Source organism: Pantoea sp. SM3640 (assembly GCF_015654165.1).
Classification (GTDB): domain Bacteria; phylum Pseudomonadota; class Gammaproteobacteria; order Enterobacterales; family Enterobacteriaceae; genus Pantoea; species Pantoea vagans.
Genome location: NZ_CP064872.1, coordinates 3,912,509 through 3,968,520, shown reverse-complemented (window position 1 = coordinate 3,968,520; position 56,012 = coordinate 3,912,509). Strand labels below are relative to the sequence as shown.

Genomic DNA, 56,012 nt, shown 5'->3' with positions numbered 1-56,012 from the left:
ATCGTCGTCGCATCTTTAGCACCTGCGCTGGCGAGACTCAGAGCCATCGCTGAGGCAAGGACGACGGCGGTTAATTTGCGCATCGTGTACTCCAGTTCGTTCCGTTTTGCGATTCAACGAGAGCCAGTGTACGGCGACAGCTGCAAACATCCGTCAGGGGGTGTAAAACTACGTAAAGCGATAGATAGGTGCGCCAGGAACACGGTATTTTGCCTGCGGAGGGCTACAAAAATGAATAAAATCCTGTTGGTAGATGATGACCGCGAATTAACTTCGCTTTTAAAAGAACTGTTAGAAATGGAAGGGTTTGAAGTGGTGGTAGCCAGCGATGGTGAACAAGCGCTGAACCTGCTCGATAACTCTATTGATTTGCTTTTACTGGATGTCATGATGCCGAAGAAAAACGGTATCGACACCCTGAAAGAACTGCGACAGCAACATCAGACCCCCGTCATCATGCTAACGGCGCGCGGCAGCGAGCTGGATCGCGTACTGGGCCTTGAACTGGGTGCAGATGACTATCTGCCCAAGCCGTTTAACGATCGCGAACTGGTGGCGCGTATCCGCGCTATTCTGCGGCGCTCCAACTGGAGTGAACAGCAGCAGCAACACGACAATAGCTCGCCCACACTGGAAGTGGACTGCCTGCGACTCAATCCTGGCCGTCAGGAAGCGAGTTTTGATGATGTCACGCTGGATCTTACCGGCACGGAGTTCACCCTGCTCTATCTGCTGGCGCAGCACCTGGGCCAGGTTGTATCGCGTGAACATCTGAGTCAGGAAGTGCTGGGCAAGCGCCTGACGCCTTTTGACCGCGCCATTGATATGCACATCTCAAATCTGCGTCGCAAGCTGCCTGAACGCCGTGACGGTCATCCCTGGTTTAAAACCTTACGTGGCCGCGGCTATCTGATGGTTTCGGCATCATGATTGGAAGTCTGACCACCCGTATCTTCGCCATCTTCTGGTTAACGCTGGCGCTGGTGTTGATGCTGGTGCTAATGGTGCCCAAGCTCGATTCACGACAGATGACCTCGCTGCTGGAGAGTGAGCAGCGGCAGGGCATCATGATTGAGCAACACGTCGAAGCTGAGCTGTCACAGGATCCCCCTAACGATCTGATGTGGTGGCGTCGTCTGTTTCGCGCCGTGGAGAAGTGGGCACCGCCGGGTCAGCGGCTGCTGTTAGTGACCAGTGAAGGTCGGGTGATTGGCGCGCAACATAACGAAATGCAGGTTATCCGCAATTTTATCGGCCAGTCTGATAACGCCGATCATCCGCAGAAGAAGAAATATGGTCGTGTTGAGCTGGTAGGGCCTTTTGCCGTCCGGGATGGCGAAGATAACTACCAGCTTTACATGATCCGTCCCGCCAACAGCTCCCAGCTCGATTTCGTCAACCTGCTGTTTGACCGTCCGTTACTGCTGCTTATTGTCACCATGCTCATCAGCTCACCGCTGCTGCTGTGGCTCGCCTGGAGCCTGGCGCGTCCGGCGCGTAAGCTGAAATATGCCGCCGATGAAGTCGCAAGCGGAAACCTGCGTCAGCATCCGGAACTGGAATCGGGCCCACAGGAGTTTCTGGCGGCGGGTTCCAGCTTTAACCAGATGGTCAGTGCGCTGGAGCGGATGATGACCGGTCAGCAACGTCTGCTATCGGATATCAGCCATGAGCTTCGTACCCCGCTTACCCGTCTGCAACTGGCTACCGCGCTGCTGCGTCGGCGTCAGGGCGAAGGTAAAGAGCTGGAGCGGATTGAGATGGAAGCACAGCGTCTTGATGGCATGATCAACGACCTGCTCGTGCTGTCACGCACCCAGCATAAAAATGCACTGGTCAGCGAAGCGATGAAGGCGAATCAGCTGTGGAATGGGGTGCTGGAAGATGCCCGTTTCGAAGCGGAACAGATGGGCAAGAAGATGGATATCCCCTACCCGCCTGGCCCGTGGCCGCTCTATGGCAACCCTCATGCGCTGGAGAGTGCGCTGGAAAATATCGTCCGCAATGCGCTGCGCTATTCACACACGCATATCAGCGTCAGCTTCTCCGTCGATATTTCTGGTATCACGGTACACGTTGATGATGACGGTCCTGGCGTGAGCCCGGAAGATCGCGAACAGATTTTCCGTCCCTTCTATCGTACTGATGAAGCACGCGATCGTGAGTCAGGCGGTACCGGCCTTGGCCTGGCGATTGTCGAAACAGCAGTGCAGCAGCATCGCGGCTGGGTTAAAGCCGATGACAGCCCACTGGGCGGCCTGCGTCTGACCCTCTGGTTGCCACTCTACTCCTCCGGTCGTCAATAATTTGCTATGCTTCGGCCCCTGTCATCGGGGGCCTTATGCTTAACATTGTCTTGTTTGAACCAGAAATTCCGCCAAATACCGGCAATATCATTCGTCTGTGCGCCAATACGGGCTTCCAGCTTCATCTGATTCAGCCGCTCGGCTTCGCGTGGGATGACAAGCGTTTACGTCGCGCCGGACTGGATTACCACGAATTCACGGCCATAAAATTCCATGCTGACTATCAGGCGTTTATTGCCGCGGAGTCGCCTGAACGTCTGTTTGCGCTGACGACCAAAGGAACGCCCGCACACAGTGCCGTCACGTATCAGGCGGACGATTATCTGCTGTTTGGACCTGAGAGCCGTGGACTGCCAGCGGAAATTCTGGCGGCATTACCGGCGCAGCAGAAAATCCGTATCCCGATGAGAGCGGAGAGCCGCAGCATGAATTTATCGAATGCCGTGTCGGTGGTGGTCTATGAAGCGTGGCGCCAGCTGGATTACGCGGGCGCACTGATTAAAGACTAGATGCCGTCGCCAAACTGAAAACCGGCCAGGCTGCCATTGAAGTGCTGATCCATATCCATTGACGGCTTTTCACTGCCTGGCTTGCCGACGATACGCGCAGGTACGCCTGCTGCCGTGGTGTGTGGCGGCACAGGCTGTAACACCACAGAACCCGCGCCGATTTTTGCTCCCCGGCCGACTTCAATGTTGCCCAGCACTTTCGCACCGGCACCAATCATCACCCCTTCGCGGATTTTCGGATGGCGGTCGCCGCTGGTTTTGCCGGTACCGCCCAGCGTCACCGATTGCAGGATCGAGACATCATTCTCAACCACCGCGGTTTCACCAATCACAATGCCGGTGGCATGGTCGAGCATGATGCCGTGGCCTATATTCGCAGCGGGATGAATATCGACAGCAAAGGAGACGGAAATTTCATTCTGCAGATAAACCGCCAGCGCGCGTCGGCCTTCATTCCACAGCCAGTGACCAATACGGTAGGCCTGAAGCGCATGGAACCCTTTGAGATAGAGCAGCGGCGTGGAGTATTTATCGACCGCCGGGTCGCGCTGACGCACCGCCTGAATATCGTAAGCCGCTGACAGTATCATTGACGGATCTTCACGGTAGGCTTCTTCAACGATTTCACGAATGGCGATAGCAGGCATAATCGGGTTTGCCAGCTTGTTGGCCAGCATGTAACTCAGTGCACTACCGAGATTTTCATGCTTGAGCAATGTCGCGTGGAAGAAGCTGGCCAGCATCGGCTCACAATCAGCCAGGGCGCGCGCTTCTGCTTTGATATTATTCCAGACCAGTTCTAACTCATCAGACGACATTGCTGCTTTCTCCCGATAAAAAAAGCGCCTGAATGGCGCTGCAGGTGATGATGCTACGCGTCCTGCGTTAGCTGATGCTGTTTTCGTCCTTCCTTGTTCGTCCCAGCAGGCTCAATGCTGCATCTCTCGCCGGTTTTTCGCAATACAACACCTGATAAATCTGCTCGGTGATCGGCATTTCCACACCAAAACGTGCAGCCAATGCTTTGACTTCTTTGGTGTTTCTGTACCCTTCTACAACTTGTCCGATAATGCGTTGCGCGCTATCTACATCTTCGCCCTGGCCCAGCATCATGCCAAAACGACGATTTCGTGACTGATTATCGGTACAGGTCAGCACCAGATCGCCCAGACCCGCCATACCCATAAAGGTAGTGGAATCGGCACCCAGCGCTGCGCCCAGCCGGCTCATTTCAGCCAGACCACGGGTGATCAGTGCAGTTCGCGCGTTCGCGCCAAAACCAATTCCGTCGGACATACCAGCACCGATAGCAATCACGTTTTTTACCGCGCCGCCCAGCTGTACGCCGATGAAATCAGGATTGTTATAAACGCGGAAGCTTTTACCGCAGTGCAGCTTCTGCTGCAGGTCGTCAGCAAACTGCGCATCCGTGGCGGCCAGCGCGATGGCCGTCGGTAATCCTGCCGCCAGCTCTTTCGCAAAGGTCGGCCCGGAGATCACGGCCAGCGGAATGGCATCGCCTACGATTTCACGTGCCACGTCCTGCAACAGACGGCCCGTCTCTTTTTCCAGCCCTTTGGTCGCCCAGACAATACGCGAGTCTGGCCGCAGATGAGGTTTAATCTGCTGCAGCACATCGCCAAACACATGACTCGGCACCACGATTAATAAATCGCGGCTGGCGGCAATGGTTTTGGTCAGATCAGGCTCAAGGGAGAGGTTATCGGGGAACGGGACATCGGGCAGGAAAGCAGTGTTGCAGCGGTCAGTCTGAAGTTGCGCCAGATGCGCCGGGTTATGTCCCCACAACAGCACCGGGTGGCCGTTACGGGCCAGCGTAATCGCCAAAGCGGTGCCGTAGGAACCGGCACCGATGACGCTAATCGAAGCGTGAGTTGTCATCAGGCATCCTGATGTGGTTCAGCACCTTCTTCACCTTGTTGCTGCTGCAGGTAGTTCATGAACAGCGCATCAAAGTTAACCGGTGCCAGGTTCAGCTGCGGGAAGGTACCACGGGATACCAGGCTGGTAATGCATTCGCGTGCGTATGGGAACAGAATGTTCGGGCAGTATGCGCCCAGGCAATGTGCCATCTGCGTTCCTTCGATACCGCTGATGGTGAAAATACCGGCCTGCTGAACTTCACACAGGAAAGCGGTCTCTTCGCCCACAGTTGCGGTTACAGTCACACGAAGTACCACTTCGTAAACTTCGTCAGCCAGCTGAGAAGATGCAGTATCCAGGTCCAGCTTAACGTCCGGTTCCCACTCTTTCTGGAAAACCTGCGGGGCATTTGGCGCTTCAAAGGAGATATCTTTAGTGAATACGCGCTGAATCTGGAACTGCATTTCGTTGGTGTTGTGTTCTGACATGTGACCAAATCCTATATATGAGGTTGTCCGGCGTAAAATTACGCCTGCAGTAAGGGATCTAAACCTTCGCGATTATCGAGTGCGAATAAGTCATCGCAGCCGCCAATGTGCTGCGCATCAATAAAAATCTGAGGCACGGTGGTACGACCGCTACGCTTGATCATCTCTTCGCGCTTCGCCATATCGCCATCAATGGGGATTTCCTGAAACGAAACACCTTTTTGCGTTAACAGCGCCTTCGCACGATGGCAGTAAGGACAGGTGGCCTTGGTATACATTTCAACATTTGCCATGATCAGCACCTCTGTAAGATTATTTACCGCGAACTAACGGCAGATTTTCGCCGCTCCAGCCACTGATACCCTCTTTCAGCACTGAAACCTGCTCAAAGCCTGCCGCGCTTAGATGTGCAGCAGAATCGCCTGCGCTTTGTCCGGTTGCACACACCACAATTATGGGCTGCGCTTTATGCTTTGCCAGTTCGTCGAGGTTGCCTTTTTTAATCTCAGCGGCTGCCACATTCAGCGCACCTGAAATATGCCCCCTGCGGAAATCGTCGCGCGAACGCACGTCTACTACTACCGCGTCCTCTTTATTAATCAGGCGGGTGGCTTCACCGCGGCTGATCGTTTTTACCTTAGAGAACATTCCTTTAACGGTAGTCACAATCACCATAACGAGTAAAACGACCCATGCCAGACTCAGGATGGGGTGATTGCTTGCAAACTGCATAATTTCTTGCATGAGGGGTAACGACTCCAGACCGGGCTAATAAGCTAAAACAAGGGTTCTGAGTATACCTGCGCCACTTCGCATGTACAGATGCTATGCGGCCAGAGTATCGATTTGTGCTCCATTTTCCAAAAAAAGTGGCTGAAAGGCAAAAATGGCGTAAGGGTTAATCCATGTCATGGCGAAAGTGGACATAACTGGAAAAGCAAATGCCCGCTGGCAGCACTGGTAAGCGGCGGTTCATCGTGGAATAATCATTGGCCTATGAAGGGAAAAACAACCGTTTCGCACACAAGGACCCGTCCCAACGGCGATAACCTGCCGTTGTTCACACACCTGTCCAGCCTCTCCCTTAGTCTGCTTTGTGCGGGAGCACTGTTGTTGCCTGCCGTTGTTCACAGTGCAGAAGACAGTAAATCTCAGTTGCAATCCATTCAGCAAAACATTGCTGCAAAAGAGAAAAGCGTTAAAGCGCAGAAATTGCAGCGCAGCAAACTGCTGGATCAGTTGCAGAGCCAGGAAAAGATCATTGCTCAGGCAAGTCGTCAGCTGCGAGATACCCGCAATAGTCTCACTGCCCTGAATGATGAGATGAAACAACTCGCCACCTCCATCGCCCGGCTTGAAAAACAGCAAACCCGCCAGGAAAACCTGCTTTCTGAGCAACTTGATGCGGCATTTCGTCAGGGTCAGCACAGCGGCGTGCAGCTTCTGATGGGCGGTGAAGAGAGCCAGCGCAGTGAGCGTATTCTGGCCTATTTCGGCTATCTGAACGCTGCCCGCCAGAAAAGTATCGAATCGCTGCAAAAAACGCGACAGGATTTAGACCAGCAACGCGCCTCGCTGGAGCAGAAGCAGCAGCAGCAGAAAGAGTTATTAGCGCAGCAGCAGGGGCAGCAGCAGAAGCTACAACAGGCGAGCGACGCGCGTAAAAAGACCCTGACGTCACTGGAAAGCGCGCTGGAAAAAGATCAGGCCGATCTGGTCGAGATGCGCCAGAACGAAAGCCGTCTGCAGGATAAGATCGCCCGGGCGGAACGTGAGGCGCGCGAGCGCGCAGCTCGTGAAGCGCGCGAGGCGGAAAAAGTGCGTCAGCGTCAGGCGCAGGCGAAAGCCAAAGGCTCCAGCTATCAGCCGACTCAGAGCGAACGTGAACTGGTAGCCCGCACGGGTGGACTGGGGCGCGCGGGCGGACAGGCGTTGTGGCCGGTGCGCGGACGCATTGAACATCGCTTTGGTGAACAGCTGCAGGGTGAACTGCGCTGGAAAGGACTGGTGATTGATGCGCGGGAAGGCACCGAGGTGAAAGCGATTGCCGATGGTCGTGTGCTGATGGCCGACTGGTTGCAGGGCTACGGTCTGGTGGTGGTGCTGGAGCACGGCAAAGGTGATATGAGCCTGTATGGCTACAACCAAAGTGCGCTGGTGAGCGTGGGTACGCAGGTGAAGGCAGGACAGCCTATCGCACTGGTGGGCACCAGTGGTGGCCGCGGTACCCCGTCGCTCTATTTTGAAATCCGACGTCAGGGACAGGCCGTCAATCCACTCCCGTGGTTAGGAAAATAAGTTTTGCTGCAACGTCGAAAAATCTCCGTTCTGTTGAGCGCCTTACTGTTCAGCTATGCTGCACAGGCGGGCAAACTGGCCATTGTCATCGATGATGTCGGCTATCGCCCTGCCGAAGAGAACAAAGTCCTGCAGATGCCGCAGGCCATTTCAGTGGCGGTCTTGCCCAACGCACCCCATGCGCATGAGATGGCGACTAAAGCACATCAGAGTGGTCATGAAGTCCTGATCCATCTGCCGATGGCGCCGCTCAGCAAACAGCCGCTGGAAAAAGATACCTTAACGCCGGAGATGAGCAGTGAAGAGGTTACCCGCATCATGCGTAATGCGGTTAACAACGTGCCTTATGCCGTCGGTCTGAACAACCATATGGGCAGCAGGATGACCTCAAGCCTGCCCGGCATGCAGAAAGTGATGCAGGCGCTGAACCACTACAATCTCTACTTCCTGGATAGCATGACCATCGCTAACAGTCAGGCGATACCTGCCGCGCAGGGTACCCAGGTCAAGGTGTTAAAACGCCGGGTATTCCTTGATGACAGCCAGGATATTAACGCCATTCGCCAGCAGTTCAGCCGGGCGGTGAAGCTGGCGCAGCGCGACGGTTATGCGATTGCCATTGGCCATCCCCATCCGACTACCGTTCGGGTGCTGCAGCAGATGTTACCCACGCTGCCAGCCGACATTACGCTGGTTCGCCCCAGCCAGCTGCTGAACGAATCACTGCGAAGCGGCTCACCGACGCCTGCCGCTCCGGCAAAACCGGTGCCACCACGCTTCCAACCTGCCGGCCTGTGTAAAGCGAAACAGCCACTGGCACCGGTTCCGGCGACCCGAGCCTTAGCGGTAATCGCTGAAAGTGTGAATCACAGCCCACTGTTTACCACGCTAAAAAATCTCTTCTGATTTGCTATGAATGCTAAGTCTCAGGCTTAGCGTTCATTTATACGCAGAAATTACTATAATCCAGGGTCGGACAATAACGGGCTGTGCGGAAACAGTGATAGGGATGACGATAAATAAACAAAAAATCCTGCTGCTGGATAACGGCAGAGAGTGGGGCGGCGGCACCAACAGTATGCTGGAGCTGCTGAAACGTATCGATCGTCAAAAATTTGATATCACCTGCTGCTTCTACCACAACTACAGCCGTGGTAACGACGAAACGATTGAGGCCACGCTGAATGCGCTGGCCATTCCGGTCTTTTTTATTCCGCAAATCAAACAGCCACGCTGGGCAAAACTTGTTAAAGAAGCCGTGCGGGCGCTGCTGTTTTTCAACAAAAAGCTTAAGAAGCGTGTTATCGACGAGATTGATACGCGCTGGCGAATTATGCCTAATGCCAGCAAAATTAATTCCCTGCTGCAGTTGGGTAACTTCGACACGCTCTATATGAATAACCAGCCCAGTACTAATGTGGAAGGTTATCTGGCCGCGCGCAGCCTTGACGTTGCGGTGGTTCAACACTGCCGTATCGATCCGGTTCTGGAACCGCGGCTGGTCAGCATGGTGAATCAGGATTGCCAGGCTGTGATTGCCGTATCTCAGGGCGTCAATAACACCCTGCGTCGCCATGGTATCGATGCGGAACGCTGTTTTACCGTCAGTAATGCCATCGACGTTCACCAGACTCTGCCCGACCGCCTTGAAGTCCGCCAGCGTTTCAAACTCTCCCCTTCGACCTTCGTATTTGGCACTATCGGCTCTCTGATATTGCGCAAATCTAATCACCATATCCTGCAGGCGCTGGGCCGTTTTAAACGCGCCAATCCCGATGCAGACTGGCGGATGGTGATTGTCGGCGCAGGTCCGGAACTTCAGCATCTGCTGCAACTTGCGACTGCAGAGAACATCCAGCATCACGTGGTTTTTACGGGCTTTCAGAACAATGCTCTCGATTACCTCACGGCTTTTGATGCGTTTATTCTGGCCTCACGCAGTGAAGGCTTACCCCGGGTTGTGCTGGAGGCGATGCTGGTAAATACCGCCGTTGTGGGCTCCCGTGTGGTCGGCACTGCCGAATTGATCAGTCATGACGAAACCGGGCTGCTGTTTGATTATGGCAACGTGGTACAACTGACCCAGCACCTGACCGCACTATGGCAGGATGCGGATTTGCGTCAACGCCTGATCAATGCGGCAGCGAAACGCGTACGTGAACAGTACGCCATTGAAACCTATATCAGCGGCGTCGAGAATATTCTGCAAAGCGTCGCCAAAAAGAAACCTCATGCTTAATTTTTTAAATCCCCGTTACCGCCATATCAGAGCGCGCCATAACCTGCCTTATTCGCAAAAAGAGGTTCAGGGCACTGTGCCGGTCACGTCTGTCGTGATCCCCTGCACCGGCGCGGACTATATTGAAGAGGCTTTGCTAAGTGCCGATTTTGCGGCACGTTTCGCGACGGAGGCAAAAGAGGTCGTGATTGTCAGCGATCAGCCAGCGCACGCCTTTGGTAACCTGCCCGCTAAAACCCGCGTGGCGACGCTGGATGTGCCGCACCGGGAAGAGAGTTATCGCTATAAGCAGATCTATCGCAGTCGTTTGATCAAATTGCAGGCGCCCTTGCAGGCAGAAGGCGACGGTATTCTGATGATCGATTCCGACCTCAATCTGCTTAAGATGCCGCAGATCATGATGAAGCCGGACCATCTTTATTCCAGCTTCCGTCAGGGGAAAATGATTGCCAAGCTGGACGGTGCGCCGCAAGAGGCGATTCCCGCCTACTATCCGCACAGTATCCGGCCTTATCTGGTGGACCACGTGAATGGCGCTTACCTGGCTGCCACCCGTGAAGTCTGGCAGCGTATTTCGCCACTGTGGCTGACACTGTTTAATGACACCTGGAATTTAATGAACGACAGCCAGCCGCCGACCGATCAGCTGCCGCTCGCGGTGTTGCTGGATATGCTGGATATTAAAACCGTCAATCTGGGCGAATGGGCTAACTGGCCGGTCTCCAAGAAAATCGGTGGTCAGTCAGCAGTCATCCCGCCGGAAGTGGTTGGCGCGCATGGCGGCTTTCCGCTGTCGGAATGGCAAAAATACCTTGCTGACCCGCAGCAGCCGCTGAACTTCAAAGGCCAGGACTACACGCGCAAAGTGCGCTACCTGACCGACGAAGAGAAGAAGCAAAGCTAATCCTGCGGCCGCCGTGCCAGCGGCCGTTGTTTTAATCCCAGCTTAGTATCACTTTCCCCGAGCGTCCTGAACGCATCTCATCAAAGCCCTGCTGGAAATCGTCGATACCGTAGCGATGCGTAATGACCGGCGTTAAATCGAGACCGGACTGAATCAGCGCCGCCATTTTGTACCAGGTTTCAAACATCTCACGGCCATAAATGCCTTTGATAAAAAGCCCCTTGAAGATCACCTGATTCCAGTCGATCGCCATTTCACCCGGCGGGATACCCAGCAGTGCGATCCGCCCACCGTGATTCATCACCTCCAGCAGTGAACGGAAGGCAGGAGGCGCGCCCGACATCTCCAGTCCGACATCAAATCCTTCCGTCATCCCCAGCGAGTGCATCACGTCCCGCAGATCTTCATTCGCCACATTGACCGCACGTGTGACGCCCATTTTCCGCGCCAGTGCCAGGCGATACTCATTGATGTCCGTGATCACCACATTGCGTGCGCCGACGTGGCGACAGACTGCAGCGGCCATGATGCCGATTGGACCTGCACCCGAGATCAGGACATCCTCGCCGACCAGGTCGAACGAGAGAGCGGTATGCACTGCGTTGCCGAACGGATCAAAGATTGCCGCCAGTTCATCGGAAATATTGTCGGGAATTTTAAATGCATTAAAGGCGGGGATGACAAGATACTCCGCAAAGCAGCCCTGACGGTTAACGCCCACACCCATCGTGTTACGGCATAAATGAGTGCGTCCGGCGCGGCAGTTGCGACAGTGTCCACAGGTAATGTGCCCCTCGCCCGAAACCCGATCTCCAATCGTAAAGCCTTTCACTTCCTGTCCAATCGCGACCACTTCACCTACATACTCATGCCCGACAATCATCGGCACCGGAATGGTTTTGCGCGACCAGTCATCCCAGTTGTAGATATGAACATCGGTGCCGCAGATGGCGGTTTTACGGATCTTAATCAGCAGATCGTTATGCCCTGGCTCAGGAACCGGGGCATCGGTCACCATCCAGATGCCCGCTTCCTTCTTCAGTTTGGCGAGTGCTTTCATGACGGACTCCTCAGGCGATGACGCCCAGTTGTTTGCCGATGCGGGTAAAGGCTGCCACCGCACGCTCCAGCTGTTGCTGGGTGTGCGCCGCAGAGATCTGGGTGCGGATGCGTGCCTGACCTTTTGGCACCACCGGATAGAAGAAACCGGTCACGTAGATGCCTTCCTGTTGCAGCAGGCGGGCAAACTCCTGGGCAACACTGGCTTCACCCAGCATCACCGGGATAATGGCGTGATCGGCCCCCGCCAGCGTAAAGCCTGCCGCCGTCATCTGCTCGCGAAAGTAACGGGCGTTGTCCCACAGACGCTGACGCAGTCCGTCACCTTCACTGAGCAGATCCAGCACCCGCAGCGAGGCGGCCACAATGGCCGGCGCCAGCGAGTTAGAGAACAGATAGGGACGGGAACGCTGACGCAGCCACTCCACCACTTCGGCCTTTGCTGCGGTGTAGCCACCGGACGCACCGCCGAGTGCTTTCCCGAGCGTGCCGGTAATGATGTCGACCCTGCCCATGACGTCGCAATATTCATGGGTGCCGCGTCCGGCGTTCCCGACAAAACCCACCGCATGGGAATCATCTACCATCACCAGCGCGGAGAATTCATCGGCCAGATCGCAGATGGCGGGCAGATTTGCAATCACCCCATCCATTGAGAAGACGCCATCGGTGGCGATCAGGATATGACGGGCACCTTTATCGCGTGCTTCCTGCAGACAGATCCGCAGCTCTGCCATGTCATTATTGGCATAGCGATAACGCTGCGCTTTGCACAGCCGGACGCCGTCGATAATGGAGGCATGATTCAGCGCATCCGAGATCACCGCATCCTGCGCACCAAGCAGGGTTTCGAACAGACCGCCGTTGGCGTCGAAGCAGGAGGAGTAGAGAATGGCATCCTCCATCCCGAGAAACGCTGCCAGCCGCTTTTCCAGCTGCTTATGGCTGTCCTGCGTGCCGCAGATAAAGCGCACCGACGCCATGCCGAAACCATGCGAATCCATTCCCTCTTTCGCCGCCTGAATCAGCGCCGGATGGTTCGCTAAACCTAAGTAGTTATTGGCGCAGAAGTTAATCACTGCCGGATCGCTGCCAACCGCGATTTCCGTCTGCTGAGCAGAGGTGATGATCCGCTCCTGTTTAAACAGTCCTTCCTGACGTGCATCATCAAGTTGCTGACGAAGTTGTTGATAAAATTGCGCAGGCATCATTGCTCTCCTCAGATGGCAAAAATCTGGCATATCTTACTGAACAGGCCGCTTCTTCACGATAAATCGCCCAACAGAATGTCATTTTTGCAGCATAGTTCACGCCACGACGATGTACGCGTAACGCGTTACAGAGTCATCTGGCTGTCTGCACCCTGATGAAATGTTATGATGTGAGGTATTCGTGTGTGAAACCTCCTGTTTCACCCCACAACGTTGAAGGTAACAACATGATTATCGTAACTGGCGGCGCAGGAATGATTGGCAGCAACATCGTCAAAGCGCTGAACGATCGCGGTCACACCGACATTCTGGTGGTGGATAATCTGAAGGATGGCACCAAGTTTGCCAATTTAGTCGACCTGGATATTGTCGATTACATGGACAAAGAAGAGTTCCTGATGAGCGTGATCGCGGGCGATGATTTAGGCCCGATCGAAGCGGTCTTCCATCAGGGCGCCTGCTCCTCCACCACTGAGTGGGATGGCAAGTACATGATGGAAAACAACTATCAGTACTCCAAAGAGTTGCTTCACTTCTGTCTTGAGCGCGAGATCCCGTTCCTCTACGCCTCTTCTGCTGCGACCTACGGCGGACGCAACGAGAATTTCATTGAAGAGCGCCAGTATGAGCAGCCGCTGAATGTCTATGGCTACTCCAAGATGCTGTTCGACCACTACGTCCGTCAGATGCTGCCGGAAGCGAACTCGCCGGTGTGCGGCTTCCGCTATTTCAACGTCTACGGCCCGCGCGAAGGCCACAAAGGCAGCATGGCCAGCGTTGCCTTCCATCTGAACACGCAGATCAGCAACGATGAAAATCCAAAACTGTTTGAAGGCAGCGATGGCTTTAAACGTGATTTCATCCACGTTGATGATGTGGCAGAAGTGAATCTGTGGTGCTGGGAAAATGGCGTCTCCGGAATCTATAACTGTGGTACAGGCCGCGCCGAATCCTTCCAGGAAGTGGCTGATGCGGTTCTGAAATTCCATCAAAAAGGTCAGATCGAGTACATCCCGTTCCCGGAAAAACTCAAAGGACGCTATCAGGCTTATACCCAGGCCGATCTCACTAAATTGCGTGCTGCCGGTTACGACAAGCCCTTTAAAACGGTGGCGCAGGGCGTCGCTGAATATATGGTCTGGCTGAACCGCAACGCATAAAGGAAGCTGCTCCGGCGATGAAAATTCTGGTAATCGGCCCGTCGTGGGTCGGCGATATGATGATGTCGCAAAGTCTCTATCGCACACTCAAGGCCGAACATCCGGATGCAGTGATTGATGTGATGGCACCGGCATGGTGCCGTCCGTTGCTGTCACGCATGCCGGAGGTGAATCAGGCGCTGGCGATGCCGCTCGGGCATGGCGCACTGGAGATTGGTGAGCGTCGCCGGCTGGGGAAAGTGCTGCGCGCCAGTCACTACGACCGTGCTTATGTGCTGCCTAACTCCTTTAAGTCGGCGCTGGTCCCCTTCTTTGCCGGAATAAAACGCCGCGTCGGCTGGCGCGGTGAAATGCGCTATGGCCTGCTGAACGATTTGCGGGTGCTGGATAAAACCGCGTTTCCACTCATGGTTGAGCGCTACGTTGCGCTGGGCTACGACACACCGGTTGCCTCGGCGGCGCAGCTGCCACAGCCGCTGTTGTGGCCAAAGCTGCAGGTTGAAGAGCAGGAAAAGATTGAAACCGCCGCACAGTTTCAGCTGGCGGCAACCCGTCCGATCATCGGTTTTTGTCCGGGTGCCGAATTTGGTCCGGCCAAACGCTGGCCGCACTATCACTACGCCACGCTGGCCCGTCAGTTGATTGCTGAAGGCTTCCAGATTGTGCTGTTTGGCTCCGCCAAAGATCGCCCGACCGGCGACGAGATTATCGCTGCGCTGCCAGAAGATGCACGCGGCCACTGCCGTAATCTGGCCGGTGAAACCCAGCTGGAGCAGGCAGTGATTCTGCTGGCGCAATGCCGGGCCGTGGTCAGTAACGATTCCGGCCTGATGCATATTGCTGCGGCGCTGGACCGTCCGCTGGTGGCGCTCTATGGGCCGAGCAGCCCTGACTTTACGCCGCCGCTTGCAAAACAGGCGCGTATTATTCGCCTGATTACCGGCTATCACAAAGTGCGTAAAGGCGATGCCGACCAGGGCTATCACCAGAGCCTGATCGATATTCAGCCTGAGCGCGTACATCAGACGCTGAGCGAACTGCTCGCACCACAGGAGGTGCCATGCACGTCCTGATTGTTAAAACCTCTTCAATGGGCGATGTACTGCATTCACTGCCGGCACTGACCGATGCGATGCATGCTATCCCCGGCATCCGTTTCGACTGGGTGGTGGAAGAGAACTTCGCGCAGATCCCTGGCTGGCATCCTGCGGTCGATAAGGTGTTACCGGTCGCAATCCGCCGCTGGCGCAAACACTGGTTTGGCAGTCAGCAGCGTGAAGAGCGTGTGCTGTTTAAGCGCGCGTTACAGTCGCGTGAGTACGATGTCGTCATTGATGCGCAGGGGCTAATCAAAAGTGCCGCGCTGGTTACCCGCTTATCGAAAGGGGTAAAGCACGGGCAGGACAGCCGTAGCGCGCGTGAGCCGTTTGCCAGCTGGTGGTATGACGTCCGCCATGAAGTCAGTAAGCGACAACACGCGGTTGAGCGAACGCGTGAACTGTTCGCCAAAAGCCTGGGCTATGAAAAGCCGCAAAGTCAGGGTGACTACGCGATTGCCGGACACTTTCTGCATCATCTGTCCGCTGACGCACATCATTATCTGGTCTTTCTGCATGCCACGACACGTGACAACAAGCACTGGCCGGAATCCCACTGGCGTCAGCTGATTGAGCTGGTGCAGCCCAGCGGTCTGCGGGTGAAACTGCCCTGGGGTGCAGAACATGAGCATCAACGCGCCTTGCGTCTTGCTGAAGGATTTGAACATGTCGAGGTGCTGCCTAAGCTGACGCTGGAAGCGATAGCCCAACAGCTGGCGGGCGCACGGGCGGTGGTCTCGGTCGATACCGGATTAAGTCACCTGACGGCGGCACTGGATCGTCCCAACCTCACGCTGTATGGCCCGACCGATCCTGGTTTGATTGGTGGTTATGGGCAGAACCAACAGGCACTGAGCGCCCCGAATCATAATCTGGCGGAGCTGACTGCTGACGCGGTGGCAGAAAAACTTCAGGCCGTTATCAGGGAAAATACGCCATGAACTATGTGCTGATCTATCTGCTGCTGGTGCCTTTGCGGACGGTAATGCGGCTGTTTTACCGTCCAACCGGACGCAGCTTAATCATTCAGACGGCAAAGATTGGTGATTTCATCAATATCACCCCGATGCTGCGCGCCCTGGGCCAGTCTGAACTGCTGATCAGCAAGGCGGTCGAGCCGCTGGTGCGTTACGATGACACGGTCAGCCGTTACTTTCTGATTGAAGATGCTAAACGCAGCTTTTTTGCCAAACTGAAGCTCGCGTTCACGCTGATGAACCGTTATGACAACGTCTATCTGGTGCAGCCCAACAGCGTGAACCTGTTTTTCGCCGCGTTATGTAACGCACCGAACAAGCAGTTTCTGCGCACCTATGTGCTTAAGTCCTATCATGCAACCTTCTATCGCAGCGCCAGCGGCATTGTCGACCATAGCAAAACGGATTTAACGCTCGACAGTTATCTGAAGCTGATTAACCGTGACTACCGCTATACCGATTTTCCCAAACATGCGACCTCGCCGCTCTTGCAGCCGGCTGAGCCGCCCGCCGCGCTGCGTAATCCGTGCAGCGGTATTAAAATAGGTATCAGTATTTCTGCCGGTAATCGGGCCAAAACCATTCCTGCCAGCATCTGGCAGCAGCTGATGGCGGCGCTGGCTGAGTTGCCCTGTACCTTTTATGTCTTTGGCCCACCGGCTGAGCAACCGTGGCTGGATGAGTTACTGAGCCTGACCGGCCCCAAAGAGAATATCGTCAGCCTGATTGGTGAGCTGAAACTGGAAGAGGTTCCCTGGGCCATTGCGCAGATGGATTTCTATATCGCCTCTGATTCTGGCAATGCGTATATTGCTGATGCCCAGCAGATTCCGGTGATCATGCTTTACGGGCCGTGTGAAGTCAGGGAGCAGCGTCCGGTCAATAACGTGTTGTTTATCGGACCCGATAATATTGCGGCCTCGACGTTCGTTTTTGCTACCCGTTTTAAGTTTGATCAGCCCGCTGAAAAATTATTCGGGCTGGATCGCGATAAACTGACTAGAATACAAACGTTTATTACTCATAATCTGGAATAGTAAAGCGTAATGGCAATTACCCCTCTTGCTGATGCCGTTCAGCAAAGTCAGCTGCTGGTCAACACGCTTGCTGACACGGATGATAATCCGGTTCACGTTGCGTTTGGCATCAACCACGCCTATGCGCGTGGCCTGGGCATTACGCTGTTTTCACTTCTCCATCATCATCCTGATACCGCGTTCCACGCCCATATTTTCTCCGATTCCCTGCGTGATGAAGATGTGGAAAAACTGCACTTGCTGGCCACAGGCCACCGTCTGGCGATTACGTTGCATATTTTTAACAGTGCCTGGGTTGATCAGTTGCCTGCTGTGGGTCGCTATCCTAAAAGCATCCACTACCGCTTCCTGATCCCTGAAACTGTGGCGAGCTACAGCGATCGGGTGATCTATATTGATGCTGACACGCTTGTAGTGGGTGACTACTCGCCCCTGTTCGCCCTGGATATCGCGGATTACACGCTGGCGGCCTGTAACGACACACCACGTGCGCGGCAGAACCAGTGCGCAAGGCTGGGGCTGAAGCATCATCACTATTTCAACTCCGGCTTTATGCTGATCAATATTCCGCGCTGGCTCGAAAGGCAGACTACGGCGCGCATTACTGACGTGCTGGTGACGCAGGGCGCAGAGTTTGGTTTTCCCGATCAGGATGCGCTGAATATCGTGCTGGAGAATGAGATTCTGATCCTGCCGGACCGCTATAACCATATTTACGACATCATCGCCAATAAAGTCTGGGATCATACTGCCGTTCCAGCGGACACCGTGATGATTCACTACACCGGTAAATGCAAACCCTGGCATGCCTGGGCGGGCAGCGATCTTGCTCAGCTCTACTACCGCTATTACCAGCGCTCCCCCTGGGCTTCACAACCGCTTGATACACCGAGACATTATAAAGAGATGAAGCGATTTTCCCGCATCAAGTGGCATCAGAAACAGTATGCTGAAAGCATGAGCTGGATGATGAAGTATGTCAGTCTCAAGTTTTTTAAGCAGAGCGAGCAATAGCGCTCTCAGGTTTATCATAATTGATACGGGCGCGGTTATTTCAGCGCCTGACTTTCCCGTCATTTATCCCGCCTGCTGTTTACCACCATCTCTTATAAAAAAGACGCTGAATGAACACCAGCATAATAATCTGTTTACCTGTAAAGCGACTTTGCGTAAAAAAGCGCATATAGCGCATTATTATTGTCGGGCGTGGTTTTTAGTAAAGCAGGAAAGCTACACCGTCTTATAATCGTTAACTTCCTGATTCCACTCTGCTGATTTGGAAATGATTTATGACGAGGCAATGCCCTTTCGCAGTGAATTCAACGCGGGTGAAGATAGTGTGATGAGTACTTCTCCTTTGCTGAGTATCATTACGCCGATGTTCAATGCGGGCAGCATGTTTGACGAGTTCATGCAGTCACTGCTGGCGCAGACGCTGACCGCGCTGGAGATCATCATTGTCAATGACGGTTCCACCGACGGCTCAGGTGAGCGCGCTGACCTGTATGCACAGCAGCACGCTCATATTCGTGTGATTCATCAGGAAAATGGTGGCGTGTCGCGGGCCCGTAACGCCGGTCTGGCGATAGCCCGCGGGAAATATGTCACCTTCCCGGATGCAGATGACACCATGCAGCCCGATATGTATCAGACGCTGGTGACGATGGCAGAAGCGGACAATCTGGATGCGGCACAGTGCAACGCCGAGTGGTTTTTCAAACACAGCCAGCGGGTAAAACCGCTGATTCCGCTGGACCGTTTGCGCAGCACGCCGGTGCTGAGCGGTGCCGACTGGCTCAATACCGCGCTGAAAACGCATCGTTATATGCATGTGGTCTGGCTGGGGATCTATCGTCGGGAACTGATTGAGCAGCATCAGTTGCAGTTTGAACCGGGCCTGCATCATCAGGATATTCCCTGGACCACCGAGTTTATGCTGCTGGCGAAACGCGTGCGGTATACCGACGCAGTGCTCTATCGCTACTATATGCACGACGCCTCCATCAGCAACCGCAAACGGACCGGCGAGCGCAACGTGGAATATCAGCGTCACTACCTGAAGATTGCGCGGCTGCTGGAAGAGCTAAACACCCGTTATCGTGACCGCGTGAAGATCTACCCGTCGTTTCACTATCAGGTAACGCATGAAGCGCTCAGCGTTTGCCACAGTGTGAGACGTGAGCCTGATGCCCGCGCACGCCAGGCAATCATTGCCGATCTGTTCACGACCGGTACACACCTGCGCATGCTACGTAATGCCCGGGGAATTAAGCAGTGGTATCAGTTGCTGTTATGGCTGGCGCGGCTCTATCGCTGGCGTGATAAATAACCTTTGAGGCTGGCTTTATCCTAAAAAGGGTTTGCCCTACAATCGGTTCACTGAATTCTGAGAACTCTTGTTTATGGCCAGCCTGATTCCAGCAAACTTCTCTCCAAAAAATATATTACTGATTAAGCTGCGCCATCATGGTGACATGCTGCTCACAACGCCCGCCATCAATGCGCTTCATGAGCGTTATCCGCAGGCCAGCATCGACGTATTGCTCTATCAGGAAACGCGTCCGATGCTGGAAGCGCATCCGGCCATCCGCCATTTGCACGTCATCGATCGCAAATGGAAGCAGGAAGGCACCTGGCGCAAGCTGGGCCATGAGCGTGCATTAATTCGCGCCGTGCGCGACGCCCATTATGATCTGGTGATCAATCTGGCCGATCAGTGGCGCGCTGCTCAGATTACCCGTCTCTCTGCGGCACCCGTTCGCATCGGTTTTGCCTATAAAAAACGCGATAACGTGCTGTGGCGATGGTGTCACAACTGCCTGGTCCCCACACACAATCACAGCAAACTGCATACCGTTGAGCAGAATATGTCGGCGCTGGCGCCCCTCGGCATCAGCAGCGAAGGCGCTCGCGTCTCAATGCACTACAGCGATGCTGACCAGCAAATTGTGCTGGCCCGACTGGCGGAACATCATGTCACTGCGCCCTATATTGTGGTGCAGCCGACCTCACGCTGGGGCTTCAAATGCTGGGAAGAGGAGAGCGTTGCAGCCACACTTGATCAGCTGGCGCAGACGGGCCGCAAAGTGGTGCTGACCGCCGGGCCGGACAAGCAGGAGCTGGCGATGATTAACCGCATTCGCGCGCTCTGTGTATCAAAGGATGTGGTTTCGCTGGCGGGTCAGTTCACGCTGCCGCAGCTGGCGGCATTGATCGATCATGCCCGTCTGTTTATTGGCGTCGACTCTGCGCCGATGCATATGGCTGCTGCGCTTGAAACCCCCTGCATTGCGCTGTTTGGCCCGACCAAGTTGCAGCACTGGCGGCCCTGGGGTGACAACAATCAGGTTATCTGGGCGGGCGATTATGGCCCGCTGCCCTCACCCGATTCCATCGACACCAAAACTGACCAGCGTTATCTCTCGGCCATTCCGGTAACGGATGTGGTCGCGGCAGCGAGGAGCTACCTGAATGAGTAAGTTACGGCTGGCGATTGTCCGGCAGAAATATCGTCCGGATGGCGGTGCTGAACGTTTTATCTCACGCGCGCTGGAGGCGCTGGGCAGCGAAAAGCTCGATCTCAACATCATTACCCGCAGCTGGCAGGGCACGCCCAACCCAGACTGGCATCTGCATATCTGTAATCCGGCAAAGCTAGGCCGGGTCTCCCGTGAGCGCGGTTTTGCCCGGGCAGCACGCGCCTGCTGGGAGCGCGAAAAGTTTGATATTGTACAAAGCCATGAGCGCATTGCGGGCTGTGACATTTTCCGTGCGGGTGATGGCGTGCATCGCGTGTGGCTGGAACAGCGCGCCCGCATCGTGTCATCCTGGCAACGGCTGAGTGCTGCACTCAGTCCTTATCACCGCTATGTTCTGCAGGCGGAAGCGGATATGTTCAACTCTCCGACGCTGAAAGCGGTGATCTGTAATTCAGAGATGGTTAAGCGCGATATCCTGCGCTGCTTTTCGCTCGACGCCGGAAAAATCCATGTCATTCATAACGCTATCGATGCCAGCCGTTTCCAGCCCGCCACGGAAGCAACCCGTCGCGCCACCCGTCAGCAGCTGTCACTGCCCGATGCAGCGACCGTACTGATTTATGTCGGCTCCGGCTTTGAGCGCAAAGGACTGAAAGCGGCGATACAGGCGCTGGCTGCCAGCGATCGTTATCTGATTGTAGTGGGCCAGGATAAACAATTACAACGTTATCAGCAGCTGGCAAACCAGCTTCACTGCCTGGACCGCCTGCGCTTTGTCGGCGTACAGCAGAATGTGCAGCCGTTCTATCACGCGGCGGATGGCCTGTTGCTGCCCACGCTCTATGATCCCTTTCCGAATGTGGTGCTGGAGGCGATGGCCTGCGGCTTACCGGTAATTACCAGCACCGGTTGCGGTGGCGCGGAATTTATTACTGCTGGTCAGGAAGGCTTCGTCTGTGATGCCCTGGATATCAATGGCTTAAATGAGGCAATTAACGCCATACCGGCACTTTCCGTCGATTCACGAATGGGTGACGCAGCGCGACGTAAAATTGAGCCTTATGGTCCACAACGGCTGGCGCAGGCGCTGACTTCGCTTTATCAGCAGGTAGTGAGTAGCAACTGACAATGTGGGATGAGTGCATGCAGGGTTTCTGATACCATGCCGCCATCTCATTTTAATCTGTTTTTAGACGCGAACCTGCTGTAACGGTAACTATGACGACCATTTACACCGCATTGCTCTACTTCATTCAGCCACTGATCTGGCTGCGCCTGTGGCTGCGCGGTCGTAAAGCGCCTGCCTATCGCAAACGCTGGGCAGAACGCTATGGCTATTGTGTCGGCAAAGTGAAGCCTGACGGCATTGTGCTGCACTCGGTCTCTGTGGGTGAAACGCTGGCCGCGATTCCGCTGGTGCGCGCACTGCGTCATCGTTACCCGACCCTGCCGATTACCGTCACCACCATGACGCCAACTGGTTCTGAGCGGGCGCAATCTGCTTTTGGCAAAGATGTGCATCACGTCTATCTGCCTTATGATCTGCCAGGTTCGATTAATCGTTTTCTGGATACGGTTAATCCACGACTGGTGATCATCATGGAAACGGAGCTGTGGCCGAACATTATCCGCATTCTGCACCAGCGTAACATTCCGCTGGTGATCGCCAATGCCCGCCTCTCGGCCCGCTCCGCCAAAGGCTATCGCAAGCTGGGTAAATTTATGCGCCAGCTGTTGCAGAGCATCACGCTGATTGCGGCACAGAATACGGAAGATGGCGACCGCTTCCTGAGTCTGGGCCTGAAACGTTCACAGCTGGCGATTACCGGCAGCCTGAAGTTTGATATTTCCGTGACGCCAGAACTGGCCGCCAGAGCGGTAACACTGCGTCGCCAGTGGGCGCCGCGTCGCCCGGTGTGGATTGCCACCAGCACGCACGAAGGCGAAGAGGCCATCGTGCTGGATACCCATCGTCGCCTGCTGCAGACGTTTCCGGATCTGCTGCTGATTCTGGTTCCCCGCCATCCTGAACGCTTTAACGATGCGCGCGAACTGACGCAGGAACGCGGCTTCAGCTTTATCCTGCGCAGCAGCGGTGAGATCCCTTCGGGTTCCACGCAGGTGGTCATCGGCGACTCAATGGGTGAACTGATGCTGCTTTACGGCATCGCCGATCTGGCGTTTGTCGGCGGCAGCCTGGTTGAGCGGGGCGGACACAACCCGCTGGAACCCGCGGCCCATGCCCTTCCGGTGCTGATGGGGCCTCACATCTGGAACTTCAAAGATATCTGCAGCAAGTTGCAGGAAGGCCAGGGTCTGATCACCGTCACCGACGTGATTTCACTGGAAAAAGAGGTCACCAACCTGTTACAGGATGATGATTATCGCCGTTATTACGGACGCCATGCGGTAGACGTACTGCACCAGAACCAGGGTGCGCTTCAGCGTCTGCTACAGTTACTCGAACCGCATCTGCCACCACGGGCCCACTAATGTCAGCACGCCAGCGTCTTTCTGTGGTGATGATCGCCAAAAATGAAGCGGAGCTGCTGCCGGATTGTCTGGCCTCAGTCAGCTGGGCCGACGAAATTATTGTGCTGGATTCTGGAAGCAGTGACGACAGTGTTGAGATCGCCACGCAGGCTGGGGCGCAGGTCTATAAAAGTGATGACTGGCAGGGCTATGGCATTCAGCGCCAGCGCGCACAGGGCTATGCCACCGGCGACATGATTCTGATGATCGATGCAGATGAGCGTGTTTCACCCGAACTGCGTGCCGCCATTGAGCAGGTGCTGGTCGCCCCACCCAGCCGCACGGTTTACAGCCTGGGCCGCAGTAATCTGTTCCTCGGCCGCTTTATGCGCCACAGTGGCTGGTATCCCGACCGCGTGATGCGCCTCTATCCACGCACCTTCCGCTACAATGACAATCTGGTGCATGAATCACTGCAGAGTGACGGCGCACCGGTGGTGGCGTTGCCTGGCGATCTGGAACATCTGACCTGCCGCGATTTAATCGCCTTTCAGCGCAAACAACTAGCCTATGCCGAAGCCTGGGCCAAAGAACGTCACCAGCGCGGTAAGCGTTGTGGTCTCTTTTCTGTGTTCAGCCATACGCTTGGCGCGTTTGTTAAAACGTTGCTGCTGCGTGCCGGTTTTCTCGACGGTAAGCAGGGCTGGATTCTGGCGGTGGTCAACGCGCAATATACCTTCAATAAATATTCAGCCCTCTGGGCGCTGAATCACGCTTCGGCAAAAGGGCGAGTATGACCACTAAAGCCATCTATCCCGGTACGTTTGATCCTGTAACGCTCGGTCATCTCGACATCGTGACGCGGGCAGCGCAGATGTTTGATCAGGTGATTCTGGCCATTGCTGCCAGCCCCAGTAAAAAACCGATGTTCAGCCTGGATGAGCGCGTGGTGCTGGCCGGTCAGGTGGTGGCCCATCTGCCGAACGTTGAGGTGATCGGCTTCAGCGACCTGATGGCTAATTTCGCCCGTGACCAGCAGGCGAATGTGCTGGTCCGTGGCTTGCGTGCGGTGTCAGATTTTGAATATGAAATGCAGCTGGCGCAGATGAATCGTCACCTGCTGCCAACGCTGGAGAGTGTGTTCCTGATGCCGTCTGAAGGCTTCTCGTTTATCTCCTCTTCGCTGGTCAAAGAGGTGGCGCGTCACAGCGGCGATGTTTCCGCCTTTCTGCCCGCGCCCGTGCATCAGGCACTGCTGGCTAAACTGGCTTAATGCTGGCAGTTGGGGCACCAGTAGGTGCTGCGCTGCCCGTGCCTGCCACTGATAATCGGCGTACCGCATGCCCGGCAGGGTTCACCTGCCCGGCCATAAACCTGCAACTGCTGGGCAAAATAGCCAGGCTTGCCGTCGGTCTGTAAGAAGTCACGCAGCGTAGTACCGCCCTGCTCAATTGAACGTAACAGCACCGCTTTAATGGTGTTGACCAGCAGCTCCGCTTCAGCCTGCGACAGACTACCTGCGGCACGATCGGGAAGGATCCCGGCGGTAAACAGTGACTCACTGGCGTAAATGTTGCCCACGCCCACCACCACTTTGTTATCCATCAGCCACTGCTTGATGAACGTCCGTTTGCCACGTGACTTATCAAACAGGTAAGCGCCGTCAAACTGGTCGCTAAGCGGCTCAGGCCCAAGATGTGCCAGCACGCTACTGCCCGTCAGATCGCTGCTCCAGAGCCAGGCACCAAAGCGGCGCGGGTCGGTGTAACGCAGTACTTTGCCGTTGCTCATCACCAAATCAACATGGTCATGCTTCGCTGCTGGCAGCTCTTCGGAAAGCACCCGCAGGCTGCCCGACATGCCCAGGTGGATAATAATCCAGCCATGCGGCAGTTCCAGCAGCAGATATTTCGCCCGACGCTGCACGCTGAGCACCGGCTGATCGCTTAGCGCCAGGATCTCCTGCGAAACAGGCCAGCGCAGACGTGAATTACGCACCACGGCGTGAAGAATGGTTTCACCGACCAAATGCGGCTCGATACCGCGGCGGCTGGTCTCAACCTCTGGCAACTCTGGCATACCTTCTCCTCAGCGTTTTACACAAACAAAAAACCCGGCCGGAGCCGGGTTTTTAGCAGAACACTAAAATTACTTAATTTTAGCTTCTTTGTAGATCACATGCTGACGTACAACCGGATCGAACTTTTTCAGTTCCAGCTTCTCTGGTTTAGTACGTTTGTTCTTCGTGGTGGTATAGAAGTGACCTGTACCAGCAGAGGAAACCAGCTTGATCTTCTCACGAATACCTTTAGCCATGATTCAGTTCCTTAGTACCTTAGTACTTCTCACCACGGGCACGCATGTCGGATAAAACCGTATCAATGCCCTTTTTATCAATAATGCGCATACCTTTAACAGATACACGCAGAGTAACGAAGCGCTTCTCGCTCTCAACCCAAAAACGGTGTGAGTGCAGGTTCGGAAGGAAACGGCGTTTCGTCGCGTTCATTGCGTGGGAACGGTTGTTACCCGTTACCGGACGCTTTCCAGTTACCTGGCAGACTCGTGACATGTCTATATCTCCAAAAATCAAATCAGCTCGAGCTTTAAAAATTAGGTTTTGGCCGCCTCGTCAGGCTTGCAGCCCGCCAGGCGAGTTCCATGGAACCCGCTAAGCTGGCCTAACCGCCAAACCCGAGATTCTCAAAGGTGGCGTAGTATACGCCGCTCAGCCCAAGTGCTCAAGTCCCGAACAGATAAAGATCCCGAATGATCGGGCAAAAAGCCGCCACCTGGCGCGAATTTTCCCTGAATCAGAGCCATCCCCGCTCAGCAAAGGAGACATATTCGCCATGGCCAATCACCAGATGATCGAGCAGACGGATGTCGAATAGCTGACAGGCTTCGCTGACTTTATGGGTCACTTCACGGTCAGCACGGCTCGGTTCCGCCATCCCCGACGGATGATTATGCGCCAGTATCAGGGCGGCTGCGTTGAGCTTCAGCGCTTCCCGGACGATCTCGCGGGGGTGAACTTCCACGCTATTAATGGAGCCAGAGAACATATTTTGTGCCCGCAGCACCCGATGCTGATTATCCAGAAACAGGGCCATAAAGATCTCCCGCTCCTGGTGGGCTAACAGACTTTGCAGATACTGGCGTGTAATCTGTGGATTTTCCATCACGCTTTCGCGCGCCAGCTTACTGGCGAAAAAGCGCTTCGCCAGTTCGGCAATCGCGTGCAGTTGCGCCAGCTTGGCATCACCGACCCCTTTAATTTTGCAAATTGCCGCTTTGTCTGACGTCATGAGCTGATAAAGCGAGCCAAATCCCTCCAGCATCTGCCCGGCCAGCTCAAGGACGTTCTGCCCCGGCGAGCCGGTGCGGAGAAAGATGGCCAGCAGTTCGGTATCGCTGAGCGAATGCGCGCCCAGTTTTTGCAGTTTTTCCCGTGGTCCCTTGATTTTCATCTTTGCTCTCCCTGAGATGCGCCTAAGAGTGGCCCATCCTGAAGCGTACCGCTATCAGTGGCGCATCAATCTTCGAGGCAGCTCGCAAACGCAGTTGGTGAAAAGGCGCGTACACGCTTTTGTGATAAAGTCCGTGCATTCGCCGCCGCGGGCGGCAGAGAGCTTAGTGAGGCCAACATCATGATGGGATTAGCCGGCAAAAAAATTCTTCTTGGCGTGAGTGGCGGTATCGCTGCTTATAAAGCACCTGAGCTGGTGCGTCGCCTGCGCGACCGCGGCGCTGATGTCCGCGTAATGATGACGGAGGGGGCAAAGGCCTTTATTACTCCGCTCAGCCTGCAGGCCGTTTCAGGCTATCCGGTGTTTGACGATCTGCTTGATCCGGCAGCGGAAGCGGCGATGGGTCATATTGAACTGGCAAAATGGGCCGACCTGATTGTGCTGGCACCGGCCACTGCCGACCTGATTGCCCGTATCACTGCCGGTATGGCAAACGATCTGGTGACCACCGCCGTCTTAGCGACGGCCTCACCCGTAGCGGTAGTGCCCGCCATGAATCAGCAGATGTATCGTGCGGCGGTGACCCAGTACAACCTGCAGACGCTGCATGAGCGTGGCGTGCTGATCTGGGGGCCGGACAGCGGCAGCCAGGCCTGCGGTGATGTCGGGCCGGGCCGGATGCTTGACCCGCTGGTGATTGTTGACCATGCGGTGCAGTGGGCGGCGCCCGTCAACGATCTGCAACATCTCAACATTATGATAACCGCCGGTCCAACCCGTGAGGCCCTGGACCCGGTGCGCTACATCTCGAATCACAGCTCCGGCAAAATGGGCTTTGCGATTGCCGCCGCTGCTGCCTGGCGTGGCGCACAGGTAACGCTGGTCAGTGGTCCGGTCAGCCTGGCGGCACCAGCGGGTGTGCGGCGCATTGATGTTACCAGCGCCCTGGAGATGCAGGCCGCCGTCATGAGCGAGATAGATAAACAACATATTTTCATTGCAAGCGCAGCCGTGGCAGACTACCGGGCAGCCGATATTGCGGCCGATAAAATCAAGAAACAGGGCGGCGATGATAACGTCACGCTGAACCTGGTAAAGAATCCCGATATTGTTGCCGGAGTCGCCGCACTTCAGGAAAACCGGCCATTTGTGGTTGGATTTGCTGCTGAAACACAGAATGTGGAAGAATACGCCCGGCAAAAACAGGTGCGCAAGAATCTGGACCTGATCTGCGCTAATGATGTCGCTAAAGCCGGACAGGGATTTAATAGCGACACCAATGCTCTTCACCTTTTTTGGCAGGATGGAGAAAAACGCTTACCGCTCAGCGATAAGTCTCTCCTTGGCCAACAATTAATAGACGAGATTGTCAGCCGTTATGATGAAAAAAATAGACGTTAAAATTCTGGATGCGCGTGTCGGCAAAGAGTTTCCACTGCCGACCTACGCCACGTCAGGTTCCGCTGGGTTAGATTTACGCGCCTGTATTGATGAGGTGCTCGACATCGCACCAGGCACAACCACGCTGGTCCCGACCGGTCTGGCGATTCATATCACCGACCCCGATCTGGCCGCTGTGATCCTGCCGCGCTCCGGTCTTGGCCATAAACACGGCATCGTGCTGGGCAACCTGGTCGGGTTGATTGACTCCGACTATCAGGGACAGCTGATGGTGTCGGTCTGGAATCGCGGCCAGGAAAGTTTCTCTCTGCAACCCGGCGATCGCATGGCACAACTGGTCTTTGTACCGGTGGTACAGGCGGAATTTAACCTGGTCGACGATTTCGACGCTAGCCTGCGCGGCGAAGGCGGCTTCGGCCACTCAGGTCGCCAGTAACCCGCATTACCGACTTTCACTTACGCCCGTTATTTTTCCTCATCGCCATGGGACGCGTTCCTGTGGCAGATGCGTAGGTGTTGCCTGTTTTTAGGTGAATTTCAGGGGTTTTTAAGGTCATGGCAGAAAAAAAAGTCGCGAAGCGGAACCGTCGCGAAGAGATTTTGCAGGCGCTGGCACAGATGCTGGAGTCAGGTGATGGCAGTCAGCGCATTACCACCGCCAAGCTGGCAGCCACGGTAGGCGTTTCCGAAGCGGCGCTGTATCGTCACTTCCCCAGTAAGACACGCATGTTCGATAGCCTGATTGAGTTTATCGAAGACAGTCTGATTACCCGCATCAATCTGATCCTCAAAGATGAAAAAGAGACCATGACGCGCCTGCGTCTGATCGTGCAACTGATTCTGGGATTTGGTGAGCGTAATCCGGGACTGACGCGCATCCTGACCGGCCATGCGCTGATGTTCGAGCAGGACCGGCTGCAGGGACGTATTAATCAGCTGTTTGAGCGGATTGAAGTGCAACTGCGACAGGTGATGCGTGAACGGAAAATGCGTGAGGGCGAAGCTTTTCAGGCTGATGAGGCGTTACTGGCAAGCCAGCTGCTGGCTTTCTGTGAAGGTTTACTGTCGCGCTATGTCCGTTCTGAGTTTCGTTTCAGTCCCACCGCAGACTTTGAGGCTCGCTGGCCGCTGATGGCCGCTCAGCTGGTGTAAAGAGTCAAAGAAGGCGGGCATCGCGCCCGCCTCTGTTAAATCCCGTACGCTTTCTGATAGGCACGAACCTGAGCCAGATGATCGGCCATCTCCGGTTTCTCTTCCAGCCAGCTAATAAGGTCGGCCAGTGTGATAATGGCGGTCACTTTGCAGCCGTAATCACGTTCCACTTCCTGAATCGCCGACATCTCTCCACGTCCACGCTCCTGACGATCAAGCGACACCAGCACGCCTGCCAGGGTAGCGTTATGCGCACCGATAATATCCATCGACTCACGAATCGCTGTACCTGCCGTGATCACATCGTCCACCAGCATCACTTTGCCCTGCAGCGGGCTGCCCACCAGCAGGCCGCCTTCACCGTGATCTTTGGCTTCTTTGCGGTTGAAGCAGTAGGGCACATCGCGGTCATGATGGTCCGCCAGCGCCACCGCAGTGGTGGTCGCAATCGGAATGCCTTTATAGGCCGGGCCGAACAGCAGATCGAAATCGACAGCGCCATCCACCAGCGCCTGCGCGTAGAAGCGTCCCAGCAGCGCTAAATCCCGTCCGCTGTTAAACAGACCAGCATTAAAGAAATAGGGGCTTTTACGCCCTGACTTTAAAGTGAACTCACCGAACTTCAGCACCTGCTTGTTCAGGGCGAATTCAATAAACTGACGCTGCCAGGCTTTCATTTCTCACTCCTCAAATAAAGAAAAGGCGACCCTGAGGTCGCCTGTTACATCAATTTTCCAGCGCTGCTTTCTGCGCCTGAATCAATTCCTCAATGCCGCCACGTGCCAGCGCCAGTAGCGTCAGCAGCTCTTCATGGCTGAACGGTTCGCCCTCAGCGGTGCCCTGCACCTCGATCATGCGACCATCTTCCATCATCACGACGTTCATGTCGGTTTCTGCCGCGGAGTCCTCAACGTACTCCAGATCGCACAGCGCTTCGCCTTTAACGATACCTACTGAAATCGCCGCGACCATGCCCTTCATTGGATTGGCTTTCAGCTTGCCGCTGGCCACCAGCTTGTTCAGCGCATCGGCCAGCGCCACGCAGGCGCCGGTAATTGACGCGGTGCGGGTGCCGCCATCGGCCTGAATGACGTCACAGTCGAGCGTGATGGTAAATTCACCCAGCGCTTTAAGATCAACCGCGGCGCGCAGTGAACGGGCGATCAGACGCTGAATCTCCAGCGTACGGCCACCCTGCTTGCCTTTTGCGGCTTCACGCGCCATACGACTGTGGGTAGAACGCGGCAGCATGCCATATTCAGCCGTGACCCAGCCCTGGCCCTGGCCTTTAAGGAAACGCGGAACCCCTTCGTCTACGGAGGCAGTGCAAAGCACTTTCGTTTCGCCGAATTCCACCAGAACGGAACCCTCTGCGTGTTTGGTGTAATTGCGGGTCAATGTGACTGGACGCACCTGTTGTGCGCTACGGCCTGCTGGACGCATGGGTATTCTCCGGCTTGCTAATGATTGGCTGCGCATTATACGGACTTCCTTGCCCGCTGTCTCTTGCGCCGGTCTGACGCAGGCACCAGATGAAATTCCCGGCCAGCTGTGGCTAAATGCGCTTTCCTTTCTCTCTGATAAAAAAGACATATGGCCGCCATTCTTCATTTCCTGCTGGCGCTGGTGGTGATTTTCGCCCTTGCGCTGCTGGTCAGTCATGACCGTAAACAGATTCGCCTGCGCTTTATTGTTCAACTGATTGTGGTGGAAGCCGCGCTGGGCTGGTTCTTCCTTCACTCTGCCGGAGGGCTGGCGCTGGTTGGCTCGTTCGCGGGATTCTTTGAGACGCTGCTTGGCTTTGCCGCACAGGGTACAGAATTCGTGTTTGGCGGAATGAGCAAACAGGGGCTGGCATTTATCTTCCTTGGCGTGCTCTGCCCGATTGTCTTTATTTCAGCACTCATCGGCATATTGCAGCACTGGCGCATCCTGCCGCTGCTGATCCGGATTTTCGGGACGCTGCTGTCGAAGATTAACGGCATGGGCAAGCTGGAGTCATTTAACGCCGTCAGCACGCTGATTCTCGGTCAGTCGGAAAACTTCATCGCCTATAAAGGGATTCTGGGTGATATCCCGCCGCGCCGGCTCTACACCATGGCAGCGACCGCGATGTCTACCGTTTCGCTATCGATTGTCGGTGCTTATATGTCGATGATTGAACCGAAGTATGTGGTTGCCGCACTGCTGCTTAACATGTTCAGTACCTTCATCATTCTGTCGATCATCAACCCGATGGAGAGCCAGAATGAGCAGCCTATCGCGCTGGAAAAACTGCATGAAGAGCAGAGTTTCTTTGAGATGCTGGGTGAGTACATCCTGGCTGGTTTCAAAGTGGCGATGATCATTCTGGCCATGCTGATTGGCTTTATTGCCCTGATTGCTGCCATCAACGCGCTGTTTGCGGCGGTGTTCGGTTACAGCTTCCAGCAGCTGCTTGGCTATCTGTTCTATCCTCTGGCCTGGCTGATCGGCATTCCCAAAGCGGATGCCCTGCAGGCGGCCAGCATCATGGCAACCAAGCTGGTCGCGAATGAGTTTGTGGCGATGATTGAGCTACAGAAAGTCGCGGCGGGCATGAGTGCGCGTGGGCTGGGTATTCTGTCGGTGTTCCTGGTTTCCTTTGCTAACTTTGCCTCTATCGGCATTGTGGCGGGCGCAATTAAAGGCCTGAACGAGAAACAGGGAAATGTGGTTTCCCGGTTTGGCTGGAAGCTGGTCTATGGCTCCACACTGGTGAGCCTGCTCTCTGCGGCTTTTGCCGGTCTGTTTATCTGAGTACTCCGCGGGCGGCCTCGCTGCCGCCCGCGTTCATCCTAGAATCCGACACAGACGGGTGCATCCACCCGCATCACCGACTCCTGACCAAAGCGTTTTTTATAGAGGGTACGTAACGCCTCAATGTCCTGATTGGTGGCAGGATCGATACCGTGGATCAGCATCAGCGCTTTACTGTTCTCACGTGCCAGTTTGCCGTTCTCGCCCAGCCATTGCCCTTTAGCGTCATAAACCGACAGTCCCGCTTTGAAGCGTGGCGTGACCTCATTATCCACAAAGTTCATCCAGTCGAGTGAACTCACCCTGCCGCCATCTGGTTTGCTCAGTCCAAACCACAGTGTGGTTTGCATCATCATGTCGCCACCCGCACAGATGGGTTGCGGTTTCGTGGGCGGCGCGTGGCGCGTCTGGCAACCTGCCAGCAGCAGAGCCATCACAACAGGAAGAGCAATAACGCGTGACATAAATCGATCATCCTCACAAGGGGTTAGTGGTCATCATAAGTGGCTCTCGCGGAAAGCGGAAATGGTTCGTTATTTTCCGGTGAGACGCTTATGCCTGTTATGCCGTGGCTCGCCTCGCTATACTTCACCCATCTTTCCGCAAATGAGTACCGCTTATGATCCGCAGTATGACCGCTTATGCCCGCAGCGAAGCCAAAGGCGAATGGGGCAGCGCCGCCTGGGAGCTGCGTTCTGTTAACCAGCGTTATCTGGAAACCTACATCCGTCTGCCGGAACAGTTTCGTGGGCTGGAGCCGGTTATCCGCGAACGCATTCGTCAGCGTCTGACGCGCGGTAAAATTGAGTGCAACCTGCGTTATGACGCAGACCCCAGTGCACAGGGCGAGCTGATGCTCAACGAAACGCTGGCGAAACAGCTGGTGCAGGCAGCCAACTGGGTGAAAATGCAGAGCGATGAAGGCGCGATTAATCCGCTGGATATCCTGCGCTGGCCCGGTGTGATGTCTGCACAGGAGCAGGATCTGGATGCCATTAACACACAGTTGTTGAAGGCGCTGGATAGTGCGCTGGATGATTTCATTGCGGCACGTGAAAGCGAAGGCACCGCGCTGAAAGCGATGATTGAGCAGCGTCTGGAAGGGGTCTCGCAGGAAGTCAGTAAAGTGCGTGCGCAGATGCCTGAAGTCATCAAATGGCAGCGTGAACGTCTGGTCGCCAAACTGGAAGATGCTGAAGTTCAGCTGGAGAACAATCGCCTTGAGCAGGAACTGGTGATGATGGCGCAGCGTGTCGACGTCTCCGAAGAGCTGGATCGTCTGGATGCGCACGTTAAAGAGACCTACAACATCCTGAAAAAGAAAGAAGCGGTTGGCCGTCGGCTCGATTTCATGATGCAGGAGTTCAACCGTGAGTCGAACACGCTGGCATCAAAGTCGATCAATGCCGATATCACCGCGTCAGCGATCGAACTGAAAGTGCTGATTGAACAGATGCGCGAGCAGATTCAGAATATTGAGTAATACATTTCCGGCAGGTCATTAATGAAGCGCCATTGATGGCGCTTTGTTCATTTTTCAGGCACTAAAGTTTGAGATTCATCAACACCTCCGACCTTTTATTACCGTGGCTGGCTTCAACACTACGTAAAGATTGATAAATAAACATTTCCGGACTCTTCCGGAACGCCTGTCAGTCACACTTCGCATTTCAGGTCTGTCTTTTTTAATTTTTTGAATTTAAAATCTTTTTCCTGTTGTGAACCCTTTTTTCGCACCCGAAACGCTGGCTCCATGAAACAGGTCAATCCTGTAGATTCCGTAGTTTCCCTTTCTTTGAAGGCACTTTTTGATAAAGTGTTGGTCGAAATCAGTACAGCTGTACCGCCTGGAGACTTATGGAAGTGCTCTTTATGCGATACATCCATCTATCTCATGAAGGTTGTTAATGAAAAACACCGGAAAATTTAGCAGTTCGCTGCTGCATCCGCGTTATTGGTTTACCTGGTTTGGTCTTGGTGTACTCTGGCTTCTGGTCCAGCTTCCCTACCCTGTTCTTATGCGTCTCGGTGCCGGTGCCGGCAAAATTTCCCGTCATTTCCTGCAACGCCGTGAGCGCATCACCCGTCGTAACATTGAGCTCTGCTTTCCTGGCATCAGTGAAGAAAAAACAGAACATATGATTGCCGGTAATTTTGCGTCGTTAGGTATGGCGCTGGCTGAAACCGGTATTGCCTGGTTCTGGTCTGACCGTGCGGTAAAACGTCTGTTTAAAGTGTCAGGTATGGATAATCTCCACGCTGCGCAGAGTGAAAAGCGCGGTGTGATGCTGATTGGCGTGCATTTCATGTCACTGGAGCTGGGCGGCCGCATCAGCGGTCTCTGTCAGCCGATGATGGCGATGTATCGCCCGCACAACAATCAGGCAATGGAATATGTGCAGACCAAAGGCCGGATGCGCTCAAACAAAGCGATGATCGACCGCCGCGATCTGCGCGGCATGGTTAATGCTCTGAAACAGGGTGAATCGGTCTGGTTTGCGCCGGACCAGGATTATGGCCCGAAAGGCAGCACTTTTGCGCCACTGTTTGCGGTAGAAAAAGCGGCCACCACCAACGGCACTTTTGTGCTGTCGCGTCTGGCGAAGCCAGCGATGGTGCCGATTATGCTGATTCGTAATGCAGATAATGAGGGCTATCATCTGATCATTGAGCCGATGCTGGAAAATTATCCTCATACGGACGAGGCTGCTGCTGCAGCTTATATGAATAAAGTGATCGAGAATCAGATTCTGCGTGCACCGGAACAATACCTCTGGCTGCATCGCCGATTCAAAACCCGTCCGCCGGGTGAACAATCACTCTACGTCTGAGTAAACAGATAAAGCAGGCACCGCGCCTGCTTTTTTTATTCTGCTAATCCCGTCTGCTTAAATATCCTCTCCGGTTCATCCATGTGCTGCATGCTCTATCCTGGGTTAACACACGCTTTAATTTTTGCTGTTCAGCGCCTCTTTCACGGCCACCAGGCTGGTATCAGAAAGTTAATTAAGGAATGATGAATTCTCTTACCTCGTTAAAGCCGGATAAGCTTATGGATATCAACGATACACAGCAGTGGCAGAGGCCGCTGATTGATGACCGCCTTACGCCCTATATTGAAGTGGATGCAGAGCGCCTGGAGCAGAATCTGCAGCATATGCAGCGCAAAGCCAGTGCAACAGGCGTCGCGTTGCGTCCGCATATCAAAACACATAAAAGTGTCTGGATTGCTCAGCGTCAGCTTGAATATGGTGCTCAGGGTGTCACGGTCTCTAAACCCAGCGAAGGTATCAGCTTTATTCAGGGGGGCGTTCGCGATCTGCTGTTAGCCTACCCGGTTGTGCAACCGCAAAGCGTAGCTGAGCTGCTGCGTCTCGCCGTGCTTCATCAGGCAAAACTTACCCTGATCGCGGACAGGCTGCAGGGTGTAGCAGCGATTGCGGATGCGTGGCAGCAACAGCCAGACTGCGCGCTGGCGGTGGCGATTAAGGTGGATGTTGGATTACACCGGATTGGTGTTAATCCTGATAGTGATGAAGCCGTGCTAATTGCTCAGGCGCTGCGGGACAGAGGCTTACGCTTTGCCGGATTAGTGTCGCATGCCGGTCACGCTTATGGTGCCGGTAATGCCGCGGCTATTGTTGATGTTGCCAGGCAGGAAACGGTATTGATGCAGCAGCTTCAGGCAAAACTGCAGGCTGCGGGATTTACCGACTGCCCGCTCTCTGTGGGTTCAACGCCTACGGCCCTGGCAGCCGAGGTTGCGCCCGGCATCAGTGAAATCCGGCCTGGCAACTATGCACTGCTGGACCTTACCGCCTGTCGCCTCGGGCTAAGTCACGTTGACCAGCTGGCAATGAGCGTCATTACCCGTGTGGTAGCGGTAAACGATCATTTCGCAATTGTGGATGCCGGATCGAAAATGCTGAGTTCGGATAAAGGGCCACACGGCACCAATGCCAGCGGCTTTGGTGTTGCAGCCGACGAAGCGGGCCACACGTATGAGGTGACAAAGTTATCTGAGGAGCATGGTTTTCTGCTTTATCAGGATCGCCGTCCTGAAGTCGGCACGCTGCTTCGTATCTTCCCGAATCACAGTTGCGCAGTGATGGCTCAGTCGGATGGCTTTGTTCTGCGTCGTGCCAGTGGGCATAGCGAAGAGCACGCAGTTTCTGCACGCGGCAATTTCATCTGAGTCAGCGGCAGACAGCCTCATCCGTTGTCTGCCGTTTGTACGAAACCCTCTCAACACCACACTTCTGCTGTTACAACGTATTAACGAGCCTGACCCCATGCTTTAATGCTTTTTTAGCTTATCCTCCGGAGGTTATATGTTCTCCTCGCGCACGCTGAGCCTGACGATTCCGCGTCACTGGTTAGATCTTTATGAAACCATCTGGAAGCCGGAATTTTTTCCAAAGTGGGCGTCCGGACTGACGAATAGTGCGTTAGAGCCTGATGGCAATCGCTGGCGTGCTAAAGGCCCTCAGGGAAATGTAAAGCTCCGGTTCTCGCCACATAATCCGTTTGGCGTAATGGATCACTGGATTGACAGTGGCTCAGGAAAGGAAATCTATGTGCCGATGCGCGTGATAGCCAACGAGCAGGGTGCCGAGGTGATGGTGACGGTTTACCGCCAGCCATTTACTTCAGATGAGAGATTTAAGCAGGATATTGAATGGGTTAGCAACGATCTTGAGAAGCTTAACCAGCTTCTGACACAGTAAATCAATGACTTAGCTCGATTTTTTCTCTGTACTTATCACTGGCTGTTTATGAAAAAAAACAGAAAAACTTCCGATGATAAAGCATAAAGCGTTTATCTGATTGCATGCCCCTTCTACACGTTTATCACCAACCCTGCTTAAGCATTGTTGCCAGGAAAATTCCTGGCAAAAGTGCCTGACAGGCAGGCTGTCCCCACTGATTTCAGGCATCTTCATCTGCTGTGTAAACAATTTCGCTAAAACACATACATTAATCATCAACAATCGTTTATTACTCTCGTACTGGAGATTTAATATTTATCATGCATGAAGTGAAACCATTTATTTCTGCGGTAGCGTAATCAGACTTTTCTTATGGTGTTAAATTAAATAAAACAATGTATAAATCATTCCACACACAGCAATACCCATAATGATAAAGCAGGAAAAAAGTCATGGACCGCTCTGCGTATCCTTTGTTATCAGAAAAAGAATTCGTTGAGATTGCCGCAAGGATGCTGGCAGGAGAATATAAAACTACAACAGGATTTATTCGTGATCTGGCGGAATTCTTATTCGCTGCAGGGGATTCCGCCATGACACGAAACAGAGAATTTACCAGGGATATCTGTTTTTTATCCGGGCACCATTTGATTGAATCCATAATAACATGGCAAGCCTGGAAAGGTATTTCAGGACTCCGGCCGGAAAAATTGCACTAACCAACGGTGTCACAGCAACCTCTCATTGCTGTTACACAACGATTTAATTCTCACAGAGTCAATGAACTCTAACGAGTATATTATGGCAATACGTGAAAGCAGTCTTAATAGCGCAAAGTGGTCTCTGCTCTCTTCAATCAAAATTATTGGCATCGGCGTACTGCAGCTTTCGTTGCTGGCGCAGATTCTGCAGGCGAATGAACTGAACCTGCTGGCGATCGCCGTGATAGCTTTACTGGCTATCGATACGCTGGCCGATCGCGGCTTCTCAAATAAGCTGATCCGCCGCTGTATGCTCTCTATCAACGACCTCTCCACGATCTACTGGGGTAATATGTTGATGGGTGTCGCGGTGTTTGGTCTGTTATTTACGGGCAGTCACCTGCTGAACAGTCTGTTTGGTCAACCTGAACTGGCGTTAATGCTGCAGATGGTCTCAGTGGTGTTTATTATCATCCCGCAGGGTCAGCATTACCGTGCGATATTACAGCGCGAAAAACAATATACCCGTATCGCTTTTGCTGAAACCTCATCAGTATTAGCCGGTCTTGCCGTCACTTTATTTACCGTCTGGCTGACACCTTCAGTATTGTGTGCGATCTGGGGTTATCTGGCGATGGCATCTATTCGCATGCTGATTTACTGCTACTATGGTCGTTCATGGTTCCAGCCGGAATACCATTTTAGCCTGAAAGCCTTTTCTAAAATTCGTGCAAGAAACAAATAATAAAATAAGTCTGTATGGTGGGCTCTGAGCATCCGAAACGATGCGTTGGCGTGCTGTTAACCAGCACGCCTTTTCTTTTTATTAAGCCTGTTGCTTTATTTCTCTGATCGATTCCCTTCTTTATCTGCCGCATCCAGCCTTTTTACCTCACTTATAAACTGACTTACCTCCAGCCGTTGTCTGGCGTTCACGGTCGGTTAATATCCGCCCGTCCGGAACCGGAAAACAGCGGGCCGCAACGCACAAACCTTCTGCAGACTGTTTCTTCTCAGATTTAAACAGGCACTCACCGCAGGCTCTGTGCAGAAAAGTCTTTCTATACGGACGCCAGGGCTGGCTGGTATACACTGCGCTTATCACGGACGCTGATCACCTGAAAATCTCTGTCGCCGTCTTTCAGGCAAAGGCGTCGCCTTGCCGCCGTTTTACCGGAGTCTGCTATGTTACTGACCGTTCTCTACATCATTGGTATTACTGCTGAAGCCATGACCGGTGCGCTGGCGGCAGGCCGCCGCAAAATGGATCTGTTCGGTGTCATTATTATCGCGTCAGTGACTGCCATCGGCGGTGGTTCGGTGCGCGACATACTGCTGGGTCACTACCCGCTGGGCTGGGTTAAAAATCCCGAATACATCATGATTGTGGCAGCAGCAGCGGTCATCACCACTTTCCTGGCGCCACTGATGACACATCTGCGCAAAGTGTTCCTGGTGCTTGATGCGCTGGGGCTGGTGGTTTTTTCCATTATCGGCGCGCAGGTTGCGCTCGATTCCGGACATGCCATGATTATTGCCGCAATAAGCGCGGTCATTACCGGCGTCTTCGGTGGCGTACTGCGTGACATGTTCTGTAATCGCATTCCGCTGGTGTTTCAGAAGGAGCTTTACGCCGGTATCGCTTTCGCCTCGGGCTGGATCTATATCCTGCTGCTGAAAACTACGCTGGCACATGAAGCGGTGATTATCATTACCCTGCTGTTCGGCTTCTTTGCCCGTTTACTGGCGCTGCGCTTCCGCCTCGGTTTGCCGATTTTCAACTATCCCCATCCCGAGCATTAAGGAAGAAGGTATGCCCTGCTGCTGCAGGAACGCGATCAGCGCCTGCACACGAGCATCATGGAACTGCGCAACCAGACGCTTTGCCAGCGCAGCACCAACGCCCGGTAGCGCCTGCCAGCCCGTCACATCCCGCTGCATTAAGCTCTCCCACTGCTGATCGGGTAGCGACTTCAGGGCTTTCCGCGGCAGTGAAATACCTAAGGCATCCACCCAGCGACGAAACGGCTGCTGACGGGTGAGATTAAAACGGTGCCAGAGCTGACCTGCCCGTTCCGGAGAGAAGCCCGTTGCGTCAGCGATCTGTTCCGGTGTTAACGTCAGCCAGCCGAACAGATGCGTCATACTGCGGGTTTCCAGTAAGCGCAGCCAGGTGCTGCGCTCAACACCCGGAATATTCAGCACCGTTTTCTGACTGAGCCAGCGTAATTTTGCCAGTAACTGCTTCTGGCACTCCGCACTAAAGGTGTAACAGCTTAGCGGCGTGTAATGCGACGCGTCGGGAGGCTGAGGATAGTCGCGCTCTGCCACGCGCCAGATCACCCGCTCCAGCCGGGGAATCCCCTGACCCGCCAGACTCAGCGTAATCACATCACCCGCCACAATATCGCTTTCCTGCCAGCGACGCAGGGATCCGACATTAACCCGCCTGACGGTCTTGTCATCCAGCTGCACCGGCTGCAGATTAAGGACGGCAGCTATTTTCCCGGTTCGACCAACCGGAAAATCAACGGAGAGCACTTCAGCGCTGACTTCCGGAGGCTGATACTTCCAGGCAACAGCCCAGGTTCCCTCTCCCGGCAGCCAGTTTTTGCCCGCAGGACGAAGACTCTGATGAACCACCACACCGTCAGTGACAAAGGGCAGCGCAGCATGGAACCAGCGATCCCGCCAGGCAGCGACCTCCTCTTCATCTTTAACGCTGTGGCTCCATTTTGCCGCAATGCCCAGTCCCCAGCGACTGAGTTGCTCAAGGCGTTCCGTCATTGTTGCCGGGCCATCTGGCCAGGCCCAGATGAAAACATCGAGCGAATTCAGCAGGGGAACACGCTGTTTACTCATCATGGCCCCGGCCACCTGTGCGCGAGCATTTTTACCGCCATCAATGGCCTGTTGATGATCGGTCATCGGCAGAAATAGCTCACCCTGCAGCACAACCTCGTCGAGTCGGGTCTCGATATTCAGCGGAATCGCCGGGATCCAGGCGGCTTTAGCCAGCCACTCTTCACCGCGCAATCCATCGCCACGACTTAACAACGACACCAGTCTGCCCTGGCGATACACCAGTGAAACGGCGATACCATCGACTTTTGGCTGCACCCAGAGATCGCGTCGCCCCTGCATCCAGTAAGCCAGTGCCAGCTTGTCCCGCATCTTTTTTACGCCAGTATGGGCGACCGGGTGCAATGACGTGCCATTACCCGGCAGTTGTGGGGCGTAAGCCGGCTGATAAGGGCTAAAGCAGTGCTGCCACTGAATCAGTCGCTGCTGAAGAGCATCATAATCCGCATCCGCCACCGGACTCTGGCCCTGACGATAGTAAGCGTCATCCCAGTGTTGCAGTTGCTGTTGCAGGCGGCGGATCTCTTCCGTCGCCCGGTTCGGTGTCCAGACCGGACAAACGGCGCTATGCACAGGCCATGTAACGATCCATAAAACAGCCGCAAACAGCGGCCAGCCGAATCCTTTCATACTCTTTCCCCTGACGTTTTTCGGTATTCAATAGCCATGCTTTGGCGTCAGCCAGAAACGATGTCCGGTTCAGGAAGGGGTATCGTGGCAATAAAGGATTAGTTGCAGCGGTCTGACAGACATTTGCGCGAAGAGACGCAAAAGTTGGCTGTTGCCGCTGCGCAAACGCTGCGTGGCAGCGGGAAGCTGTGTATACTGTGCAGGAAATCGACTCCGCTTTTAATCAATTCAAGAAAACCATGGCTCAAGGCACGCTCTATATTGTTTCTGCACCCAGCGGCGCAGGGAAATCCAGCCTGATTCAGGCACTGTTAAAGACCCAGCCGTTGTATGATACGCAGGTCTCTGTTTCGCACACGACGCGCGGCATGCGTCCGGGTGAAGCCCATGGCGAACATTATTTTTTCGTTGAGAAACATGAATTTGAGCGGATGATCGCGGAAGATGCTTTCCTCGAACACGCTAAAGTTTTCGACAACTATTATGGTACGTCGCGCCATGCTATTGAGCAGGTGCTGGCAACCGGCGTTGATGTGTTTCTCGACATCGACTGGCAAGGTGCGCAGCAAATCCGCGCCAGAATGCCAGGCGCACGCAGCATCTTCGTTTTACCGCCGTCGAAAGAAGAGCTCGATCGCCGTCTGCGCGGTCGTGGCCAGGACAGCGAAGAGGTCATCACGCGTCGTATGGCGCAGGCAGTAGCGGAAATGAGCCACTACGCCGAGTATGACTATTTAATTGTGAATGATGATTTCGATCTGGCACTGTCCGATCTGAAAACCATTATTCGCGCCGAACGTCTGCGTATGGCGCGCCAGAAGGCGCGTCACGATGCTTTAATCAGCAAACTGTTGGCAGTCTGAATACAGTTTCAGTATGATGCGCAGTCATTTCTTCATCTGTGGAGTAGCACACCTATGGCACGCGTAACCGTTCAGGACGCAGTAGAAAAAGTTGGTAATCGTTTTGACCTGGTGTTGGTCGCTGCACGTCGTGCACGTCAGATGCAGGTTGGCGGCAAAGATCCGCTGGTTCCGGAAGAGAACGACAAGCCTACCGTTATCGCTCTGCGCGAAATCGAAGAAGGTCTGGTCACCAATCAGATTTTAGATGTGCGTGACCGTCAGGAACAGCAAGAGCAGGAAGCCGCTGAGTTACAGGCCGTTACCGCTATCGCTGAAGGTCGTCGTTAACAGCCACCTGCAGGTCGCCCTTGTATCTGTTTGAAAGTCTCAATCAACTGATTGAAAAATACTTGCCAGAGGAGCAGATCAAGCGCCTCCAGCAAGCCTACCTTGTCGCACGTGATGCCCACGAGGGACAGACACGCTCCAGCGGTGAGCCTTATATCACCCATCCGGTTGCCGTGGCCTGTATTCTGGCGGAAATGAAGCTCGACCATGAAACCCTCATGGCCGCGCTGCTGCATGACGTGATTGAAGATACGCCTGCCACTTACCAGGACATGGAACAGCTGTTCGGTAAAAGCGTGGCGGAGCTGGTCGAAGGCGTTTCCAAGCTGGATAAGCTGAAATTCCGCGACAAGAAAGAAGCGCAGGCAGAGAACTTCCGCAAGATGATTATGGCGATGGTGCAGGATATCCGCGTCATTCTCATCAAGCTGGCTGACCGCACCCACAATATGCGCACCCTGGGGTCATTACGCCCGGACAAACGTCGCCGCATCGCGCTGGAAACGTTAGACATTTACAGTCCGCTGGCGCATCGCCTGGGTATTCATCATCTTAAAACGGAGCTGGAAGAGCTCGGTTTTGAGGCTCTCTACCCGAACCGCTATCGGGTGATTAAAGAGGTGGTGAAAGCCGCGCGCGGTAATCGTAAAGAGATGATCCAGAAGATTCTTTCTGAGATCGATGGCCGTCTGCAGGAAGCAGGCATTCCCTGCCGCGTCAGCGGTCGCGAAAAGCATCTTTACTCGATCTATCGCAAAATGACGCTTAAAGAGCAGCGTTTTCACTCGATCATGGATATCTATGCCTTTCGCGTCATCGTGAAAGATCTGGATACCTGCTATCGCGTTCTGGGCCAGATGCACAGCTTGTATAAGCCGCGTCCGGGCCGCGTAAAAGATTACATCGCCATCCCCAAAGCTAACGGCTATCAATCGCTCCATACCTCCATGATCGGTCCGCACGGCGTGCCGGTTGAAGTGCAGATTCGCACCGAGGATATGGATCAGATGGCGGAAATGGGGGTCGCTGCGCACTGGGCGTATAAACAGGCGGGCGAAAGTGGCACTACCGCACAGATTCGCGCTCAGCGCTGGCTGCAAAGCCTGCTGGAGCTGCAGCAAAGTGCGGGCAGTTCGTTTGAATTTATCGAAAGCGTGAAGTCCGATCTCTTCCCGGATGAGATCTACGTCTTTACGCCTGAAGGCCGCATTGTTGAGCTGCCAACCGGCGCGACGCCGGTGGACTTCGCCTATGCGGTTCACACCGACATCGGCCATGCCTGCGTCGGCGCACGCGTTGATCGTCAGCCTTATCCGCTGTCGCAATCCCTGACCAGCGGACAGACGATTGAGATCATCACCGCGCCAGGCGCCCGTCCCAACGCCGCCTGGCTCAACTTTGTCGTCAGCTCCAAAGCCCGCGCCAAAATTCGCCAGCTGTTGAAAAACCTCAAGCGTGAAGACTCGGTTAATCTGGGGCGCCGTCTGCTCAGCCATGCGCTGGGCGGCAGCCGTAAACTGGCGGAGATCCCGGCGGAGAATATCCGTCAGGAGCTGGACCGTATGAAGCTGACCTCGCTTGACGATCTGCTGGCGGAAATTGGTCTGGGCAATGCGATGAGCGTGGTCGTGGCGAAGAACCTGCTGCAGGCGGACAGCAAGACCATCAGCAGTAACAGCAAGCGTGGTAAGCTGCCGATCAAAGGTGCTGATGGCGTGTTGATTACGTTCGCTAAATGCTGCCGACCGATTCCCGGTGACCCGATTGTTGCTCATGTCAGCCCTGGCAAAGGACTGGTGGTGCATCATGAATCCTGTCGCAATATCCGCGGCTACCAGAAAGAGCCGGAAAAATTCATGCCGGTCGAGTGGGATAAAGTCACCGAGCAGGAGTTCGTGGCGGAAATCAAAGTCGACATGTTTAACCATCAGGGCGCACTGGCGAACCTGACGGCAGCAATCAACACGGCCGGTTCCAATATTCAGAGCCTGAATACTGAAGAGCGTGATGGCCGCGTCTACAGCGCCTTTATCCGCCTGACCGCACGCGACCGTGTCCATCTGGCGAATATCATGCGTAAAATTCGCGTGATGCCGGATGTGATCAAAGTCCACCGTAACCGTAATTAGGCATGAACGATCAACGTTTTGCCCGGATTCAGGCGATGCTGGCACTGCGCCAGCACGACCTTACGGTCTGTATGGAGCAGGTGCATAAGCCGCACAATGTGTCGGCGGTGATCCGCACGGCCGACGCAGTCGGCATCCACGAAGTGCATGCTGTCTGGCCCAGCCAGCGGATGCGCACCCAGGCTTCCGCGTCTGCCGGAAGCAACAGCTGGGTGAAAGTGGTTACCCATCCCACCATCGGCGACGCTGTAAAACAGCTTAAACAGCAGAAGATGCAGGTTCTGGCGACCCATCTTTCTGACGATGCCGTGGATTTCCGTGAAATCGATTATACCCTTCCCACCTGCATCCTAATGGGACAGGAAAAAACCGGCATTACCGAAGAAGCACTGGCGCTGGCCGACCGGAAGATCGTGATTCCCATGGTAGGCATGGTGCAGTCGCTGAATGTCTCAGTCGCCTGTGCGCTGATTCTTTATGAAGCGCAGCGGCAGCGACAAAATGCCGGTCTTTACCTGCGCGATTACAGCCTGCTGGACGACGATGAGCAGCAACGCCTGCTGTTTGAAGGCGGATTCCCGGTACTGGCAAGGGTCGCAAAGCAGAAAGGTTTACCCTATCCGCGCATCAATGCGCAGGGCGAAGTCGACGCCGATCCCAGCTGGTGGGCAACCATGCAATCGACCGGTAAAAAAAGATGAAAGGCCGTCTGCTGGATGCCATCCCGCTCAGTACCCTGACCGGCGTCGGTGCCAGCCAGGCAGCAAAACTGGCCAAAATTGACCTGCATACCATTCAGGATCTCCTGCTTCATCTCCCGCTACGCTACGAAGATCGCACCCAGCTCTATGCCATTGACGATCTGCTGCCCGGTATCTGGGCCACCGTAGAAGGTGAAGTACTGCACACTGACATCACCTTTGGTCGCCGCCGGATGATGGTGTGCCAGATCAGCGATGGCAGTGGTGTCCTGACGATGCGCTTCTTTAATTTCAATGCCGGTATGAAGAACAACCTGTCGCCAGGCCGTCGCGTCACCGCCTATGGTGAGATTAAACGCGGTCAGCGCGGCGCGGAGATTATTCATCCCGAATACCGCATCCAGGGCGAACAGAGCAATGTGGCGCTGGAAGAGACCTTAACGCCGGTTTATCCCACCACCGAAGGCATCCGGCAGGCCACGCTGCGTAATCTTACCGACCAGGCGCTGACGCTGCTGGAGAGCTGCCCGATTGCCGAGCTGCTGCCGCAGGAGCTGAGCGGCGGTTTAATCAGCCTGCCTGATGCGCTCCGTACCCTGCATCGCCCTCCGCCCGATCTTCGTCTCAGTGAGCTGGAAAGTGGCCGTCATCCGGCGCAACGCAGACTGATTCTGGAAGAGTTGCTGGCGCACAATCTCAGCATGCTGGCGGTGCGCGCCGGTGCTCAGCGCTATTACGCGCTGCCAATGACGCCGCGACACAATCTTAGCGACCAGCTGCTTGCCGCGCTGCCCTTCTCACCGACTAATGCGCAGAAACGCGTGGTGACGGAGATAGAGAAAGATCTGGCCAACGATTTCCCGATGATGCGGCTGGTGCAGGGCGATGTCGGCTCGGGCAAGACACTGGTAGCCGCGCTCTCTGCGCTGAACGTTATCGCCCATGGTAAGCAGGTTGCGCTGATGGCGCCGACCGAACTGCTGGCTGAACAGCATGCCAGTAACTTCCGCCAGTGGTTTGCGCCGCTGGGCATTGAAGTGGGCTGGCTGGCCGGAAAACAGAAAGGCAAAGCCCGCCAGGCACAACAGGAAGCGATAGCCAGCGGTCAGGTGGCAATGGTCGTGGGTACACACGCGCTGTTTCAGGAGCAGGTGCAGTTCAACGGTCTGGCGCTGGTCATTATTGATGAACAGCACCGGTTCGGCGTCCACCAGCGACTGGCCTTGTGGGAAAAAGGCGAGGAGCAGGGTTTCCATCCGCATCAGCTGATCATGACCGCTACCCCGATCCCGCGCACCCTGGCGATGACCGCCTATGCCGATCTTGATACCTCAACCATCGATGAGCTGCCGCCGGGACGTACTCCGGTGACCACCGTGGCGATCCCAGATACCCGACGCGATGAGATTGTGGCGCGGGTTGAGCATGCCTGCCGCGAAGGGCGTCAGGCTTACTGGGTCTGCACCCTGATTGAAGAGTCCGAATTGCTGGAAGCGCAGGCGGCAGAGGCCAGCTGGGAATCCCTGAAAACGGCGCTACCCGACTTAAATATCGGACTGGTGCATGGCCGGATGAAGCCCGCGGAAAAGCAGGCAGTAATGCAGGCCTTTAAAGCGAATGAACTACAGCTGCTGGTGGCGACGACAGTCATCGAGGTCGGCGTTGACGTGCCGAATGCCAGCCTGATGATTATCGAAAACCCGGAGCGGTTAGGGCTGGCGCAGCTGCATCAGCTACGGGGCCGTGTAGGTCGTGGTGCCGTGGCATCGCACTGTGTGCTGCTCTATAAAGCGCCACTGAGCAAAACGGCGCAGAAGCGTCTTCAGGTGCTGCGTGACAGTAATGACGGCTTCGTCATTGCTCAGTTCGATCTGGAGATTCGCGGGCCGGGTGAACTGCTGGGCACGCGTCAGACCGGCAACGCGGAGTTCAAAGTCGCCGACCTGCTACGCGATGCCGCAATGGTGCCGGAAGTTCAGCGTGTGGCGCGCCACATCCACCAGCACTATCCCGAGCAGGCCAGCGCCCTGATTGAACGCTGGCTGCCAGAGAACACCCGTTATACCAACGTCTGATTGATCTCCATCTGAGTCGGCCTTTTTTATCCTCGCCGGGCAAACGATTGCTTTTGCCCGACGGATGATTACAATCGCCACACTATTTTTTGGGAAGAACAGAAGATGTCTACCACTCCTCAGCCAGATCAGCCTTCCGCCACGAAAAGTGAACTGATTTATCGTCTTGAAGATCGTCCACCCCTGCCACAAACGCTGTTTGCCGCCGGTCAGCACCTGCTGGCAATGTTTGTCGCGGTTATTACGCCTGCGATTCTGATTTGTCAGGCGCTGGGCCTGCCTGCAGAAGATACCCGGCACGTGATCAGCATGTCGCTGTTTGCATCGGGCTTGGCATCACTGCTGCAAATAAAAACCTGGGGACCGGTGGGTTCGGGCCTGTTGTCGATTCAGGGCACCAGCTTCAACTTCGTGACGCCTCTGATTATGGGCGGGATGGCGCTGAAAAATGGCGGTGCTGACGTGCCCACTATGATGGCGGCACTGTTTGGCACGCTGATGGTGGCCTCCTGTACCGAGATGGTGCTGTCGCGCGTATTGCATCTGGCGCGCCGGATCATTACGCCGCTGGTTTCCGGTATTGTGGTGATGATTATCGGCCTGTCGCTGATTCAGGTCGGCCTGACCTCCATTGGCGGCGGTTTCAGTGCGATGAACGACCATACCTTTGGTGCGCCGAAAAATCTGATGCTGGCCGGAGCCGTGCTGCTGGTGATCGTGCTGCTGAACCGACAGAAGAATCCCTACCTGCGCGTTGCCTCCCTGGTGATTGCCATGGCGGTGGGCTATCTGCTGGCCTGGGCGATGGGCATGCTGCCTGCAGCAGGTATTTCTGCTGATCAGCCGTTAATCATGGTGCCAGCGCCGCTCTACTACGGACTGGGCTTCGACTGGAATCTGCTTATCCCGCTGATGCTGGTGTTTATGGTCACCTCTCTGGAGACCATCGGCGATATCACCGCCACCTCGGATGTTTCAGAGCAGCCGGTGAGCGGACCGCTCTATATGAAACGCCTGAAAGGTGGCGTGCTGGCGAATGGTCTTAACTCCTTTGTCTCCGCGCTGTTTAATACCTTCCCTAACTCCTGCTTCGGTCAGAACAATGGCGTGATTCAGTTGACCGGCGTGGCCAGCCGCTACGTGGGCTTTGTGGTCGCACTGATGCTGATTGTGCTGGGACTGTTCCCGGCGGTCAGCGGTCTGGTTCAGCTCATTCCTGAGCCGGTGCTCGGCGGCGCAACCATTGTGATGTTCGGCACCATCGCCGCCTCGGGCGTTCGCATCGTGTCACGCGAGCCGCTTAACCGTCGCGCCATCATGATCATCGCGCTGTCGCTGGCGGTGGGGCTGGGTGTTTCTCAGCAACCCTTAATCCTGCAGTTTGCGCCCGAGTGGCTGAAAACCCTGCTCTCTTCCGGCATTGCGGCAGGTGGCATTACCGCCATCGTGCTCAACCTGATTTTTCCGCAAGAGAAGTAAGTCCACAGGCAGGCTTCGGCCTGCCTGCTAATTATTCGGATTTACATCCAGGCTGTTGAGCTGTAACGGTAATTCAGGCATAACAACCTCTCACCGGATTTAACTCGGGAAGGATGCTATGAAATTTATTGGAAAGTTTTTCCTCACCTTACTTTTGCTGCTGCTTTTCATCCTCGTGGTGATCTATGTGCTTCTGCAGACACAGTGGGGTGCAGGCTGGTTTAGCCGTTGGGTGAGCGACAAAACCGAATGGCATCTCTCCCTGAGTAAAATTGAACACAATTTCTCTTCTCCCTCTCACATCATTCTGGATGACTTCAGCTTTGGTCATGATGGGCAGCCTGCGGTTCTGGTAGCGAAACGGGTCGATCTCGGTCTGGCACTGATTCAGTTCAGCGATCCGCTGCATTTCAGCAGTCTTGAACTGCGCGACGGGGAAGTCAATCTGGCCAACCTGACGCCAGGCAGTGCGCTACCCATTCAGGCCGATCGCCTGCAGCTCAATAACATGCGTATCGACAGCCCCAACAGCACGCTACCGCTGTTTGCTCAGCAGGTTAATGGCGGCATTCTGCCGTGGAAACCCACAGCCCTTGATATGCTGGGCCGCGATGCCCGCTTCCAGATGAGCGCAGGCAGCATGACGCTGAATAAGGTGCCAGCTGAAAACGTCCTGATTCAGGGCAGTGTTTCCGAAGGACGAATGCGCTTTGACAATATGGGTGCCGACCTGGCGCGTGGTTCCATGACCGGCAACGGTGAGCGCGATGCCCAGGGCAACTGGAAAATTAATCAGCTGCGACTGAATGATATTCGTCTGCAGACCGCCAGCAGCCTGAAAGATTTCCTGCATAGCCTGCAGGTGGTTCCCTCGATTGCGATTACGCGCCTCGACATGACTGATGCCCGCCTGCAGGGGCCTGACTGGGCGGTGACAGATCTTGACCTGACGCTGAGAAACGTTAACTGGCAGGGCGATGACTGGCAGAGTAATGATGGTTCGCTGGCGCTGAATGCCAGCAATTTTATCAACGGTGGATTCGAGCTTAATGACCCTATCGTTACCCTGGATTTCTCTCCGCAGGGCCTGGCGCTGACGCAGTTCAGTTCTCGCTGGGCGAACGGGGTGATTCGGGCTGACGGTGACTGGTCACGCAGCGATAAACGCCTGACGCTGAAAAATCTGGCTGTTGCCGGACTGGAATATACCCTGCCGCAGGACTGGCGCGACCGCTGGCAGGCGGCACTGCCCGCGTGGCTGGATAGCGTAGCGGTGACGCGTTTCACCTCTAATCGTAACCTGATTATCGACATCAATCCGGCGTTTCCCTTCCAGCTGACCTCACTGGATGGTTCCGGCGAGAACCTGCTGCTGGCGCAGCAGCATCAGTGGGGGATCTGGTCGGGTAAGCTCAGCCTGAACGCGGCAGAGTCGACCTTTAACCGCACCGATCTGCGTCACCCGTCGATTGCGCTGAGTGCCGACCCACAACAGATTCAGGTGACCGAGCTGAGTGCGTTCAGTAACAAGGGCCTGATGGAAGGGACGGCTACCGTCGGCCAGCAGCCAGCCCGTCCGCTTACGCTGCAACTGACGGGGCGAGCAGTGCCGGTGAATGTGTTGCAGAACTGGGGATGGCCCGCATTGCCGTTAACCGGTGACAGCAATATGCAGCTGCAACTGAGCGGCGCTTTAGCCGCAGGCCAGCCAATACGCCCGACGGTTAATGGCACACTGTCGGTGACAACCGACAGTCAGCAGGTGCAGCAGACCATGCAGGCAGGCGAGGTACGTTAATAACATAAGGGCCGCAAATGCGGCCCTTATGATTAATTGATACGTGCGCCGGAACCGCCCTCTTCCAGCGGCCCATCCGGATCGGCTGGCAGAACGATGTAAACGCCCTCAAACACCGCGCCACATTCATCATCGCCAAACAGCTCCACTTCAAGCTGAACGCGTGCTTTACGTCCGCGTGCCAGACGGTCAAGGTCGCCGCTTAGTGAGCCGAGATCGGCAATCGCGCCAGGCCGTCCGCTGATCGGACGGCTGTAGCGAATGTGCGCATCTGCCAGAATAATGGTGCCGCCGAGATGGCGCTCGCGCAGCAGCAACCAGATCAATCCCCAGCCGGTCAGCGTGGCAAGCGAGAACAGGCTGCCGGCGAACAGCGTGTGATGTGGATTCTGGTTGCCCGCTTCAGGCATAGTGGTGATAAATTTCTGCCCGGTAAACTGCAGGATACGCACCCCCATCTTCTCGCTGAGCGGAATATGATCATACCAGGCCTGTTGCAGCTGACCGCACCAGTCGGCGCGATGCAGGATATCATCAAGCGTAACGACCGGCTTGATCATCAGAAAGTGGCGTACCGGCGTCGTCTGCGGCGCGGTAATCTCACCCTGATTGATATAGCCGAGCTTAGCGAAGAAGGCGACCGCATCCTCGCGGGCGCTGCAGGTTACCCGCTTAGCGCCTTCCTGACGCGCGACCGACTCCAGGGTCATCGCCATCAGCGTACCCAGCCCTTTCCCCTGCACCGACGGATGAACGGCCATGAAGCGGATAGCCGCCTCATTGTCGGCGTTGATGTAGAGACGGCCTATGGCGACCGGATTTCCCTGCTCATCAACCACCATTTGATGATGCGCCAGGGCATCCCAGGCGTCACGTTCCGACCCCTGCGGCTGACGCAATGGTTTACGCAACATTTCCCAGCGGAACTGATAATAGATATCCAGCTCTTCCGCCGTCTGTGGCACGCGAAGGTGATACATGTAATGTTTCTCCCGCTCGGATAGGTGGCCTGTTCCCTGCCGCTCCGCTTGCGATCTCACACCTGTAACCAGAACGTCACAGGACCATCATTCACCAGCGAGACCTGCATATCCGCCGCAAAACGGCCATTCGCCGTGGTCATGCCCTGCTGGCGACAGTAATCGCTGAAGTAATCATACAGGCGTTCGGCCTCAGCAGGTTCCGCACCACCTGAAAAGGAGGGGCGCATCCCTTTTTGCGTATCTGCGGCCAGCGTAAACTGCGACACCACCAGCACGCTTCCGCCCGCCTGACGAACACTCAGGTTCATTTTGCCCTGTTCATCACTAAAGATGCGATAGCCCAGTACGCGTTCTGCGAGACGTTCCGCACGCGCATTGTCATCACCCCTTTCCACGCCCAGTAAAACCAGTAAACCGGCACCGATTTCGCCGATTACGTTCTGATCGACGCTGACGCTGGCACGCTGCACGCGTTGAATCAATGCAATCATGTTTCCTCGTGTTGTTCTTCTTTGTGCTGCTGTTTTAACTGCCGATAGTCGGCTAACGCGACGGTAATTTCAGCGCCTAACAACACAATACACCAGGTCCAGTAGACCCAGAGAAACAGAATGGGGATCACGGCCAGTACGCCGTAGATCAGCTGATAAGAGGGGAACATAGTAACATAGAGCGCAAAGCCCTTTTTACCCAGCTCAAATAGCGCACCCGCTACCAGCGCGCCAATCAGCGCATCGCGTGGCGGCACCCGCTGGGTGGGTACAATGCTGTAGAGCAACCAGAAGGCGAGCCACGACAGCAGAAGCGGGAAAATGCGCAGCATCTGGTCGACCAGGCTGGTGACGCCGGTCGCATTAATCCAGCGCAGTGACAGCAGATAGGAGCTGATCGCCAGGCTGGCACCGGCCAGAAGCGGGCCGAGCGTCAGGATCATCCAGTAGACCGCAAAGGAGTAAACCATCGGCCGCTTCTTGTTGCTGCGCCAGATGGTATTCAACGCGGTATCAACCGAATGCATCAGCAGTAAGGCCGTTACGATCAGGCCGACGGCACCAACCGCCGTCATCCGGTTGACGTTAGCCACAAACTGCTCAAGATAGCGTTGCAGCGTGTTGCCTGCAGCCGGCATCAGATTGTTAAAGACAAACTGTTTTAACTGCACGCTGATATCAGAGAAGACCGGAAACGCAGCAAACAGCGCAAACACCACCGCAATCAGTGGTACCAGCGCCAGCAATGAGACATAGGCCAGATTACCAGCCTGCGTCGTCATGCCATCCTCATCTATGCGTTTCCACAACAATTTGAGCCACAACCAGAACGCATGCAGCCCGGGACGAAATTTACGTGACATCATGAGTTACGGTTGACCTGCAAACCAGTCAGGTACCGTTTTACTGTCAGTAACCAGTACACTTTCAATGCCCAGAGCGCGTGCCGCCTCAATGTTCTCCGGGTTATCGTCGAAAAACACCGCCTGATCGGCAGTCACACCCTCCGCGTCCAGCACATGCTGATAAATCCGGGCTTCCGGTTTACGCATACCCAGCTCCTGCGAGAGATAGAGTTTGTCAGCTGCCTGCTGTACGTCGGGATACTGCGTCGGCCAGAATTCACAATGCAGCTTATTGGTGTTAGAGAGAATCACCACCCGATGACCTTCAAGCCGCAGCCGATTCATCAGCGCCAGGGTTTCAGGACGCACGTCTACGAAGACCGCCTGCCAGCCAGCAGTAAACTGTTCATAACTCAGCGCTATTGCCAGCTTTTCACACAGCGCCAGCGCGAAGTCTTCATCGCTGAGTTCTCCACGTTCGTGTTGTTCAAACGCTTCATCCATCTGGAAATGGCTTTGCAGCGAGGCCAGCGGCACACGGCTAAGGTCACTCCAGACACCCAGCACGCGGTTAAAGTCGATATCAATAATCACGTTGCCCAAATCAAAGATATACAGCATGGTGTGTCTCCTTCTGTTCCCTGGAGTATTCACTCTAGCGGCAAAAGTGCAGGCTGAACAGGCACGCGTGGAGAGAAAAGCGTAAACGCCAGAAGGTGGATAGAACGCACCCAGATATTTACTGGCCCGACTGGAGAAGCCGGAATTTCAGGCAAAAAAAAGCCCCGCATGCGGGGCTTTTTATCAGTTAAAGGCGCACTTATGCGTCTTTAGGACCACGTGAAGCACGTTTACGGTCGTTTTCAGTCAGGTGACGTTTACGGATACGCACTGACAGTGGTGTTACTTCTACCAGTTCGTCATCATCGATGAACTCGATAGCCTGTTCCAGTGTCATTTTCTGCGGTGGAACCAGGGTCGTTGCTTCATCAGTACCGGAAGCACGCATGTTGGTCAGCTTCTTACCGGTCAGACAGTTTACGGTCAGGTCGTTAGAACGGCTGTGAATACCGATGATCTGGCCTTCATAGACTTCTGCACCGTGACCCAGGAACAGCTTACCGCGATCCTGCAGACCGAACAGGGCGAACGCGACGGCTTTACCCTGACCATTAGAGATCAGTACGCCGTTCTGACGCTGGCCCACTTCGCCTGGACGAATATCGTCGTAGTGGCTGAAGGTAGAGTAGAGCAGACCGGTACCGGACGTCATGGTCATGAATTCGTTACGGAAGCCAATCAGGCCACGGCTTGGGATCACGTAGTCGAGACGTACGCGGCCTTTGCCATCCGGATCCATGTTTTTCAGATCGCCTTTACGCTCACCCATGGCTTGCATAACGGAACCCTGATGCGTCTCTTCGATATCCAGCGTAACGTTCTCAAATGGCTCTTGTTTACGGCCATCGATTTCACGGAAGATAACTTTCGGACGGGATACCGCCAGCTCGAAACCTTCACGACGCATGTTTTCGATCAGGACTGACAGGTGAAGTTCACCACGACCTGATACGCGGAAGGCGTCAGAATCTTCAGTTTCTTCAACACGCAGTGCTACGTTGTGAACCAGTTCTTTGTTCAGACGCTCAAGGATCTGACGTGAAGTCACGTACTTACCTTCTTTACCGCAGAACGGTGAGGTGTTGACGTTAAAGAACATGGTTACAGTTGGTTCATCGACGCTCAGTGCTGGCAACGCTTCCACATTCTGCGTGTCACAGATAGTGTCGGAGATGTTCAGCTCGCCCAGACCGGTGATAGCAATGATATCGCCCGCTTCTGCCAGATCGCTATCGATACGCTCAAGACCCAGATGAGTCAGGACTTTACCGACTTTAGCGTTACGGGTTTTGCCTTCGCTATCGATGATAGTGACTTGCTGGTTAGGCTTAACTTTACCGCGCTTGATACGGCCGATGCCGATCACGCCCAGGTAGTTGTTGTAGTCCAGCTGAGAGATTTGCATCTGCAGTGGGGCATCAGCCTCAACCTGCGGAGGCGCAACGTGATCAACGATAGCCTGATACAGCGGGGTCATATCGTCAGCCATGTCGGTGTGCTCAAGACCCGCAATACCATTCAGCGCAGAGGCGAAAATGATAGGGAAGTCGAGCTGCTCGTCAGTGGCATCCAGGTTTACGAACAGGTCAAATACCTGATCCACAACCCAATCCGGACGCGCACCAGGGCGGTCTACTTTGTTGATAACCACAATCGGCTTCAGACCATGCGCGAACGCTTTTTTGGTCACAAAGCGGGTTTGCGGCATAGGGCCATCCATCGCATCTACAACCAGCAGCACCGAGTCCACCATGGACATGACGCGCTCAACTTCACCACCGAAGTCGGCGTGTCCTGGGGTATCAACGATGTTGATACGGTAGTCATTCCACTTAATGGCGGTGTTTTTTGCGAGGATGGTAATCCCACGCTCTTTCTCCAAATCATTGGAGTCCATCACGCGCTCGGTTGCTTCGGTACGGGCATCAAAAGTACCGGATTGTTGCAGCAGTTTGTCAACCAGGGTGGTCTTTCCATGGTCAACGTGCGCGATGATGGCGATGTTACGCAAATTTTCGATCACAGCTTTGCCTCAGGCATTAGAAATAGCGCGGTATTGTACACGGATTAAGCGGAAGACTGAACAGGATCACACTTTTCACTGAAAGTTTATTGCATCGGCGCAAATTTGCCCTGTTCCCGGTGCAGAAAATGCACTAAGTTGGTCCTGCGCACCAAAATAGTGCTAAAAAATCACCGCTAAGCACCACAATGGTGCATTAAGACCATTGTGGTGCAGGCGCTTTATGACAAAAAGGTGCATCACAAGGCGATTTAAGCAACATCAAAAAAGTTGGCACAGAATTCGCTTTATCTAAATCAAGCGTAAACGCCAGACAGATGTCGGTTGAAGAGCGTGCCGGGTGAAGTTGGTCAGGGAGGTGTTTTCCCGCAATGGATTCCGGAAACGACGTTTCCTCGCCATGTAGATAATGAAAGACCATTTCCAGGAGAGTTGAGTATGTCCGCTGAACACGTTCTCTCGATGATGAACGAGCATGAAGTTAAGTTTGTTGACCTGCGTTTTACCGATACCAAAGGTAAAGAACAGCACGTTACGATCCCTGCTCACCAGGTTAACGCTGACTTCTTCGAAGAAGGCAAAATGTTCGATGGTTCGTCTATTGGCGGCTGGAAAGGCATTAACGAATCAGACATGGTGCTGATGCCTGACGCCACTACGGCAGTCATGGATCCTTTCTTCGAAGATTCTACGCTGATCATCCGTTGTGACATTCTTGAGCCAGGCACCATGCAGGGCTACGATCGCGATCCACGCTCTATCGCCAAGCGCGCTGAAGATTACCTGCGCTCTTCCGGCATCGCGGACACCGTGCTGTTTGGACCAGAACCCGAATTCTTCCTGTTCGATGA

General features: G+C 54.7%; 59 protein-coding genes (2 of these 59 running past the window's edge). 37 read left to right on the top strand and 22 right to left on the bottom strand.

Annotation, left to right across the window (positions count from 1 at the left end; translation table 11 throughout):
* Positions 1–83 carry the 5' portion of a cell-envelope stress modulator CpxP gene (gene cpxP / locus IV493_RS18350; protein WP_013359483.1) on the bottom strand. Its footprint begins 427 nt before the window's first position, so 83 of the gene's 510 nt are visible here — the first part of the coding sequence; its start codon is at positions 81–83; the stop codon falls past the left edge of the window.
* A gap of 148 nt (positions 84–231) precedes the next feature.
* Here cpxP and cpxR point away from each other — a divergent pair, with 148 nt between their 5' ends.
* The 3 genes from cpxR to trmL are packed head-to-tail and all read left to right on the top strand — an operon-like array spanning position 232 to position 2,815.
* Positions 232–930, top strand: coding sequence for an envelope stress response regulator transcription factor CpxR (gene cpxR, locus IV493_RS18345; RefSeq protein ID WP_009088062.1), 699 nt, complete (start codon positions 232–234; stop codon positions 928–930).
* Positions 927–2,306, top strand: coding sequence for an envelope stress sensor histidine kinase CpxA (gene cpxA / locus IV493_RS18340; protein WP_013359484.1), 1,380 nt, complete (start codon positions 927–929; stop codon positions 2,304–2,306). The genes cpxR and cpxA overlap by 4 nt, the downstream gene beginning before the upstream one ends.
* A gap of 35 nt (positions 2,307–2,341) precedes the next feature.
* Entirely contained in the window at positions 2,342–2,815 is a 474-nt protein-coding gene (gene trmL, locus IV493_RS18335) for a tRNA (uridine(34)/cytosine(34)/5-carboxymethylaminomethyluridine(34)-2'-O)-methyltransferase TrmL (protein ID WP_195857562.1), read from the top strand.
* Here trmL and cysE read toward each other — a convergent pair.
* The 5 genes from cysE to IV493_RS18310 all read right to left on the bottom strand — a co-directional run bounded on the left by cysE (position 2,812) and on the right by IV493_RS18310 (position 5,931).
* Complete coding sequence (gene cysE, locus IV493_RS18330) at positions 2,812–3,633, bottom strand: serine O-acetyltransferase (RefSeq protein WP_013359486.1); 822 nt, start codon at positions 3,631–3,633, stop codon at positions 2,812–2,814. The two genes, trmL and cysE, sit on opposite strands and share 4 nt — an antisense overlap.
* 67 nt (positions 3,634–3,700) lie before the next feature.
* The gene (gpsA, locus tag IV493_RS18325; RefSeq protein ID WP_195857561.1) at positions 3,701–4,717 is read right to left on the bottom strand and encodes an NAD(P)H-dependent glycerol-3-phosphate dehydrogenase; all 1,017 of its coding nucleotides are present in this window, start codon (positions 4,715–4,717) and stop codon (positions 3,701–3,703) included.
* The gene (gene secB / locus IV493_RS18320) at positions 4,717–5,187 is read right to left on the bottom strand and encodes a protein-export chaperone SecB (protein WP_010258229.1); all 471 of its coding nucleotides are present in this window, start codon (positions 5,185–5,187) and stop codon (positions 4,717–4,719) included. The genes gpsA and secB overlap by 1 nt, the downstream gene beginning before the upstream one ends.
* A 38-nt stretch (positions 5,188–5,225) precedes the next feature.
* Positions 5,226–5,480 carry a glutaredoxin 3 gene (gene grxC, locus IV493_RS18315; RefSeq protein ID WP_008926942.1) on the bottom strand — a complete coding sequence of 85 codons (255 nt, stop codon included), beginning with the start codon at positions 5,478–5,480 and terminating at the stop codon, positions 5,226–5,228.
* A 19-nt stretch (positions 5,481–5,499) separates the two neighbouring features.
* Positions 5,500–5,931: a rhodanese-like domain-containing protein gene (locus IV493_RS18310; protein ID WP_013359488.1), complete on the bottom strand. Its 432-nt coding sequence runs from the start codon at positions 5,929–5,931 to the stop codon at positions 5,500–5,502.
* Between the two features lie 252 nt (positions 5,932–6,183).
* On the opposite strand from IV493_RS18310, the gene envC reads away from it, so the two are divergent.
* From envC to IV493_RS18290, 4 genes are all read left to right on the top strand, one after another.
* Positions 6,184–7,485: a murein hydrolase activator EnvC gene (envC, locus tag IV493_RS18305; protein WP_033784296.1), complete on the top strand. Its 1,302-nt coding sequence runs from the start codon at positions 6,184–6,186 to the stop codon at positions 7,483–7,485.
* Positions 7,486–7,488: 3 nt separating this feature from the next.
* The gene (locus IV493_RS18300) at positions 7,489–8,391 is read left to right on the top strand and encodes a divergent polysaccharide deacetylase family protein (protein WP_013359490.1); all 903 of its coding nucleotides are present in this window, start codon (positions 7,489–7,491) and stop codon (positions 8,389–8,391) included.
* A gap of 103 nt (positions 8,392–8,494) precedes the next feature.
* The gene (locus IV493_RS18295; protein ID WP_013359491.1) at positions 8,495–9,724 is read left to right on the top strand and encodes a glycosyltransferase; all 1,230 of its coding nucleotides are present in this window, start codon (positions 8,495–8,497) and stop codon (positions 9,722–9,724) included.
* A complete protein-coding gene (locus tag IV493_RS18290) occupies positions 9,717–10,628 on the top strand; it encodes a hypothetical protein (protein ID WP_033784297.1) in 912 nt (303 codons plus the stop codon). The genes IV493_RS18295 and IV493_RS18290 overlap by 8 nt, the downstream gene beginning before the upstream one ends.
* A gap of 31 nt (positions 10,629–10,659) precedes the next feature.
* Here IV493_RS18290 and tdh read toward each other — a convergent pair whose 3' ends face one another.
* Entirely contained in the window at positions 10,660–11,688 is a 1,029-nt protein-coding gene (tdh, locus tag IV493_RS18285) for an L-threonine 3-dehydrogenase (RefSeq protein WP_013359493.1), read from the bottom strand.
* A 10-nt stretch (positions 11,689–11,698) separates the two neighbouring features.
* Complete coding sequence (locus IV493_RS18280; protein ID WP_195858203.1) at positions 11,699–12,895, bottom strand: glycine C-acetyltransferase; 1,197 nt, start codon at positions 12,893–12,895, stop codon at positions 11,699–11,701.
* Positions 12,896–13,125: 230 nt separating this feature from the next.
* Between IV493_RS18280 and rfaD the strand changes: the two genes are divergently transcribed.
* The 11 genes from rfaD (at position 13,126) to coaD (ending at position 24,393) form a co-directional block, all read left to right on the top strand.
* A complete protein-coding gene (rfaD, locus tag IV493_RS18275; RefSeq protein WP_033734492.1) occupies positions 13,126–14,058 on the top strand; it encodes an ADP-glyceromanno-heptose 6-epimerase in 933 nt (310 codons plus the stop codon).
* Between the two features lie 17 nt (positions 14,059–14,075).
* The gene (gene rfaF, locus IV493_RS18270) at positions 14,076–15,131 is read left to right on the top strand and encodes an ADP-heptose--LPS heptosyltransferase RfaF (RefSeq protein ID WP_013359496.1); all 1,056 of its coding nucleotides are present in this window, start codon (positions 14,076–14,078) and stop codon (positions 15,129–15,131) included.
* On the top strand, positions 15,119–16,096 hold the full coding sequence (rfaC, locus tag IV493_RS18265) for a lipopolysaccharide heptosyltransferase RfaC (protein WP_033784300.1): 978 nt from the start codon (positions 15,119–15,121) through the stop codon (positions 16,094–16,096). Before rfaF ends, rfaC begins: the two co-directional genes overlap by 13 nt.
* Positions 16,093–17,169 carry a glycosyltransferase family 9 protein gene (locus IV493_RS18260; RefSeq protein ID WP_195857560.1) on the top strand — a complete coding sequence of 359 codons (1,077 nt, stop codon included), beginning with the start codon at positions 16,093–16,095 and terminating at the stop codon, positions 17,167–17,169. Before rfaC ends, IV493_RS18260 begins: the two co-directional genes overlap by 4 nt.
* A 9-nt stretch (positions 17,170–17,178) precedes the next feature.
* Positions 17,179–18,183, top strand: coding sequence for a glycosyltransferase family 8 protein (locus IV493_RS18255; RefSeq protein WP_195857559.1), 1,005 nt, complete (start codon positions 17,179–17,181; stop codon positions 18,181–18,183).
* A gap of 328 nt (positions 18,184–18,511) precedes the next feature.
* Entirely contained in the window at positions 18,512–19,498 is a 987-nt protein-coding gene (locus IV493_RS18250) for a glycosyltransferase (RefSeq protein WP_304622258.1), read from the top strand.
* A 73-nt stretch (positions 19,499–19,571) separates the two neighbouring features.
* A complete protein-coding gene (rfaQ, locus tag IV493_RS18245) occupies positions 19,572–20,648 on the top strand; it encodes a putative lipopolysaccharide heptosyltransferase III (RefSeq protein ID WP_195857557.1) in 1,077 nt (358 codons plus the stop codon).
* On the top strand, positions 20,641–21,774 hold the full coding sequence (locus tag IV493_RS18240; protein ID WP_195857556.1) for a glycosyltransferase family 4 protein: 1,134 nt from the start codon (positions 20,641–20,643) through the stop codon (positions 21,772–21,774). The genes rfaQ and IV493_RS18240 overlap by 8 nt, the downstream gene beginning before the upstream one ends.
* 92 nt (positions 21,775–21,866) lie before the next feature.
* Positions 21,867–23,141, top strand: a complete 1,275-nt coding sequence (gene waaA / locus IV493_RS18235; RefSeq protein WP_013359504.1) for a lipid IV(A) 3-deoxy-D-manno-octulosonic acid transferase — start codon at positions 21,867–21,869, stop codon at positions 23,139–23,141.
* Entirely contained in the window at positions 23,141–23,917 is a 777-nt protein-coding gene (locus tag IV493_RS18230; RefSeq protein WP_110331077.1) for a glycosyltransferase family 2 protein, read from the top strand. The genes waaA and IV493_RS18230 overlap by 1 nt, the downstream gene beginning before the upstream one ends.
* Positions 23,914–24,393, top strand: a complete 480-nt coding sequence (gene coaD, locus IV493_RS18225) for a pantetheine-phosphate adenylyltransferase (protein WP_195857555.1) — start codon at positions 23,914–23,916, stop codon at positions 24,391–24,393. Before IV493_RS18230 ends, coaD begins: the two co-directional genes overlap by 4 nt.
* Here coaD and mutM read toward each other — a convergent pair.
* From mutM to radC, 4 genes are all read right to left on the bottom strand, one after another.
* Positions 24,390–25,199, bottom strand: a complete 810-nt coding sequence (gene mutM / locus IV493_RS18220; protein ID WP_195857554.1) for a bifunctional DNA-formamidopyrimidine glycosylase/DNA-(apurinic or apyrimidinic site) lyase — start codon at positions 25,197–25,199, stop codon at positions 24,390–24,392. The genes coaD and mutM overlap by 4 nt on opposite strands.
* Positions 25,200–25,268: 69 nt before the next feature.
* Positions 25,269–25,436 (bottom strand): 50S ribosomal protein L33, encoded by a 168-nt coding sequence (rpmG, locus tag IV493_RS18215; RefSeq protein WP_001051798.1) that lies wholly within the window; start codon positions 25,434–25,436, stop codon positions 25,269–25,271.
* Positions 25,437–25,455: 19 nt separating this feature from the next.
* Positions 25,456–25,692 carry a 50S ribosomal protein L28 gene (gene rpmB / locus IV493_RS18210; protein WP_013359508.1) on the bottom strand — a complete coding sequence of 79 codons (237 nt, stop codon included), beginning with the start codon at positions 25,690–25,692 and terminating at the stop codon, positions 25,456–25,458.
* Between the two features lie 241 nt (positions 25,693–25,933).
* Complete coding sequence (gene radC / locus IV493_RS18205) at positions 25,934–26,590, bottom strand: DNA repair protein RadC (protein ID WP_095706496.1); 657 nt, start codon at positions 26,588–26,590, stop codon at positions 25,934–25,936.
* Positions 26,591–26,770: 180 nt separating this feature from the next.
* Between radC and coaBC the strand changes: the two genes are divergently transcribed.
* From coaBC to slmA, 3 genes are all read left to right on the top strand, one after another.
* Positions 26,771–27,991, top strand: coding sequence for a bifunctional phosphopantothenoylcysteine decarboxylase/phosphopantothenate--cysteine ligase CoaBC (gene coaBC, locus IV493_RS18200; protein WP_195857553.1), 1,221 nt, complete (start codon positions 26,771–26,773; stop codon positions 27,989–27,991).
* Positions 27,969–28,427 carry a dUTP diphosphatase gene (gene dut, locus IV493_RS18195; protein ID WP_195857552.1) on the top strand — a complete coding sequence of 153 codons (459 nt, stop codon included), beginning with the start codon at positions 27,969–27,971 and terminating at the stop codon, positions 28,425–28,427. Before coaBC ends, dut begins: the two co-directional genes overlap by 23 nt.
* Before the next feature lie 119 nt (positions 28,428–28,546).
* A complete protein-coding gene (gene slmA, locus IV493_RS18190) occupies positions 28,547–29,143 on the top strand; it encodes a nucleoid occlusion factor SlmA (protein ID WP_033734520.1) in 597 nt (198 codons plus the stop codon).
* A gap of 35 nt (positions 29,144–29,178) precedes the next feature.
* Here slmA and pyrE read toward each other — a convergent pair whose 3' ends face one another.
* Both pyrE and rph read right to left on the bottom strand, forming a co-directional pair.
* Complete coding sequence (pyrE, locus tag IV493_RS18185; protein WP_003851333.1) at positions 29,179–29,820, bottom strand: orotate phosphoribosyltransferase; 642 nt, start codon at positions 29,818–29,820, stop codon at positions 29,179–29,181.
* Positions 29,821–29,869: 49 nt separating this feature from the next.
* Positions 29,870–30,586, bottom strand: coding sequence for a ribonuclease PH (rph, locus tag IV493_RS18180; RefSeq protein WP_003851334.1), 717 nt, complete (start codon positions 30,584–30,586; stop codon positions 29,870–29,872).
* 150 nt (positions 30,587–30,736) lie between these two features.
* Here rph and IV493_RS18175 point away from each other — a divergent pair, with 150 nt between their 5' ends.
* Positions 30,737–31,921 (top strand): NupC/NupG family nucleoside CNT transporter, encoded by a 1,185-nt coding sequence (locus IV493_RS18175; RefSeq protein ID WP_013359513.1) that lies wholly within the window; start codon positions 30,737–30,739, stop codon positions 31,919–31,921.
* Between the two features lie 38 nt (positions 31,922–31,959).
* On the opposite strand, the gene IV493_RS18170 is transcribed toward IV493_RS18175, so the two are convergent.
* A complete protein-coding gene (locus tag IV493_RS18170; protein WP_013359514.1) occupies positions 31,960–32,385 on the bottom strand; it encodes a DUF3574 domain-containing protein in 426 nt (141 codons plus the stop codon).
* A 155-nt stretch (positions 32,386–32,540) separates the two neighbouring features.
* Here IV493_RS18170 and IV493_RS18165 point away from each other — a divergent pair, with 155 nt between their 5' ends.
* On the top strand, positions 32,541–33,404 hold the full coding sequence (locus tag IV493_RS18165; protein ID WP_013359515.1) for a YicC/YloC family endoribonuclease: 864 nt from the start codon (positions 32,541–32,543) through the stop codon (positions 33,402–33,404).
* Between the two features lie 173 nt (positions 33,405–33,577).
* Here IV493_RS18165 and IV493_RS18160 read toward each other — a convergent pair whose 3' ends face one another.
* Positions 33,578–33,808 (bottom strand): hypothetical protein, encoded by a 231-nt coding sequence (locus tag IV493_RS18160; RefSeq protein WP_143813119.1) that lies wholly within the window; start codon positions 33,806–33,808, stop codon positions 33,578–33,580.
* A gap of 20 nt (positions 33,809–33,828) precedes the next feature.
* Here IV493_RS18160 and lpxP point away from each other — a divergent pair, with 20 nt between their 5' ends.
* From lpxP to IV493_RS18130, 6 genes are all read left to right on the top strand, one after another.
* The gene (gene lpxP / locus IV493_RS18155) at positions 33,829–34,752 is read left to right on the top strand and encodes a kdo(2)-lipid IV(A) palmitoleoyltransferase (protein WP_013359516.1); all 924 of its coding nucleotides are present in this window, start codon (positions 33,829–33,831) and stop codon (positions 34,750–34,752) included.
* A 221-nt stretch (positions 34,753–34,973) separates the two neighbouring features.
* Positions 34,974–36,116, top strand: coding sequence for an alanine racemase (locus IV493_RS18150; protein WP_041457141.1), 1,143 nt, complete (start codon positions 34,974–34,976; stop codon positions 36,114–36,116).
* A 136-nt stretch (positions 36,117–36,252) separates the two neighbouring features.
* A complete protein-coding gene (locus tag IV493_RS18145) occupies positions 36,253–36,648 on the top strand; it encodes a hypothetical protein (protein WP_013359518.1) in 396 nt (131 codons plus the stop codon).
* A 434-nt stretch (positions 36,649–37,082) separates the two neighbouring features.
* Positions 37,083–37,349 carry a hypothetical protein gene (locus tag IV493_RS18140; RefSeq protein ID WP_041457142.1) on the top strand — a complete coding sequence of 89 codons (267 nt, stop codon included), beginning with the start codon at positions 37,083–37,085 and terminating at the stop codon, positions 37,347–37,349.
* A gap of 82 nt (positions 37,350–37,431) precedes the next feature.
* Entirely contained in the window at positions 37,432–38,076 is a 645-nt protein-coding gene (locus IV493_RS18135) for an oligosaccharide flippase family protein (RefSeq protein WP_041457277.1), read from the top strand.
* A 440-nt stretch (positions 38,077–38,516) separates the two neighbouring features.
* The gene (locus IV493_RS18130; RefSeq protein WP_013359520.1) at positions 38,517–39,134 is read left to right on the top strand and encodes a trimeric intracellular cation channel family protein; all 618 of its coding nucleotides are present in this window, start codon (positions 38,517–38,519) and stop codon (positions 39,132–39,134) included.
* Here IV493_RS18130 and ligB read toward each other — a convergent pair.
* On the bottom strand, positions 39,072–40,823 hold the full coding sequence (gene ligB / locus IV493_RS18125; protein WP_195857551.1) for an NAD-dependent DNA ligase LigB: 1,752 nt from the start codon (positions 40,821–40,823) through the stop codon (positions 39,072–39,074). The two genes, IV493_RS18130 and ligB, sit on opposite strands and share 63 nt — an antisense overlap.
* Before the next feature lie 239 nt (positions 40,824–41,062).
* Between ligB and gmk the strand changes: the two genes are divergently transcribed.
* From gmk to IV493_RS18090, 7 genes are all read left to right on the top strand, one after another.
* Positions 41,063–41,686 carry a guanylate kinase gene (gmk, locus tag IV493_RS18120; RefSeq protein WP_033734537.1) on the top strand — a complete coding sequence of 208 codons (624 nt, stop codon included), beginning with the start codon at positions 41,063–41,065 and terminating at the stop codon, positions 41,684–41,686.
* A gap of 54 nt (positions 41,687–41,740) precedes the next feature.
* On the top strand, positions 41,741–42,016 hold the full coding sequence (rpoZ, locus tag IV493_RS18115; RefSeq protein WP_003851346.1) for a DNA-directed RNA polymerase subunit omega: 276 nt from the start codon (positions 41,741–41,743) through the stop codon (positions 42,014–42,016).
* A gap of 20 nt (positions 42,017–42,036) precedes the next feature.
* Positions 42,037–44,145, top strand: coding sequence for a bifunctional GTP diphosphokinase/guanosine-3',5'-bis pyrophosphate 3'-pyrophosphohydrolase (spoT, locus tag IV493_RS18110; RefSeq protein ID WP_195857550.1), 2,109 nt, complete (start codon positions 42,037–42,039; stop codon positions 44,143–44,145).
* A 2-nt stretch (positions 44,146–44,147) separates the two neighbouring features.
* Entirely contained in the window at positions 44,148–44,846 is a 699-nt protein-coding gene (trmH, locus tag IV493_RS18105) for a tRNA (guanosine(18)-2'-O)-methyltransferase TrmH (protein ID WP_013359524.1), read from the top strand.
* Positions 44,843–46,921 carry an ATP-dependent DNA helicase RecG gene (gene recG, locus IV493_RS18100; protein ID WP_033784321.1) on the top strand — a complete coding sequence of 693 codons (2,079 nt, stop codon included), beginning with the start codon at positions 44,843–44,845 and terminating at the stop codon, positions 46,919–46,921. The genes trmH and recG overlap by 4 nt, the downstream gene beginning before the upstream one ends.
* Before the next feature lie 105 nt (positions 46,922–47,026).
* Positions 47,027–48,400 (top strand): NCS2 family protein, encoded by a 1,374-nt coding sequence (locus tag IV493_RS18095; RefSeq protein WP_195857549.1) that lies wholly within the window; start codon positions 47,027–47,029, stop codon positions 48,398–48,400.
* A 118-nt stretch (positions 48,401–48,518) separates the two neighbouring features.
* The gene (locus IV493_RS18090; protein ID WP_013359527.1) at positions 48,519–50,198 is read left to right on the top strand and encodes an AsmA family protein; all 1,680 of its coding nucleotides are present in this window, start codon (positions 48,519–48,521) and stop codon (positions 50,196–50,198) included.
* A gap of 32 nt (positions 50,199–50,230) precedes the next feature.
* Here the strand turns inward: IV493_RS18090 and fabY are convergent, their stop codons facing one another.
* The 5 genes from fabY to typA all read right to left on the bottom strand — a co-directional run bounded on the left by fabY (position 50,231) and on the right by typA (position 55,161).
* On the bottom strand, positions 50,231–51,178 hold the full coding sequence (gene fabY / locus IV493_RS18085; protein ID WP_013359528.1) for a fatty acid biosynthesis protein FabY: 948 nt from the start codon (positions 51,176–51,178) through the stop codon (positions 50,231–50,233).
* A 56-nt stretch (positions 51,179–51,234) separates the two neighbouring features.
* Complete coding sequence (gene dtd / locus IV493_RS18080) at positions 51,235–51,672, bottom strand: D-aminoacyl-tRNA deacylase (protein ID WP_195857548.1); 438 nt, start codon at positions 51,670–51,672, stop codon at positions 51,235–51,237.
* Positions 51,669–52,538 carry a virulence factor BrkB family protein gene (locus IV493_RS18075; protein WP_013359530.1) on the bottom strand — a complete coding sequence of 290 codons (870 nt, stop codon included), beginning with the start codon at positions 52,536–52,538 and terminating at the stop codon, positions 51,669–51,671. The genes dtd and IV493_RS18075 overlap by 4 nt, the downstream gene beginning before the upstream one ends.
* 3 nt (positions 52,539–52,541) lie before the next feature.
* Entirely contained in the window at positions 52,542–53,138 is a 597-nt protein-coding gene (gene yihX, locus IV493_RS18070) for a glucose-1-phosphatase (RefSeq protein WP_033784325.1), read from the bottom strand.
* 199 nt (positions 53,139–53,337) lie between these two features.
* Positions 53,338–55,161, bottom strand: a complete 1,824-nt coding sequence (gene typA / locus IV493_RS18065; RefSeq protein WP_013359532.1) for a ribosome-dependent GTPase TypA — start codon at positions 55,159–55,161, stop codon at positions 53,338–53,340.
* A gap of 438 nt (positions 55,162–55,599) precedes the next feature.
* Between typA and glnA the strand changes: the two genes are divergently transcribed.
* Positions 55,600–56,012 carry the start of a glutamate--ammonia ligase gene (gene glnA / locus IV493_RS18060; protein WP_013359533.1) on the top strand. The gene runs 997 nt beyond the window's last position, so 413 of the gene's 1,410 nt are visible here — the first part of the coding sequence; it begins with the start codon at positions 55,600–55,602; the stop codon falls past the right edge of the window.

What these genes read in the sequence shown, in the direction of transcription:
- rpmG (WP_001051798.1), bottom strand. Translation starts at nt 25,436, where the DNA reads ATGGCTAAAGGTATTCGTGAGAAGATCAAGCTGGTTTCCTCTGCTGGT.
- rfaF (WP_013359496.1), top strand. Translation starts at nt 14,076, where the DNA reads ATGAAAATTCTGGTAATCGGCCCGTCGTGGGTCGGCGATATGATGATG.
- IV493_RS18280 (WP_195858203.1), bottom strand. Translation starts at nt 12,895, where the DNA reads ATGCCTGCGCAATTTTATCAACAACTTCGTCAGCAACTTGATGATGCA.
- trmH (WP_013359524.1), top strand. Translation starts at nt 44,148, where the DNA reads ATGAACGATCAACGTTTTGCCCGGATTCAGGCGATGCTGGCACTGCGC.
- IV493_RS18135 (WP_041457277.1), top strand. Translation starts at nt 37,432, where the DNA reads ATGGCAATACGTGAAAGCAGTCTTAATAGCGCAAAGTGGTCTCTGCTC.
- IV493_RS18240 (WP_195857556.1), top strand. Translation starts at nt 20,641, where the DNA reads ATGAGTAAGTTACGGCTGGCGATTGTCCGGCAGAAATATCGTCCGGAT.
- IV493_RS18295 (WP_013359491.1), top strand. Translation starts at nt 8,495, where the DNA reads ATGACGATAAATAAACAAAAAATCCTGCTGCTGGATAACGGCAGAGAG.
- ligB (WP_195857551.1), bottom strand. Translation starts at nt 40,823, where the DNA reads ATGAAAGGATTCGGCTGGCCGCTGTTTGCGGCTGTTTTATGGATCGTT.
- mutM (WP_195857554.1), bottom strand. Translation starts at nt 25,199, where the DNA reads ATGCCAGAGTTGCCAGAGGTTGAGACCAGCCGCCGCGGTATCGAGCCG.
- IV493_RS18230 (WP_110331077.1), top strand. Translation starts at nt 23,141, where the DNA reads ATGTCAGCACGCCAGCGTCTTTCTGTGGTGATGATCGCCAAAAATGAA.
- rfaQ (WP_195857557.1), top strand. Translation starts at nt 19,572, where the DNA reads ATGGCCAGCCTGATTCCAGCAAACTTCTCTCCAAAAAATATATTACTG.
- IV493_RS18145 (WP_013359518.1), top strand. Translation starts at nt 36,253, where the DNA reads ATGTTCTCCTCGCGCACGCTGAGCCTGACGATTCCGCGTCACTGGTTA.
- gpsA (WP_195857561.1), bottom strand. Translation starts at nt 4,717, where the DNA reads ATGACAACTCACGCTTCGATTAGCGTCATCGGTGCCGGTTCCTACGGC.
- radC (WP_095706496.1), bottom strand. Translation starts at nt 26,590, where the DNA reads ATGAAAATCAAGGGACCACGGGAAAAACTGCAAAAACTGGGCGCGCAT.
- IV493_RS18150 (WP_041457141.1), top strand. Translation starts at nt 34,974, where the DNA reads ATGGATATCAACGATACACAGCAGTGGCAGAGGCCGCTGATTGATGAC.
- IV493_RS18170 (WP_013359514.1), bottom strand. Translation starts at nt 32,385, where the DNA reads ATGTCACGCGTTATTGCTCTTCCTGTTGTGATGGCTCTGCTGCTGGCA.
- recG (WP_033784321.1), top strand. Translation starts at nt 44,843, where the DNA reads ATGAAAGGCCGTCTGCTGGATGCCATCCCGCTCAGTACCCTGACCGGC.
- cpxA (WP_013359484.1), top strand. Translation starts at nt 927, where the DNA reads ATGATTGGAAGTCTGACCACCCGTATCTTCGCCATCTTCTGGTTAACG.
- IV493_RS18130 (WP_013359520.1), top strand. Translation starts at nt 38,517, where the DNA reads ATGTTACTGACCGTTCTCTACATCATTGGTATTACTGCTGAAGCCATG.
- slmA (WP_033734520.1), top strand. Translation starts at nt 28,547, where the DNA reads ATGGCAGAAAAAAAAGTCGCGAAGCGGAACCGTCGCGAAGAGATTTTG.
- fabY (WP_013359528.1), bottom strand. Translation starts at nt 51,178, where the DNA reads ATGTATCACCTTCGCGTGCCACAGACGGCGGAAGAGCTGGATATCTAT.
- IV493_RS18175 (WP_013359513.1), top strand. Translation starts at nt 30,737, where the DNA reads ATGGCCGCCATTCTTCATTTCCTGCTGGCGCTGGTGGTGATTTTCGCC.
- IV493_RS18290 (WP_033784297.1), top strand. Translation starts at nt 9,717, where the DNA reads ATGCTTAATTTTTTAAATCCCCGTTACCGCCATATCAGAGCGCGCCAT.
- pyrE (WP_003851333.1), bottom strand. Translation starts at nt 29,820, where the DNA reads ATGAAAGCCTGGCAGCGTCAGTTTATTGAATTCGCCCTGAACAAGCAG.
- IV493_RS18140 (WP_041457142.1), top strand. Translation starts at nt 37,083, where the DNA reads ATGGACCGCTCTGCGTATCCTTTGTTATCAGAAAAAGAATTCGTTGAG.
- secB (WP_010258229.1), bottom strand. Translation starts at nt 5,187, where the DNA reads ATGTCAGAACACAACACCAACGAAATGCAGTTCCAGATTCAGCGCGTA.
- IV493_RS18165 (WP_013359515.1), top strand. Translation starts at nt 32,541, where the DNA reads ATGATCCGCAGTATGACCGCTTATGCCCGCAGCGAAGCCAAAGGCGAA.
- cpxR (WP_009088062.1), top strand. Translation starts at nt 232, where the DNA reads ATGAATAAAATCCTGTTGGTAGATGATGACCGCGAATTAACTTCGCTT.
- coaD (WP_195857555.1), top strand. Translation starts at nt 23,914, where the DNA reads ATGACCACTAAAGCCATCTATCCCGGTACGTTTGATCCTGTAACGCTC.
- IV493_RS18310 (WP_013359488.1), bottom strand. Translation starts at nt 5,931, where the DNA reads ATGCAAGAAATTATGCAGTTTGCAAGCAATCACCCCATCCTGAGTCTG.
- yihX (WP_033784325.1), bottom strand. Translation starts at nt 53,138, where the DNA reads ATGCTGTATATCTTTGATTTGGGCAACGTGATTATTGATATCGACTTT.
- rfaD (WP_033734492.1), top strand. Translation starts at nt 13,126, where the DNA reads ATGATTATCGTAACTGGCGGCGCAGGAATGATTGGCAGCAACATCGTC.
- grxC (WP_008926942.1), bottom strand. Translation starts at nt 5,480, where the DNA reads ATGGCAAATGTTGAAATGTATACCAAGGCCACCTGTCCTTACTGCCAT.
- lpxP (WP_013359516.1), top strand. Translation starts at nt 33,829, where the DNA reads ATGAAAAACACCGGAAAATTTAGCAGTTCGCTGCTGCATCCGCGTTAT.
- coaBC (WP_195857553.1), top strand. Translation starts at nt 26,771, where the DNA reads ATGATGGGATTAGCCGGCAAAAAAATTCTTCTTGGCGTGAGTGGCGGT.
- IV493_RS18260 (WP_195857560.1), top strand. Translation starts at nt 16,093, where the DNA reads ATGAACTATGTGCTGATCTATCTGCTGCTGGTGCCTTTGCGGACGGTA.
- dut (WP_195857552.1), top strand. Translation starts at nt 27,969, where the DNA reads ATGATGAAAAAAATAGACGTTAAAATTCTGGATGCGCGTGTCGGCAAA.
- gmk (WP_033734537.1), top strand. Translation starts at nt 41,063, where the DNA reads ATGGCTCAAGGCACGCTCTATATTGTTTCTGCACCCAGCGGCGCAGGG.
- IV493_RS18250 (WP_304622258.1), top strand. Translation starts at nt 18,512, where the DNA reads ATGAGTACTTCTCCTTTGCTGAGTATCATTACGCCGATGTTCAATGCG.
- IV493_RS18075 (WP_013359530.1), bottom strand. Translation starts at nt 52,538, where the DNA reads ATGATGTCACGTAAATTTCGTCCCGGGCTGCATGCGTTCTGGTTGTGG.
- envC (WP_033784296.1), top strand. Translation starts at nt 6,184, where the DNA reads ATGAAGGGAAAAACAACCGTTTCGCACACAAGGACCCGTCCCAACGGC.
- IV493_RS18090 (WP_013359527.1), top strand. Translation starts at nt 48,519, where the DNA reads ATGAAATTTATTGGAAAGTTTTTCCTCACCTTACTTTTGCTGCTGCTT.
- IV493_RS18095 (WP_195857549.1), top strand. Translation starts at nt 47,027, where the DNA reads ATGTCTACCACTCCTCAGCCAGATCAGCCTTCCGCCACGAAAAGTGAA.
- rfaC (WP_033784300.1), top strand. Translation starts at nt 15,119, where the DNA reads ATGCACGTCCTGATTGTTAAAACCTCTTCAATGGGCGATGTACTGCAT.
- IV493_RS18255 (WP_195857559.1), top strand. Translation starts at nt 17,179, where the DNA reads ATGGCAATTACCCCTCTTGCTGATGCCGTTCAGCAAAGTCAGCTGCTG.
- rpoZ (WP_003851346.1), top strand. Translation starts at nt 41,741, where the DNA reads ATGGCACGCGTAACCGTTCAGGACGCAGTAGAAAAAGTTGGTAATCGT.
- tdh (WP_013359493.1), bottom strand. Translation starts at nt 11,688, where the DNA reads ATGAAAGCACTCGCCAAACTGAAGAAGGAAGCGGGCATCTGGATGGTG.
- trmL (WP_195857562.1), top strand. Translation starts at nt 2,342, where the DNA reads ATGCTTAACATTGTCTTGTTTGAACCAGAAATTCCGCCAAATACCGGC.
- waaA (WP_013359504.1), top strand. Translation starts at nt 21,867, where the DNA reads ATGACGACCATTTACACCGCATTGCTCTACTTCATTCAGCCACTGATC.
- dtd (WP_195857548.1), bottom strand. Translation starts at nt 51,672, where the DNA reads ATGATTGCATTGATTCAACGCGTGCAGCGTGCCAGCGTCAGCGTCGAT.
- cysE (WP_013359486.1), bottom strand. Translation starts at nt 3,633, where the DNA reads ATGTCGTCTGATGAGTTAGAACTGGTCTGGAATAATATCAAAGCAGAA.
- rph (WP_003851334.1), bottom strand. Translation starts at nt 30,586, where the DNA reads ATGCGTCCAGCAGGCCGTAGCGCACAACAGGTGCGTCCAGTCACATTG.
- rpmB (WP_013359508.1), bottom strand. Translation starts at nt 25,692, where the DNA reads ATGTCACGAGTCTGCCAGGTAACTGGAAAGCGTCCGGTAACGGGTAAC.
- IV493_RS18160 (WP_143813119.1), bottom strand. Translation starts at nt 33,808, where the DNA reads ATGGATGTATCGCATAAAGAGCACTTCCATAAGTCTCCAGGCGGTACA.